This is a genomic window from Lactobacillus selangorensis, assembly GCF_001437205.1.
Classification (GTDB): domain Bacteria; phylum Bacillota; class Bacilli; order Lactobacillales; family Lactobacillaceae; genus Paralactobacillus; species Paralactobacillus selangorensis.
Window position 1 is genome coordinate 173,014 of sequence record NZ_JQAZ01000003.1, and the last position, 57,516, is coordinate 230,529.

The 57,516-nt window shown below is 46.7% G+C and carries 51 protein-coding genes (1 of these 51 only partly in view); 48 read left to right on the forward strand and 3 right to left on the reverse strand.

All coding sequences use genetic code 11. The features are described 5' to 3' along the window. From recA to IV40_RS05735, 3 genes are all read left to right on the forward strand, one after another. A protein-coding gene (gene recA / locus IV40_RS05725) for a recombinase RecA (RefSeq protein ID WP_057769421.1) crosses the window boundary here: on the forward strand, positions 1 to 105 show its final stretch. It extends 1,020 nt beyond the left edge of the window; the window shows 105 of its 1,125 coding nt (coding positions 1,021–1,125); its start codon lies off the left edge, out of view; the stop codon is at positions 103 to 105. A gap of 261 nt (positions 106 to 366) precedes the next feature. Next, positions 367 to 1,863 (forward strand): ribonuclease Y, encoded by a 1,497-nt coding sequence (gene rny / locus IV40_RS05730; RefSeq protein ID WP_057769422.1) that lies wholly within the window; start codon positions 367 to 369, stop codon positions 1,861 to 1,863. A 171-nt stretch (positions 1,864 to 2,034) separates the two neighbouring features. Beyond that, positions 2,035 to 3,126, forward strand: coding sequence for a glycosyltransferase family 4 protein (locus tag IV40_RS05735; RefSeq protein ID WP_057769485.1), 1,092 nt, complete (start codon positions 2,035 to 2,037; stop codon positions 3,124 to 3,126). Positions 3,127 to 3,143: 17 nt separating this feature from the next. On the opposite strand, the gene IV40_RS05740 is transcribed toward IV40_RS05735, so the two are convergent. Then, entirely contained in the window at positions 3,144 to 3,812 is a 669-nt protein-coding gene (locus IV40_RS05740; RefSeq protein WP_057769423.1) for a YigZ family protein, read from the reverse strand. Positions 3,813 to 3,864: 52 nt separating this feature from the next. Here IV40_RS05740 and IV40_RS05745 point away from each other — a divergent pair, with 52 nt between their 5' ends. The 31 genes from IV40_RS05745 (at position 3,865) to IV40_RS05900 (ending at position 39,007) form a co-directional block, all read left to right on the forward strand. Continuing rightward, entirely contained in the window at positions 3,865 to 5,187 is a 1,323-nt protein-coding gene (locus IV40_RS05745; RefSeq protein WP_057769424.1) for an ATP-dependent helicase ComFA, read from the forward strand. After that, on the forward strand, positions 5,184 to 5,870 hold the full coding sequence (locus IV40_RS05750) for a ComF family protein (RefSeq protein WP_057769425.1): 687 nt from the start codon (positions 5,184 to 5,186) through the stop codon (positions 5,868 to 5,870). The genes IV40_RS05745 and IV40_RS05750 overlap by 4 nt, the downstream gene beginning before the upstream one ends. Before the next feature lie 132 nt (positions 5,871 to 6,002). Beyond that, positions 6,003 to 6,569, forward strand: coding sequence for a ribosome hibernation-promoting factor, HPF/YfiA family (gene hpf, locus IV40_RS05755; protein WP_057769426.1), 567 nt, complete (start codon positions 6,003 to 6,005; stop codon positions 6,567 to 6,569). Between the two features lie 174 nt (positions 6,570 to 6,743). Continuing rightward, positions 6,744 to 9,107, forward strand: coding sequence for a preprotein translocase subunit SecA (secA, locus tag IV40_RS05760; RefSeq protein WP_057769427.1), 2,364 nt, complete (start codon positions 6,744 to 6,746; stop codon positions 9,105 to 9,107). 87 nt (positions 9,108 to 9,194) lie between these two features. Continuing rightward, a protein-coding gene (prfB, locus tag IV40_RS05765; RefSeq protein ID WP_201782049.1) for a peptide chain release factor 2 occupies positions 9,195 to 10,311 on the forward strand; the annotation gives its coding sequence in 2 pieces (ribosomal slippage) (positions 9,195 to 9,266 and positions 9,268 to 10,311; 1,116 coding nt in all). Between the two features lie 274 nt (positions 10,312 to 10,585). After that, on the forward strand, positions 10,586 to 11,716 hold the full coding sequence (locus tag IV40_RS05775; RefSeq protein WP_057769430.1) for a PDZ domain-containing protein: 1,131 nt from the start codon (positions 10,586 to 10,588) through the stop codon (positions 11,714 to 11,716). Positions 11,717 to 11,727: 11 nt separating this feature from the next. After that, the gene (locus IV40_RS05780; RefSeq protein WP_057769431.1) at positions 11,728 to 12,429 is read left to right on the forward strand and encodes a response regulator transcription factor; all 702 of its coding nucleotides are present in this window, start codon (positions 11,728 to 11,730) and stop codon (positions 12,427 to 12,429) included. After that, positions 12,416 to 14,062: a two-component system histidine kinase PnpS gene (gene pnpS / locus IV40_RS05785; protein WP_057769432.1), complete on the forward strand. Its 1,647-nt coding sequence runs from the start codon at positions 12,416 to 12,418 to the stop codon at positions 14,060 to 14,062. The genes IV40_RS05780 and pnpS overlap by 14 nt, the downstream gene beginning before the upstream one ends. A 132-nt stretch (positions 14,063 to 14,194) precedes the next feature. After that, entirely contained in the window at positions 14,195 to 15,043 is an 849-nt protein-coding gene (locus IV40_RS05790; protein WP_156404246.1) for a phosphate ABC transporter substrate-binding protein PstS family protein, read from the forward strand. A 13-nt stretch (positions 15,044 to 15,056) separates the two neighbouring features. Continuing rightward, positions 15,057 to 15,977, forward strand: a complete 921-nt coding sequence (gene pstC, locus IV40_RS05795) for a phosphate ABC transporter permease subunit PstC (RefSeq protein WP_057769434.1) — start codon at positions 15,057 to 15,059, stop codon at positions 15,975 to 15,977. Beyond that, the gene (gene pstA / locus IV40_RS05800; protein WP_057769435.1) at positions 15,974 to 16,858 is read left to right on the forward strand and encodes a phosphate ABC transporter permease PstA; all 885 of its coding nucleotides are present in this window, start codon (positions 15,974 to 15,976) and stop codon (positions 16,856 to 16,858) included. Before pstC ends, pstA begins: the two co-directional genes overlap by 4 nt. Positions 16,859 to 16,871: 13 nt before the next feature. After that, on the forward strand, positions 16,872 to 17,681 hold the full coding sequence (pstB, locus tag IV40_RS05805) for a phosphate ABC transporter ATP-binding protein PstB (RefSeq protein ID WP_057769436.1): 810 nt from the start codon (positions 16,872 to 16,874) through the stop codon (positions 17,679 to 17,681). A gap of 11 nt (positions 17,682 to 17,692) precedes the next feature. Then, positions 17,693 to 18,460 carry a phosphate ABC transporter ATP-binding protein PstB gene (pstB, locus tag IV40_RS05810; RefSeq protein ID WP_057769437.1) on the forward strand — a complete coding sequence of 256 codons (768 nt, stop codon included), beginning with the start codon at positions 17,693 to 17,695 and terminating at the stop codon, positions 18,458 to 18,460. A gap of 14 nt (positions 18,461 to 18,474) precedes the next feature. Then, on the forward strand, positions 18,475 to 19,152 hold the full coding sequence (gene phoU, locus IV40_RS05815) for a phosphate signaling complex protein PhoU (protein ID WP_057769438.1): 678 nt from the start codon (positions 18,475 to 18,477) through the stop codon (positions 19,150 to 19,152). 242 nt (positions 19,153 to 19,394) lie between these two features. After that, a complete protein-coding gene (locus IV40_RS05820; RefSeq protein ID WP_057769439.1) occupies positions 19,395 to 20,852 on the forward strand; it encodes an NCS2 family permease in 1,458 nt (485 codons plus the stop codon). 501 nt (positions 20,853 to 21,353) lie between these two features. Further along, positions 21,354 to 22,844, forward strand: a complete 1,491-nt coding sequence (liaX, locus tag IV40_RS05825) for a daptomycin-sensing surface protein LiaX (RefSeq protein WP_057769440.1) — start codon at positions 21,354 to 21,356, stop codon at positions 22,842 to 22,844. A gap of 26 nt (positions 22,845 to 22,870) precedes the next feature. After that, positions 22,871 to 23,125 (forward strand): PspC domain-containing protein, encoded by a 255-nt coding sequence (locus IV40_RS05830; protein WP_057769441.1) that lies wholly within the window; start codon positions 22,871 to 22,873, stop codon positions 23,123 to 23,125. Then, positions 23,125 to 23,436 carry a hypothetical protein gene (locus IV40_RS05835; protein WP_057769442.1) on the forward strand — a complete coding sequence of 104 codons (312 nt, stop codon included), beginning with the start codon at positions 23,125 to 23,127 and terminating at the stop codon, positions 23,434 to 23,436. Before IV40_RS05830 ends, IV40_RS05835 begins: the two co-directional genes overlap by 1 nt. Further along, on the forward strand, positions 23,436 to 23,783 hold the full coding sequence (locus tag IV40_RS05840; protein ID WP_057769443.1) for a phage holin family protein: 348 nt from the start codon (positions 23,436 to 23,438) through the stop codon (positions 23,781 to 23,783). The genes IV40_RS05835 and IV40_RS05840 overlap by 1 nt, the downstream gene beginning before the upstream one ends. Before the next feature lie 166 nt (positions 23,784 to 23,949). Further along, positions 23,950 to 24,888 (forward strand): HPr(Ser) kinase/phosphatase, encoded by a 939-nt coding sequence (gene hprK, locus IV40_RS05845; protein ID WP_057769444.1) that lies wholly within the window; start codon positions 23,950 to 23,952, stop codon positions 24,886 to 24,888. Between the two features lie 15 nt (positions 24,889 to 24,903). Then, positions 24,904 to 25,734 carry a prolipoprotein diacylglyceryl transferase gene (gene lgt, locus IV40_RS05850; RefSeq protein WP_057769445.1) on the forward strand — a complete coding sequence of 277 codons (831 nt, stop codon included), beginning with the start codon at positions 24,904 to 24,906 and terminating at the stop codon, positions 25,732 to 25,734. Between the two features lie 28 nt (positions 25,735 to 25,762). After that, the gene (locus IV40_RS05855) at positions 25,763 to 26,785 is read left to right on the forward strand and encodes an NAD(P)H-dependent glycerol-3-phosphate dehydrogenase (protein WP_057769446.1); all 1,023 of its coding nucleotides are present in this window, start codon (positions 25,763 to 25,765) and stop codon (positions 26,783 to 26,785) included. A gap of 191 nt (positions 26,786 to 26,976) precedes the next feature. After that, a complete protein-coding gene (locus tag IV40_RS05860) occupies positions 26,977 to 27,387 on the forward strand; it encodes a tetratricopeptide repeat protein (RefSeq protein ID WP_057769447.1) in 411 nt (136 codons plus the stop codon). A 76-nt stretch (positions 27,388 to 27,463) separates the two neighbouring features. Further along, entirely contained in the window at positions 27,464 to 28,411 is a 948-nt protein-coding gene (gene trxB / locus IV40_RS05865) for a thioredoxin-disulfide reductase (RefSeq protein WP_057769448.1), read from the forward strand. A 130-nt stretch (positions 28,412 to 28,541) separates the two neighbouring features. Beyond that, positions 28,542 to 30,272, forward strand: a complete 1,731-nt coding sequence (locus IV40_RS05870; RefSeq protein WP_057769449.1) for a phospho-sugar mutase — start codon at positions 28,542 to 28,544, stop codon at positions 30,270 to 30,272. Positions 30,273 to 30,526: 254 nt separating this feature from the next. Next, positions 30,527 to 32,539 carry an excinuclease ABC subunit UvrB gene (gene uvrB, locus IV40_RS05875; RefSeq protein WP_057769450.1) on the forward strand — a complete coding sequence of 671 codons (2,013 nt, stop codon included), beginning with the start codon at positions 30,527 to 30,529 and terminating at the stop codon, positions 32,537 to 32,539. 10 nt (positions 32,540 to 32,549) lie between these two features. Continuing rightward, a complete protein-coding gene (gene uvrA / locus IV40_RS05880; protein ID WP_057769451.1) occupies positions 32,550 to 35,444 on the forward strand; it encodes an excinuclease ABC subunit UvrA in 2,895 nt (964 codons plus the stop codon). Between the two features lie 151 nt (positions 35,445 to 35,595). Next, positions 35,596 to 36,480 (forward strand): RNase adapter RapZ, encoded by an 885-nt coding sequence (gene rapZ, locus IV40_RS05885; protein ID WP_057769452.1) that lies wholly within the window; start codon positions 35,596 to 35,598, stop codon positions 36,478 to 36,480. Continuing rightward, positions 36,477 to 37,523 (forward strand): gluconeogenesis factor YvcK family protein, encoded by a 1,047-nt coding sequence (locus IV40_RS05890; protein WP_057769453.1) that lies wholly within the window; start codon positions 36,477 to 36,479, stop codon positions 37,521 to 37,523. Before rapZ ends, IV40_RS05890 begins: the two co-directional genes overlap by 4 nt. Before the next feature lie 8 nt (positions 37,524 to 37,531). Beyond that, a complete protein-coding gene (whiA, locus tag IV40_RS05895; RefSeq protein ID WP_057769454.1) occupies positions 37,532 to 38,482 on the forward strand; it encodes a DNA-binding protein WhiA in 951 nt (316 codons plus the stop codon). A gap of 75 nt (positions 38,483 to 38,557) precedes the next feature. Then, positions 38,558 to 39,007: a MarR family winged helix-turn-helix transcriptional regulator gene (locus IV40_RS05900; RefSeq protein ID WP_057769455.1), complete on the forward strand. Its 450-nt coding sequence runs from the start codon at positions 38,558 to 38,560 to the stop codon at positions 39,005 to 39,007. Positions 39,008 to 39,230: 223 nt separating this feature from the next. Here the strand turns inward: IV40_RS05900 and clpP are convergent, their stop codons facing one another. After that, on the reverse strand, positions 39,231 to 39,839 hold the full coding sequence (gene clpP, locus IV40_RS05905) for an ATP-dependent Clp endopeptidase proteolytic subunit ClpP (protein ID WP_057769456.1): 609 nt from the start codon (positions 39,837 to 39,839) through the stop codon (positions 39,231 to 39,233). A gap of 274 nt (positions 39,840 to 40,113) precedes the next feature. Between clpP and IV40_RS05910 the strand changes: the two genes are divergently transcribed. From IV40_RS05910 to IV40_RS10590, 7 genes are all read left to right on the forward strand, one after another. After that, complete coding sequence (locus IV40_RS05910; RefSeq protein ID WP_057769457.1) at positions 40,114 to 40,608, forward strand: DUF1541 domain-containing protein; 495 nt, start codon at positions 40,114 to 40,116, stop codon at positions 40,606 to 40,608. A 598-nt stretch (positions 40,609 to 41,206) separates the two neighbouring features. Continuing rightward, the gene (locus IV40_RS05920; protein ID WP_057769458.1) at positions 41,207 to 42,244 is read left to right on the forward strand and encodes a sugar-binding transcriptional regulator; all 1,038 of its coding nucleotides are present in this window, start codon (positions 41,207 to 41,209) and stop codon (positions 42,242 to 42,244) included. 38 nt (positions 42,245 to 42,282) lie between these two features. Then, positions 42,283 to 43,305 carry a type I glyceraldehyde-3-phosphate dehydrogenase gene (gene gap, locus IV40_RS05925; protein WP_057769459.1) on the forward strand — a complete coding sequence of 341 codons (1,023 nt, stop codon included), beginning with the start codon at positions 42,283 to 42,285 and terminating at the stop codon, positions 43,303 to 43,305. 113 nt (positions 43,306 to 43,418) lie between these two features. Then, positions 43,419 to 44,633 (forward strand): phosphoglycerate kinase, encoded by a 1,215-nt coding sequence (locus IV40_RS05930; protein ID WP_057769460.1) that lies wholly within the window; start codon positions 43,419 to 43,421, stop codon positions 44,631 to 44,633. Positions 44,634 to 44,722: 89 nt separating this feature from the next. Continuing rightward, complete coding sequence (gene tpiA / locus IV40_RS05935) at positions 44,723 to 45,475, forward strand: triose-phosphate isomerase (RefSeq protein WP_057769461.1); 753 nt, start codon at positions 44,723 to 44,725, stop codon at positions 45,473 to 45,475. Positions 45,476 to 45,664: 189 nt separating this feature from the next. Then, a complete protein-coding gene (gene eno, locus IV40_RS05940) occupies positions 45,665 to 46,975 on the forward strand; it encodes a phosphopyruvate hydratase (RefSeq protein ID WP_057769462.1) in 1,311 nt (436 codons plus the stop codon). 135 nt (positions 46,976 to 47,110) lie between these two features. Continuing rightward, positions 47,111 to 47,530 carry an aldo/keto reductase gene (locus IV40_RS10590; RefSeq protein ID WP_201782050.1) on the forward strand — a complete coding sequence of 140 codons (420 nt, stop codon included), beginning with the start codon at positions 47,111 to 47,113 and terminating at the stop codon, positions 47,528 to 47,530. A gap of 127 nt (positions 47,531 to 47,657) precedes the next feature. Here IV40_RS10590 and IV40_RS05950 read toward each other — a convergent pair whose 3' ends face one another. Beyond that, positions 47,658 to 49,103 carry an APC family permease gene (locus tag IV40_RS05950; protein WP_057769464.1) on the reverse strand — a complete coding sequence of 482 codons (1,446 nt, stop codon included), beginning with the start codon at positions 49,101 to 49,103 and terminating at the stop codon, positions 47,658 to 47,660. Positions 49,104 to 49,269: 166 nt separating this feature from the next. Between IV40_RS05950 and IV40_RS05955 the strand changes: the two genes are divergently transcribed. From IV40_RS05955 to IV40_RS05985, 7 genes are all read left to right on the forward strand, one after another. Then, positions 49,270 to 50,850 (forward strand): ClC family H(+)/Cl(-) exchange transporter, encoded by a 1,581-nt coding sequence (locus tag IV40_RS05955; protein WP_057769465.1) that lies wholly within the window; start codon positions 49,270 to 49,272, stop codon positions 50,848 to 50,850. Between the two features lie 98 nt (positions 50,851 to 50,948). After that, positions 50,949 to 51,185 (forward strand): preprotein translocase subunit SecG, encoded by a 237-nt coding sequence (gene secG / locus IV40_RS05960; protein WP_057769466.1) that lies wholly within the window; start codon positions 50,949 to 50,951, stop codon positions 51,183 to 51,185. Positions 51,186 to 51,277: 92 nt separating this feature from the next. Beyond that, on the forward strand, positions 51,278 to 53,713 hold the full coding sequence (rnr, locus tag IV40_RS05965) for a ribonuclease R (RefSeq protein WP_057769467.1): 2,436 nt from the start codon (positions 51,278 to 51,280) through the stop codon (positions 53,711 to 53,713). A gap of 29 nt (positions 53,714 to 53,742) precedes the next feature. Then, positions 53,743 to 54,219: an SsrA-binding protein SmpB gene (gene smpB, locus IV40_RS05970; RefSeq protein ID WP_057769468.1), complete on the forward strand. Its 477-nt coding sequence runs from the start codon at positions 53,743 to 53,745 to the stop codon at positions 54,217 to 54,219. A 121-nt stretch (positions 54,220 to 54,340) separates the two neighbouring features. Next, positions 54,341 to 54,613, forward strand: coding sequence for a hypothetical protein (locus tag IV40_RS05975; protein WP_057769469.1), 273 nt, complete (start codon positions 54,341 to 54,343; stop codon positions 54,611 to 54,613). Positions 54,614 to 54,720: 107 nt separating this feature from the next. Next, positions 54,721 to 56,232, forward strand: a complete 1,512-nt coding sequence (gene yjeM / locus IV40_RS05980) for a glutamate/gamma-aminobutyrate family transporter YjeM (RefSeq protein ID WP_057769470.1) — start codon at positions 54,721 to 54,723, stop codon at positions 56,230 to 56,232. Between the two features lie 103 nt (positions 56,233 to 56,335). Continuing rightward, positions 56,336 to 57,487 carry a cation:proton antiporter gene (locus IV40_RS05985; protein WP_057769471.1) on the forward strand — a complete coding sequence of 384 codons (1,152 nt, stop codon included), beginning with the start codon at positions 56,336 to 56,338 and terminating at the stop codon, positions 57,485 to 57,487. Positions 57,488 to 57,516 lie beyond the last annotated feature (29 nt).

The window sequence follows — 57,516 nt, forward strand, 5'->3', positions numbered from 1 at the left end:
GCAGCCGAAAAAGCTAAAGACGATAAAAACAAGGACAGCAAAGATAAGAAAAAAGACGCTCCTAAAGAAGAAGCGCCAACCTTATTTGATGCGGATAAAAAATAATTTGTTCCTGTCAAGCAGCTTGCCAAGGTAATCTTGGCAAGCTGCTTTTTTGATGTCACAAAAAGATAACGGGAAAATGACAATTGAAAAGAAAGGCCGTCAAATCCGTTTATAGAGGCCAAATTTTATTGACAGTCATATGTGTAAATTATAGAATGAAAAGGTAAATAGTAATCAAAATTTAACAAACCATCTTTAAAAAATTTTACGATTTACGTTTTTAGTTTAATCGAATTTTTTTGATGATGCGGAGGTGAGAAGATGAATTTAGTGATTTCATTAATCCTCGCAGTCATCATGTTAGTTATCGGGTTATTCAGTGGTTATTTCGTTCGTAAAAACATTCATGATAAGCAGATCAACGGCGCTAAAGATACTGCAGAGGGTATTATTGAAACTGCTAAGCAACAGGCAGAAACGCAAAAAAAGGAGCGGCGGGCCGAAGCGCAAAAACAGGAAAACCGGTTATTGCAGCGCGAAGAAACACTCGACCACAAGGATACGACGCTTGAGAACAAAGAGCAGTCCTTGTCCGATCGGGAAACCAACTTGAACAATCGCCAGCAGAAACTGGACGACAAACATGCTCAAGTTGATGATTTGATCAATCAGCAGAAGGCCAAACTCGAAGAAGTGGCTGAATTGTCGAGGGATGATGCAAAGGGCATCATTATTCATCAGACTCAGCAGGATCTTCAGCATGAACGAGCTGTGATGATCAAGGAAAGTGAAGACCAGGCCAAGTCAGAAGCTGACCGTAAGGCGAAGCTGCTGATTGCCGATGCTATTCAGCGGAGTGCAGCGGATATGGTGACGGAAACAACAGTGACCGTGGTCAACTTACCAAATGAAGAAATGAAAGGCCGGATTATTGGCCGTGAAGGCCGCAATATTCGGACGTTAGAGACGTTGACCGGGATTGACCTGATCATCGACGATACGCCGGAAGCGGTCGTTTTGAGCGGCTTTGATCCGATTCGGCGGGAAATTGCCCGCATTGCCTTAGAGAAGCTCATCCAAGACGGCCGGATTCATCCGGCTCGAATCGAAGAAGCAGTCGATAAGGCCCGCAAGGAAATGGACAGTCGCATCCGTGAAATCGGGGAACAAGCTGTCTTTGACCTCGACATTCACAACATGCATCCTGACTTGATTAAGATTGTCGGACGACTGCACTTCCGGACCAGTTATGGACAGAATGTGCTCAACCATTCGATTGAAGTGGCCAAGTTAGCCGGTGTCATGGCAGCCGAACTTGGCGAAGATGAAAATCTAGCTAAACGCGCCGGTCTGCTCCATGATATTGGGAAAGCCCTTGACCATGAAGTTGATGGCTCGCATGTTGAAATCGGGGTCGAAATTGCCAAGAAGTATAATGAACCCGAAGTCGTTGTCAACACGATTGCTTCACACCATGGCGACGTTGAACCAACGTCCGTCATTGCCGTTTTAGTTGCAGCTGCCGATGCCATTTCGGCAGCCCGGCCAGGCGCACGCAGCGAATCGCTTGAAAACTATATCCACCGTTTGGAGAAGCTGGAAGAAATTACCAACAGTTTCAAGGGAGTCGATCATAGTTATGCGATCCAAGCCGGCCGTGAAGTGCGGGTTGTCGTCAAGCCCAACGAGATCAGCGATGATCAATCCGTTGTGCTGGCGCATGACATTAAGAACCAGATCGAAAAAGAATTGGATTACCCGGGTCACATCAAAGTGACCGTTATTCGAGAAACACGAACAATCGAATATGCCAAATAAACATGGTGCAGATGAACACTAGACGAACAGGTTTCGACAGGGATGTCGGGGCCTTTTTGTTTGCCAGCGACTGATTTAGGCAAGCGTCTAAAGATTGATTTGGTTCTGAAATGGAGTAAGGTATAATAGAACTAGTTCATTAAGAAAGTAGGAACCCCATTTATGTCGAGCATGTTTAGTATTATTGTGAAACTATTCGTGACCATGCTGATTGCAGCAGGAATCACGCCCTTCGTCCGCAAAATTGCCTTTGTACTGGGTGCGGTCGATAATCCCAACGCACGGCGGGTCAATAAAAAGCCGATGCCCACAATGGGCGGCCTTGCCATTTTTATGGCCTATACCTTTGCTACGTTTGTGCTATTACGCAACCAATTTCCGACCCACGTCCTGTTCGGGACGTTTCTCGGCGAAATTGCGATCATTTTGACGGGAATGATCGATGATGTCAAGGAGTTGAAGCCCCGGCAGAAAATGTTAGGCATTTTTATCGCCGCTTTATTGATTTGCCTGATTGCCGGTATTCGGATGGACGAAGTCACGCTCCCGATTTTCGGGACCTTCCAGCTTGGGTGGTGGAGTTATCCGATCACGATCTTCTGGATCTTGGCGATCACCAATGCTGTCAATTTGATTGATGGGCTCGATGGTTTAGCAACTGGGGTGTCGATCATTGCGCTGTTTACGATGGGAGTCATCGCCTATTTCTTCCTGACGGTGCCGTACATGTATGTGTCCGTGATGATTTTCACCTTAGCCGCCGCTGAAATCGGGTTCCTGCCGCATAACTTCCATCCGGCCAAGATTTTCTTGGGCGACACGGGGTCGTTGTTTATCGGCTTTATGATTTCCGTCTTTTCGTTGCAGGGTTTGAAGAATGTAACGTTCATCACTTTGATTATTCCGGTGATCATTTTAGGGGTTCCGATTACCGACACGACCTTTGCCATGCTGCGTCGAATTTTAAATAAAAAACCGATTTCGCAGGCTGATAAGGGCCACCTGCATCATCGGTTAATGGTGATGGGGCTCAGCCATCGCCAGACCGTTTTGACGATTTATGGGATTGCCTTGATTTTTGCCTTTATTTCATTGCTGTATCCATTGTCGCCGTTATGGGGCGGCTTGCTGCTGACTGTGGCCGTTCTAATCGGTTTGGAAATTTTCGTCGAGCTGATCGGCTTGATGGGGCCGAACCGCCAGCCGCTGCTGCATTTTATTGAAGGCATGATTCGGGGCCGTAAAAATCATAAAGAAAAATAAACAAAAAGGACGAAAACTCAGTTTTCGTCCTTTTTGTTGTGCAACGTTTGCGGATCAATCGGTGTTTCTTGAAAGATTGCTTTGCCGACTGTGAAGGTAACTTGGTCATTGAGCAGGTCGATCAATTCGTGCTGAACGGCGTCAATCTGGTCGAAATCGATGAAAGCAGTCACCGTGACTTGATCGGTATAATCGGTTTGTTCGATCGAATAGGGGCTTTCGTCAAAATAGTGATTCAGTGTGCCTAATTGCGGGTAGGCGATTTTAATTTTCAGGGTTTTCTGCAGATGGCCCCGCACAATGCCGATTGTTTCGGCGGCTTGCGAAACAGAGTGACTGTACGCCCGAATCAAACCGCCGCTGCCGAGTTTGATGCCGCCAAAGTAACGAGTCGTCACGGCAACGACATTTTGCAAACCCATCTGTTTGAGCACGTTCAGCATCGGAACTCCAGCTGTGCCGCTGGGTTCGCCATCGTCGCTGGCTCGTTGTACCTGATTGTGGTCGCCGATTTGATAGGCAAAACAATGATGGTTGGCTTTTGACTCAGCTTTGCGAATTTGTTCGATAAAGGCTTGGGCCTCTTTTTCGGTGGCCACGCGTTTCATGGTACAGATGAAACGGGATTTTTTGATTGTCTGCTCATTTTGACCGTCATGGGCAATCGTAATGTATTCGGTAATCATTTTTAAACCTCCTTTAAACTAGTTTGCGTAATTTCATTATAGAGGTGATGAAATGATGGAACAAGCACAACTCCTTTATGGCCGCCAGCTGCTGGATCGGCAATTGCAGGCATTGGCCATTTCGGCAGCCGGCTTGCAGTCGCGACCGGCAATGACTCCGCTGCCCAATCGCCAGATACGGTGCGAACGCTGTGGCCAGGTCTGTTCGCAATCAGAAGTCCGTTTGCCGAATGGCAACGATTATTGTCCTGCTTGTATTCAATTGGGACGGGTGACTAGTGAGCAGCGGCTCTACTTTTTGCCGGAGCCGAATGCTTTCCCAGTTCGGAAGTCAGTCTGCAGCTGGACAGGACAGCTGACACCGACGCAGACACGAGTTGCAAATCTCATTAAAACGGTCTTTCAGGAGCAGCAGACGCATTTATTATGGGCGGTGACTGGGGCTGGCAAAACGGAGATGCTGTTCCCAGGTTTGACGGCAGCATTGACAGCCGGCAAACGAGTCGGAATCGTCTCGCCACGAGTGGATGTGTGTCTGGAACTGGCACCACGGCTACAAGCAGCGTTTGCACCCGTCCCGCTGGCATTATTGCATGGCCAGCAGACGGTCCCGTATCGCTATACACAACTCGTATTAGCCACAACGCACCAGCTGCTGCGCTTCTATCAAGCCTTCGATGTGCTGGTAATTGATGAGGTCGATGCGTTTCCGTTTGTCGATAGCCGGGAACTTCATTTTGCCGTCCAGCAAGCTCGCAAGCCGAAGAGTGCCTGCTTGTATCTGACTGCTACGCCGGATGCAAAATTATTACGGCAGATTAAACAAAATAAATTGGCGGTCAGCTATGTGCCCCGGCGCTTTCATGGTTTTAAACTGCCAGAGCCGCAATGTCATCACCTCCGGATGACGCCCAATCGGTTGCCAGCGGCTTTAAAAAAACGGCTGGCCGGAAAGGTAGCTCAGCAGCAGCGCTTTTTGATTTTTGTGCCCCGAATTGTCTATTTGCGTGCTCTGCAAAAACAATTGCACCAAGAATGGCCAGCACTAACGACCGAAACCGTCTATGCGGCCGACCCGGACCGGCATGAAAAAGTAGCTGCTTTTCGAGCTGGCCGGCAACAAGTTCTGTTAGCGACGACGATTTTAGAACGTGGGGTCACATTTCCGAATATCGATGTCGTTGTTTTGTTTGCAGATGATTGTGTTTTTACGACTTCAGCATTAGTCCAAATGGCCGGCCGTGCCGGTCGCGATCGCCAGCATCCTGACAATCAAGTCGATTTTTACTATCATTTTTATACGACGGCAATTCGGAATGCGTGCCGTCAGATTCAGATGATGAATCGGCGGGCAGCGCAGGAGACTGACCAATGAGGTGTGTGGCCTGTCAACAGCCGATTTGTACAGAACTTCCATTGCCGTGGCTATTCAGCCGGCGTCGATATGTCCCGCCGACAATCTGTTCGTTTTGTGCGGCCCAGTTTGAACCAATCGACATGCAAATAGCCTGTCCTGGCTGCTGCCGGCCGAAGACCGCTCATTTATGTGACGAATGCCAGCGCTGGCAGCACTTATATCCGCAGGAACATTTTCGGCACACGGCCTTATTTCACTTCAATCCGGCGATGAGCACCTATTTTCAAAACTACAAAACACATGGTGACTATCGCTTGCGGCGGTTATTCGAGTGCAATTTGAAACACTATTTCGAGACGGTCACAGATGACTGTTTATTTGTGCCGATTCCGACCGATGCGAAACATGCCGAACGGCGGGGTTTCGATCCAGTGCAGGGCATATATGGCGAAGTCGTTTCGTTAACACCGCTGCTCAATAAAAAAACGACTGCAATGGCCCAAGCCGCCAAATCACGGGCCGGTCGCTTAGCCAGTCCGCAGTTTTTCGAATGGTCAGCTGCAACGGCCGTCCCCGCCAGCAAACGGATTCTCCTGCTGGATGATGTCTATACGACGGGCCGAACGTTATTTCATGCGCGAGCTTGTCTGCGGCAAGCCGGCTATCAAGGGCGAATCGACTCATTTAGTGTTGCTCGGTGAGGAAAAGGCGGTTATTGATTGTCAAAAATAGCGCTTTCCATTATAATGGAATATACAAGCTGGTAGTAAGAGAGTGGTCCTGTTGCTACCTGATTGGACACTTGGTCACAAGTGTGAAAGGGGAGAAGTTCTATGCTAAATTATAACGTTCGTGGCGAAAATATCGAAGTAACCGACGCAATCAAGAGTTATGTTCAAAAGAAAATCAACAAACTTGAAAAGTATTTTGACGGTACCGCAACCTCAACGGCCCATGTAAACCTGAAAGTATACCCAGATAAAACTGCTAAAGTCGAAGTCACCATTCCGATGCCTTATCTGACTTTGCGGGCTGAGGAAAGCTCACCTGATTTATACGGCAGCATCGACCTTGTCACCGACAAATTGGAACGCCAGATTCGCAAGTACAAGACCAAGATCAACCGCAAGTCCCGTGAAAAAGGAATCAAGGACTTTGATTTGACTGTTCCAGCAGAAGATGCTGGCGCAGACGAGCCGGAACAAACGACCAATACTGATTTGGACATTGTTCGGACGAAACAGATCAGCTTGAAACCGATGAGCAGCCAGGAAGCTGCTTTGCAAATGGATATGCTGGGTCATAATTTCTTCATCTTCGAAGATGCAGATACCAATGGCACAAGCATCATCTACAAGCGTCGCGACGGCCGGTATGGCTTGATTGAAACTGACGAATAGTTTCGATTTGTTAGGGAGCACTCCTGAAAAGGGGCGCTCTTTTTTGTCCCCAGCCGGCATTTTGTTACATGTTCTTAATATGGACGCTGGTTTCAAATTAACGGCATTCATGCTAAAATAGATAAGATATTATAATGTACGAATTGTCAGCATGACAAAGAGAGGACTCAAGGCATGGCAAATCTTTTGAAAACGTGGGTTGAAAGCGACTCGCGTGAAGTCAAACGAATGGATAAAATCGCCGACAAAGTCTTAAGCTATGAAGACGAATATGCCGGTTTATCCGATGATGAATTAAAAGCAAAAACACCAGCCTTTAAAAAGCGGCTGGAAAATGGTGAAACCTTAGATGATATCTTACCCGAAGCATTTGCAACGGTCCGTGAGGGCGCAAAACGTGTCTTGGGACTGTTCCCATTCCGGGTACAGGTCATCGGCGGGATTGCACTCCATGAAGGTAATATTGCGGAAATGAAGACTGGGGAAGGGAAAACCCTGACCGCAACAATGCCCGTTTATTTAAATGCACTTTCAGGCAAAGGGGTTCACGTCGTTACCGTCAACGAATACTTGTCGACACGTGATGCCACCGAAATGGGCGAACTGTACAATTGGCTCGGCCTTTCTGTTGGTTTGAACCTGAATTCAAAGAGTGCTGACGAAAAACGTGAGGCTTACAATGCCGATATCACTTATTCGACGAACGGCGAACTTGGTTTCGATTATCTGCGGGACAACATGGTCGTTTATAAAGAACAAATGGTGCAGCGGCCGTTGAACTATGCAATCATCGATGAAGTAGATTCCATTTTGATTGATGAGGCCCGGACGCCATTGATTATTTCCGGACAAGCTGAAAAATCGACGGCACTTTACGTGCGCACCGATCGGTTCGTAAAGAAGTTAAAAGAAGAAGACGATTATACGATCGACTGGCCGACTAAGACGATTGCCCTGACCGAACAGGGAATCGAAAAGGCTGAAAAGAACTTTGGTCTCGATAACCTGTACGATACTGACAACACAGCGCTGACCCATCATTTGGATGAAGCTTTGCGGGCCAACTACATTATGCTGAAGGATATCGACTATGTGGTTCAGGACAGCAAAGTTCAGATCGTCGATCAGTTTACGGGGCGTGTCATGGAAGGCCGGCGTTATTCTGATGGACTCCATCAGGCGATCGAAGCAAAGGAAAACATCGAGATTGAAGACGAAACAGCAACTATGGCGAACATTACGTACCAGAACTTCTTCCGGATGTACAAGAAATTAGCCGGAATGACTGGGACGGCCAAGACTGAACAGGAAGAATTCCGTGAAATTTACAACATGGAAGTTATTTCGATTCCAACGAACAAACCGGTTATTCGAATTGATAAACCCGATGTTTTGTATCCGACCCTGGAAAGCAAATTCAATGCGGTTGCTAAGGATATCAAGGACCGCCATGAAAAAGGCCAGCCTGTTTTGGTTGGGACTGTTACGGTTGAATCATCGGAAAAATTATCCAATCTGCTGGATAAGGATCAGATTCCGCATGCCGTTTTGAATGCCAAGAACCATTTCAAGGAAGCCGAAATTATTGCGAATGCCGGTCAAAAAGGTGCCGTCACGATTGCGACCAACATGGCCGGTCGTGGGACCGATATTAAACTTGGACCTGGTGTCAAGGAATTAGGCGGCTTATGCGTGCTGGGGACTGAACGGCATGAATCACGCCGGATTGATAACCAGCTGCGGGGCCGTTCTGGCCGGCAGGGAGATCCTGGTGTGACTCAATTCTACTTGTCCCTTGAAGATGATTTAATGAAACGGTTCGGTTCCGAACGGATTCAAAACTTATTGGGCCGTCTGAAGGTTGAAGATGACGATGCCGTGATCCAAAGCCGGATGATTTCCCGTCAGGTTGAATCAGCTCAGAAACGAGTCGAAGGGAACAACTACGATGCCCGTAAGAACACCTTGCAGTATGATGATGTTATGCGTGAGCAGCGTGAAGTCATCTACAAAGAACGTCAGCAGGTCATCACCGAAACGAAGAGTCTTAAGTGGGTCATCATGCCGATGATGACCCGGACGATTCATCGGACCGTTCAGATGCATACGCAGGGCGAACAAAAGGACTGGAATTTACAGGCTATCGTCGATTATACGAAGGCCAATTTGGTCAATGACGATCAGATCAGCGTCAAAGACTTGGAAGGCAAATCCAGTGCCGACATCGAAAAACTTTTGATGGGCTACGTCAACGATAACTACGACAAGAAGGACAAGCAGTTAGCCGGCACCGGTCAAATGCTTGAATTCGAAAAAGTCGTTGTTCTGCGTTGTGTCGATGATCATTGGACCAACCAGATCGATGCGATGGATCAGCTACGTCAATCAATTGGTTTACGTGGTTATGGTCAGTTGAACCCGTTAGTCGAATATCAGGAAAACGGTTATCAGATGTTTGAAGAAATGGTTGCCGATATTGATTCCGATACGACCCGGCTCTTCATGAAGGCCGAGATTCGTCAGAACATCAGAAGATAACACGTAACTTAAAACAAGCATTTTCGCAAAAGCGGAAGGGATGGGCTTTTGCCTGTCCCTTTTTTGAAACAAAAGGAGTGTTGCAGGATGGAAATTAGTGAAGCACGCAAGTCGCTCGATGAAGTCGAGCGCAAAATAAAGCAGTTCGGGAGGTCGCTTTGACCTCGATCAGCTGAACGAAAGTATTTCGATCAATGAAGGCAAAATGGCCGAACCCGGTTTTTGGGACGATTCGGCTGCGGCTCAGAAATTGATCGATGCGACGAATATTCTGAAAGATAAATTGGAATCATATGAATCTCTGAAGAACCATGCCGATGATTTGCAGGTGGCCTTGGAATTAATTCAGGAAGAACCAGATTCCGACATGGAAGCTGATTTCGACCAGAAATTGGACGAACTGCAGAAAGATATGCAGGCCTATGAGCTGACGCAATTATTGAGCGGCGAATATGACAGTCATAATGCCATTCTGGAATTCCATCCTGGTGCGGGCGGGACTGAATCGCAAGATTGGGGTTCGATGCTGCTGCGGATGTACACGCGTTGGGCCGACCAGCATGGGTTCACAGTGGAGACCGAAGATTATCAGCCTGGTGAAGAAGCTGGTATTAAATCGGTGACGATCATGATTAAAGGACACAATGCGTATGGACTGCTTCGTTCCGAAAAAGGGGTTCATCGGCTAGTGCGAATCTCGCCATTTGATTCGGCCGGCCGGCGCCATACATCGTTCTGTTCAGTCGATGTGATGCCGGAACTCGACAATTCGATCAACATTGAAATTCGTCCGGAAGACCTTCGTGTCGATGTTTTCCGTTCCAGCGGGGCTGGCGGCCAGCATATCAATAAGACGTCTTCTGCCGTTCGGATTACTCATTTGCCGACTGGAATCGTAACGAGTTCGCAGGCGCAGCGGTCGCAGCTGCAAAACCGTGAAACGGCGATGAATATGCTGAAGGCTAAGCTGTACCAGCGGGAGCAGGAAGAACAGGCCAAAAAAGCCGCTGCCATTAAAGGCGAGCAGCTCGATATTGGCTGGGGCTCGCAGATTCGGTCGTATGTCTTTTATCCATACACGATGGTCAAAGATCACCGCACCAAATATGAAACGAGCAACATTAAAGGTGTGATGGACGGTGATCTCGATCCGTTCATTTATGCTTATTTGCAATGGCAGCTGAGCCAGAAGAACCCAGAATAAAAAATGAAAAAGTAGGTTAAAAAGATGAAGCTAGCATTGATTTTTATGCTGAGCTCATCTTTTTTATTGGGCACCTTAAAAAAGAGCATTCTGATTATCGCCCGCCCAAACGGTCTTTTCTTAATCCTATTCAAAGTGTCAATCCATTTAATGGGGCTGAAAATACAGGTAGAAACCGGTGCTGGTCGGCCCTGCTTTTTTTGAAAGATAAGCGAATTGAATTCATGGTATACTAGGCATAAATAGGAAATTGAGAAATGAGTGGGTGTAAAGAATGGCAAATGGTGGCATTTATCTTGCAATGATGGTGCTTCAGCCGGCATTATGGCTGGGCATCGCAGCGGTTTATTTTTGGGCGATCCGGCGTGTTCATACCGAACGGCGGACGTTTCGGATTGCAATTCAGAATCGAATCGTCGAAATAAAAACGTTTTGGCTGTCAGGACTGGTCGGCGGTCTTTTGACGTCAGTCATGATGATGCTGGCTGGGGCCACTTTGCCCGTCAGCTGGCTGGTTGGTTATCAAGTCCTGATTCCGGTCGTATTTTTGTTTGTTTTGCAGGGCGTCAATTTTGTCGCTGGTGAAATGCTGCTGAGCGCCGGCCTATTCATTGTCTCGGCACTGCACTTATTGTCGGTTCCAGTTTTGAATGTCCGTCTCGTCAGTACTGTTTTGCTGATGGGCGGATGTATGGCTTTCATGGCTGCTTGGGGCTTTTTACGGAGTCATGTGGTAATTACACCCCAGATTGAAACGAGTCGGCGGGGCCGGCAGGTGGCCAATTATCGGGCCAGTCAGTTCTTTCTGATGCCGACCTTGTTTCTGATTCCTGGCGGACCAATCCATGCCGCATTCAGTTGGTGGCCGGCGCTGACGCTCGGTGGCCAGCAATATGATTTGTGGCTCGTGCCGCTTTTTGCCGGTTTTTCCTATTTGATGAAGCAGCAGCTGCCGAAAACCGGCTTGCAAAAAGCCGGTCGGGCCTATTTGGCAGCGGGACTGCTGCTGATAGTGGCTGCCATTGCCGCCTTTTTCTGGGCATCTGCCGCATTGTGGCTGCTGGGGCTAGGGGTCATCATTGCCTTCTGGCCGACTTTCCGGATGATTCGCAATAACCAGACCGGCGCTGTCTTCTTTACGCAGACGAATGCTGGCGTTCGGGTCGTTGCGGTGGTACCAGGTACACCGGCCGAAAAGATGGGCTTGGAAAGCGGCGATGTGATCGTGTCCTGCAATCAGGAACCGGTCCATGATGAAGATTCATTTTATCAAGCCATCGAAAAGAGTGCGACATTTTGTAAATTACGGGTTCAAACGATGAATGGGGAATATAAGTTGGCGGAGTCCGCAGTATTTACGGATTCTCCGCATGAATTGGGTGTCATTTTATTTCCGGAGCGATAAATGGAGGTAGCATGAAACGGATTTTAGTTGTTGATGATGAACCAGCAATCGTGAAATTGCTGCAGTATAATCTTGAACGTGAATATTATCAGGTTGAAGTAGCCTATGACGGTCAAACCGCCTATGAAATGGCGACGACGGAACCGTTTGACTTTATTATTTTGGATTTGATGCTGCCGCAGATGGACGGTATCGAAGTGACCAAGAAACTGCGCCATGCCGACATCAATACGCCGATCATGATTTTAACGGCTAAGGACAGTGAAACGGATAAAATCATTGGGCTCGAAATGGGGGCCGATGATTATGTTACGAAACCGTTCAGTCCACGTGAGATCGTTGCGCGTATTAAGGCAATCGAACGGCGGGTTCATAAACCGGCTGCAGAAAAGGCACCAACTGTGAAGATTGGCGACCTCGTGATTGATGAACAAGCCATCAAAGTGACTCGGGGCGACCAGAAACTGCATTTGACACCGAAGGAATTCGAATTGTTGGTCTTTTTTGCCGAACGAGTCGGGCAAGTGCTGAGTCGGGAGACCTTGCTGAACGGTGTCTGGGGCTTTGATTATCCGGCTGAAACACGGATGGTCGACATTCAAGTCAGCCACCTGCGGGATAAGATCGAACCCGATCCGAAGCATCCCCATTATATTCAGACGATTCGTGGGTTCGGCTATCGAATGGAGGCGCCGCTGAATGTTGCGCAATAAACGAGGACTCGCATTATTTTTAGGGGGCATCATTTTCTTATATGGAATGATGCTCTTTTTTGTGAATGACAATTTACAGCAGGAGCAGCAGAAGCAGCTGCGGATCGACCTCAACGACTATCAGATGCTGCAGTCGGAGCACGTTGGAACGGCAGCCGTAGACAAATGGGCCGATCGAAATCGGGTCGCGATCGTCCTGCCGCAGGATCAAACGCAGCACGGCAAACAATTACGAACGTTTATGCGCCAAGATACACATAACCAAAAACTGCAGACGCGTTCGCACCGTGAATTGTGGCAAATCTCGTTGCAAGGCGCTCGTTCTGTGGCACTAGTGATGCCGCTGCAATTCAGCTGGCAGGAAAATCCGTCCTTATTTTGGGGACTGACAGCCGTTTATTTCTTGAGTATTCTCGTCCTGCTGGCCTGGTATCAGCAGCAGAAGGCCGCCCAGCGTGAAAAAATTGTCACGATTACGGAAAGTTTGGCGCATATCCGCCACCATCAGCGGCCGACACCGCTTCTAGTGCAGCGTTTTCCCGATTTGACGCCGCTTGTCAATGAGGTCCACCGGCTCGATCATTTTGTCCGGCACCAAACGGATAAACTCCGTTTGCGGCAGGACAGCTTTGACAACTTGATTGCCCATTTACCGATTGGGGTAATGCTGATCGATGCCGATGGGCAGGTGATTTTGCATAATCATGCGATGGAAACGTTGCTGGATGTCGATATTGCTGCTGACAAACATCCCTACGTTGATGATGTCAAAACATACACACTCAGTCGCATGATCGAACATACTTTGCGCGAACACAAAAATCACCACCACGAGATTCAACTGCTGCAGAATGAGGAAAAAGCGGTCGATGCCAACGTGATCGAACTCGATTCTGTCAAGGCGCAGCAGCAGATTCTCGTCCTTTTGTATGATTTGACCGATATGCGCCGCATTGAACAGATGCAGCTCGATTTTGTCGGTAATGTCAGCCATGAATTGAAAACACCGATCACCGCCATCAGCGGCTTTGCCGAAACATTGTTGTCGGGGGCTCAGGATGATCCAGAAACTCGGGAACAGTTTCTGAAGATCATCTATGACGAAAGTCAGCACTTGAACCAATTGATTCAGGATATTCTGGCCCTGTCCCGGACCGATCGCAACCAGCATGGGCAGACACAGACGGTTCATGTTCAAGCGATGGTCAATAATGAACTTGGTCTTCTGCAGCAGCTGATTCAGCAGCGGGAGCTGACCGTTTCCGTCAAGGTGCCGGAACAGCTGACTGTCCAGATCGAAGCAGCTAAGTTGGAACAGATCATTAAAAATTTAATTTATAATGCTGTTTTTTATAATCGCGACCATGGAAAGGTTACGATAGAGGCAGAGATAAAAGCGCAACAATTCTATTTCCGAGTTCAGGATACTGGAATCGGAATCGCTGCTGACGAACAGCCTCGTGTTTTCGAACGGTTCTATCGCGTCGACAAGGCACGGGCCCGCAACAGTGGCGGAACGGGTCTCGGTCTGGCGATTGTTCAGGAAAACATCAAGTTTTTAGGTGGCCAGATTCGTCTGCAGAGTCAACTTGGGGTTGGGAGCACCTTCAGTGTGGAATTACCGTTAGATTAAGGCTAAATGCAGTTTTTTACAAAACTTTTACATGCGGCGTGAACAGTCTTTACAATCTTTTTTTAAAATAGAATTGTAGCAAACGAGGGGTTCAAGATGGAGGTAAGTCATTTGAAAAAGCGTACGTGGTGGATGGCTGCCCTGTCAGTATGTATCAGTGTCATACTGACAGGCTGCAGTTCAGAAAAAAATGCGCAACAAGCGTCGATCACGGCAGTCGGTTCGACGGCTTTGCAGCCGTTTGTGGAAGCAGCAGCCGAACAGTACACTTCTGATCATTATGGCGTGTTTGTGAACGTTCAGGGCGGCGGTTCTGGGACTGGCTTGAGCCAGATTCAGGAAGGCGCCGTTGCAATTGGAAATTCCGATTTATTTGCGGAGGAAAAACCAGGAATCGATGCTAAAAAGCTGGTCGATCACAAGGTGGCCGCTGTCGGAATCACACCGATTGTCAATAAAAAAGATGGCATTAAAAATTTAACTTTGAATCAATTACGGGATGTTTTTGCCGGCAAAATTAAGAACTGGAAGGAAGTCGGCGGAAAAGACATTCCGATTGTGCTGGTCAACCGTTCGCAGGGGAGCGGCACTCGTTCGACGTTCGAACGCTGGGTAATGCGAGGCAAACAGCCGGCGGCAGCGCAGGAACAAGATTCGACTGGGATGGTCCGGCAGATCGTTTCGAGTACACCTGGGGCGATTAGTTATGTGGCCTTTACCTACGTTGATAAAACGGTGCAGTCGCTTTCGATCGACAATGTGCAACCGCTCGATAAAAACGTCGAAAATAATACATGGCCAATCTGGTCGTATGAACACATGTATACGAAAGGTCAGCCGACGGGGTTGACGAAGAAATTTATGCAGTATGTCTTGTCGCCGTCCATTCAGGAATCGATTCTGCCGAAGATGGGTTACATCCCGATTTCACATATGCAGGTCAGTCGGGATGCTAACGGCCGGATTACGGCAGCAAAATGAGGAGGGCTGAAAATTGGATCCAATTAAAGAAAGCTTATTAAAAACGTCCAAAGCAGCCAAAAAGGAAAAGAAGGGGAAATTGATCAGCGAGTTTTGCATCGCCCTGATCATCATTGCCGTTGTGGCAATCTTCTACTTCGTGGCTTCCAAAGGGCTCGCCACATTCTTTACGAATAAGATCAACCTCTGGGATTTCCTGACCAAAACGGATTGGAACCCGGGCGTCAAAGATAGCCATGGCCACCCAGAAGTCGGCGCTTTGCCGATGATTGTCGGTTCGTTCGGGGTTACTTTCTTATCAGCAATCGTGGCGACACCATTTGCAATTGGAACGGCGATTTTCATGACCGAAATTTCGCCTAAACGTGGCTACCGCATTATGCAGCCGGTGACGGAATTGCTAGTCGGAATTCCGTCCGTTGTCTATGGATTTATCGGTTTGTCCGTTGTAGTTCCATTCATTCGGCGGACGTTCGGTGGTTCGGGTTTTGGGATTTTGTCCGGGACCTTTGTCCTGTTTGTCATGATTCTGCCGACGGTCACGTCGATGAGTGTGGATGCGCTGAAGGCGGTGCCTCGTCATTATCGGGAGGCCTCCTTAGCTTTGGGAGCGACTCGGTGGCAAACGATTTATCGAGTTGTGTTACGGGCCGCAACGCCCGGCATTCTGACTGGGATTGTGTTCGGGATGGCCAGAGCCTTTGGGGAAGCGTTGGCTGTCCAGATGGTCATCGGGAATGCGGCTTTGCTGCCGAAAAACCTGATTTCACCGGCGTCTACCTTAACTAGTGTGCTGACCTCAGGAATCGGAAATACCGTCATGGGGTCGCTGCAGAATAATGCATTATGGTCCTTAGCATTACTGTTACTGTTGATGTCGCTGTTCTTTAACTTAGTTGTTCGGTGGATTGGAAAGCGGGGTGCCGTTAAATGAATTCAAAAAAATGGGATAAAGTGGCTACTGCGGTGTTATATGCCGTTGCCCTGTTCATTATCGTCATCCTGTTCACCTTGCTGGCCTACATTCTGATTCAAGGTCTGCCGCATGTGACGTGGCATTTTCTGACAAGTCCGGCCAAAGCCTTTACTAAAGGCGGCGGGATTGGGATTCAGTTATTCAACTCGTTTTACTTGCTGTTTTTGTCAATGCTGATTTCGGTTCCGATTTCGATTGGCGCCGGCATTTATTTAGCCGAATATGCGCCGAAAAATTGGGTCACCGACCTGCTTCGGAATGCAATTGAAATTTTGAGTTCTTTGCCGTCCGTTGTCGTTGGTTTATTTGGTTTCTTGGTTTTCGTTTTGCAATTTGGATTTGGATTCTCGATTTTATCGGGGGCATTGGCATTGACGTTGTTCAATTTGCCGCTGCTGACTCGGAACGTCGAAGATTCATTGGAAGCTGTCAGTTTCTCGCAGGTTGAAGCCGGCATGGGACTTGGTTTGTCACGGTGGACCACCGTCTTGCACATTATTTTGCCGGAAGCCTTGCCAGGGATTATCACTGGGATGATTTTAGGCGCTGGCCGTGTCTTTGGGGAAGCTGCTGCTTTAATCTACACCGCTGGGCAGAGTGCACCTGCACTCGATTTTACCAACTGGAATCCGTTTTACATTGCCAGTCCGCTGAATCCGATGCGGCCTGCTGAAACCTTAGCCGTTCATATTTGGAAGATCAACTCTGAAGGAATTATGCCGGATGCGACCGCTGTTTCGGCGGGTTCCTCAGCCGTCCTTGTGCTCGCTGTTTTGTTATTCAACTTGGCGGCACGTGTGATCGGCAATCGAATCTACAAGAAATTAACGGCAGAATAGAGAGGGAGTCAGCATGGATAATTATTCGTTAGATGACATCTACATCAAACCTTTGGATTCCAAAGAGCATGAGCTCGCCCTTTCAACGGAAGATCTCAAGGTTTATTATGGGGATAAAGAAGCAATTCATGATGTCTCATTACCGTTTGAACGCTACAAGATCACCGCTTTAATCGGGGCATCCGGCTCTGGCAAATCGACCTATCTGCGGTCGTTGAACCGTATGAATGATTTAATTCCAGGGGCCCGTGTCGATGGCAAAATTATGTATCGGGACCTCAATATCAATAGTGCCAAAGTGGATGTCTATGAGATGCGCAAGCATATCGGCATGGTCTTCCAGCAGCCGAATCCATTTGCCAAATCAATTTATGACAATATTACGTTTGCACCCCGCCAGTTTGGCGAAAAGAATAAAGAGAAGCTTGATGAAATGGTCGAGCAGACGTTGAAACAAGCTGCTTTATGGGACCAGGTCAAGGATAAACTGCATACGAGCGCTTTAGCTTTATCTGGCGGCCAGCAGCAGCGGCTCTGTATCGCTCGTGCGATTGCTTTGCAGCCGGATATTCTCTTAATGGATGAACCGGCTTCGGCATTGGACCCGATTTCGACGTCAAAAGTTGAAGATACGTTGATGCAGCTGAAGGACCAATATACGATTATCATCGTGACACATAATATGCAGCAGGCCGCCCGCATCAGCGACTACACCGCCTTTTTCTACAGCGGCAAGGCACTTGAATTCGATGATACGAAGACGATTTTTACCTCGCCGCGAATCAAGGCGACGAATGATTACGTTTCTGGGCATTTCGGTTAGGAGGACACACAATGGCAACTGAAAAAGAAAAAATTATCACGACCAGCGATGTCCACCTTTTTTATGGCAAAACAGAGGCCTTGAAGGGAATTAGCCTTGATTTCAACAAAAATGAAATTACCGCTTTAATCGGCCCCTCTGGCTGTGGCAAGTCGACTTATCTGCGGACGCTAAATCGGATGAATGACCTGATTCCGAATGTGACAATCACTGGGACCGTTAAACTAGGCACGCAGAATATTTATGCACCGGATACGGATGTCGTTGAGTTGCGGAAGGATGTCGGAATGGTGTTTCAGCAGCCGTTGCCTTTTCCATTCTCAATTTATGATAATGTTATCTATGGGCTCCGTTTAGCCGGCGTCAAGGATCGCCAGGTGCTCGATCAGGCAGTCGAAACCAGTTTGAAACAGGCCGCTGTGTGGGACGATGTCAAAGATAAACTTCATGAAAGTGCCTTGTCGCTTTCGGGCGGCCAGCAGCAGCGGGTCTGCATTGCCCGTGTTTTGGCGGCCAAACCGAAAGTAATCCTGATGGATGAACCGACGTCAGCGCTTGATCCGATTTCAACGGCCAAAATTGAAAATATGCTGCTGGAACTCCGGGATGATTATACGATTATTCTGGTCACCCATAGCATGCACCAGGCGTCACGGATTTCGGATCGAACCGCATTTTTCTTGCAGGGCGAACTCATTGAAGCTGATGCTACTAAGAAGATTTTCATGGATCCAAGCAAAAAACAGACGGAAGACTATATTACGGGACGATTTGGTTAGGAGGAAATACAACCATGCGGCGAATGTTTGAAGACGAACTCAAGGACCTCCATGTCCGCTTTTCGGAAATGGGCATGATGGTGAATGAGGCCGTTTATAAGTCGGTCAAATCTTTTATCAATCACGATAAGGATTTGGCACGACAAGTCATCAAAGACGATCATAAGATCAACGAACGTGAGATGGATTTGGAAAATCGCAGTTTTGAAATGGTGGCTTTGCAGCAGCCCGTCACAACGGATCTCCGGCTGATCGTGACCGTCATGAAAGCCAGTTCTGATTTGGAAAGAATGGGCGATCATGCGGTCAGCATTGCTAAATCAACCATTCGGGTCAAAGGCAATACCCGTGTGCCAGCCATTGAAAAAGATCTCGGTGAAATGGCCGGGGTCGTCAAGAAAATGGTCGAAGAGTCACTTGATGCTTATGTGAAGGAACAAGCTGATCGTGCCGTTAAAATTGCCGATGAAGACCATCACGTCAACCATTATTCACGGAAGATTTACGAACAGTGCATCAAGAATATGCAGGATGATCCTGATACGGTGGTCGGCAGTATGGATTATATGCTGGTTGCCAGCTATCTGGAACGAATCGGCGATTATGTCACCAATATCTGCGAATGGGTCGTTTACCTGAAGAAGGGCAAGCTCGTCGAACTCAATTCGAATGCCAAAGAAGATAATTTCTAAACAAGGGATTTAAGATCGTTGCCAAACGATTTTAAATCCTTTTTTAATCTTTTTTACGAACAAAAATAATATCAAAATATAAATAGTTCGTAATTAACTCTTGAAACGAATTATGAGTGTGATATATTATGTATGTAGCCAATAAAAGGCGAATAATTATCCGAGGAATTGATCATTCCATTCGGCTTTGGTTTAGCTAAACCTCACGTGTCATAAATCAGAATACGATAGGGGTTTTGAATTTGGATTCATTTTTCGGTTTAAAAAAAGCGGGCACGACTGTCGGGACGGAAATCAGTGCCGGCGTGACCACATTCTTTGCGATGTCTTACATCCTCTTTGTGAATCCAGAAATTTTAGGACAAACGGGGATGCCGACCCAAGCCATTTTCTTAGCGACCATTATCGCTTCAGCCACTGGGACCTTGGTGATGGGCTTATTTGCCAACGTTCCCTATGCCTTGGCACCAGGAATGGGGCTCAATGCCTTCTTTACATACACGGTGGTCATGGGGCTGGGATTTCGGTGGCAGCAGGCGTTAGCACTCGTCTTCTTCTGCGGTGTGATCAATATCATTATTACCGTAACTAAAATTCGGAAGATGCTAATCACCGCCATTCCGGAACTCTTGCAGCTCGCGATTAGCGGCGGGATTGGTGCCTTCGTGGCTTATGCCGGTTTGAAGAATGCCAATTTGCTCAAGTTTACAATGAGTCCGGATAATATTATGACGATTAACGGCAAAGCTTATTCAGCCGCACAGCATCTTTATCATGGTGCCATTACTTCGGTTGTCGGTGGCGGCGGAGTCACACCGGCTTTGCAGAATTTCGATACGGCCAGTATTTGTTTAGCTCTGATTGGGTTAGTCATTACCGTCATCTTGCAAGTCAAACACGTTCCCGCCGGCATCCTGATTGGGATTATCTTAACCACTATTATTGGGATTCCAATGGGCGTTACGAGTTTGCATTTTTCCAGCAGTTATTCCTTAGGCGCATCAATTCATTCCTTAGGAACCACCTTCTTGGCTGCTTTTTCACAAAAGGGAATGGGCAGTCTCTTCACCAGTCCGCATCGAATCTTATTAGTCTGTGTCACGATCTTATCCTTTAGTTTATCCGATATTTTCGATTCGCTGGGAACTTTCATCGGCACTGGCCGTCAGACCGGAATTTTTGCCGGTGAAGAAGAAATGCGTTTGGAACAAGAACCTGGTTTCAAATCCAAACTCGACAAAGCCTTGTTTGCCGATTCAATCGCCACTGGGGTCGGTTCGTTATTTGGGACTTCCAACATTACGACTTACGTTGAAAGTGCGACTGGAATCAGCGTCGGCGGCCGGACAGGGCTGACTAGTGTCGTGGTAGCTATCTTATTCATGCTGAGTGCTTTTGCCGCACCATTACTGGCCGTGATTCCAGCGGTTGCAACTGCGCCAGCTTTGATTATCGTCGGGATTATGATGATGAGTTCCTTTAACAAGATTCCTTGGGAGAAACTCGAGGCAGCAATTCCAGCCTTTATGACTTCATTGATGATGGCGTTCTGCTACAATATCACCTATGGGATTGCCGCAGGATTTATCTTCTATTGCATTATTCAGACTGTTTTAGGACGGGCCAAGGAAGTCCATCCGCTGATTTGGATTGTTTCAGCCCTATTCGTCATCAACTTTACCGTTCTGGCATTGATTTAAACAATTGGTTTTGTAAATACTCCTAAATATAAATACACAAACGTCTTTCCAGTGAAAATGGCATTTTGCTGGACAGGCGTTTTTTGGATGTGGTTCAATGTGATTTGGGAGCGGATTACGCCGTCAAAGGCCTGTTTCACGCTCTGTCTTAAACGCGTTCCAAGAAGCTGATGGCTGCATTTAAGCTGCTTTGTCCTAAATCCCACCAAACGGGATTTTCGTCCAAAGCATTCATCACCCGCTTCTTGTCACGCTCTGTCTTAAACGCGTTCAGAGGGCCTGATTCCTTGCGTTTAACGTCCTTTTCCTTGTGACCTAGGTTCGAGTCACGACGTCAAAGGCCTGTTAATCCGCCGGAATCAACCGTCCCTTTTCACGCTCTGTCTTTTTGCTGAATAAAAATCAACCTTTGGACCTATGCTTTTTCGTTAAAACTTTTGCATAATAGAAGCATCGAAAGAATCACATTCCTAATGAATCATTAAACGGAGGTTACACACCATGAATGAACGTGAACGAATCCTAGACTTAGTTAAAAAAGGCGTTTTATCATCAGAAGAAGCTTTAGTATTACTTGAAAATATGGCGAATGATCGCAGCAATGCCGAACAGCAGAATCATCAGCAAACTCAGCAGGCGGCCACATCCGCACCGGAAGACGATACTGAATCTGAGAGTGATGACACGGACGACGAACAATCTACGGCCGATGTGCTTGAGGAACAGCGCCAGACGTTAGCCGTTAAGTTAGACAGCATCCATGAAAAGATGCAGAACTTGCAGCGGGAAAAGAAGGGCGTTGACGAACAGCTGACGGTTTACGATACGATGGAAGACCTCGACACCTTGACCGACGAAAAGGCCAAGTTGCGGGTTGAGGCACGTAAAGAATCGGCGCGTTTGGAAAATGAGCTGGACGAATTAGCCGATGAAGAAGCAAAATTTGAAGAAGATTTAGCTACCGTTAATTCCCAGAAACGGCATGAACGCCGCCAGCAGGTCAAGGACAAGATTCCTGACGACTGGAAGACGGGTGCCAATGACGCTGTGACAAATGTCAGCGAACATCTGGGACAATTCGGCCAGTTTGTTCAAAACACGGTTCAATCCGTGATGGACAACGTTGATTGGAAAGATGTCACGGTTCATGTGCCGGGTATTGCGACCGAAAAATTCGACCATGAGTTCGTCTACGAAGACGCTCAAGCCACCATTATCGACGTCAAAGTTGCCAATGGGGACCTGACTTTCAAGACGTGGGACCAGCCGAACATCAAAGTGGCGGCCCGCATCAAATTATTCGGCAAAATGCCGGAAGCAACACCGTTGGAAGCCTTTGAAGCCCGCAGCCGCATCGAAGTGACCGGCGATCAGTTCTTGTTCCATGTGCCGAATAAGCGGGTGCAGGCCGATCTGACGATCTACCTCCCAGAACGGAGTTACGATCATACGAACGTTCAATTGTTGAACGGAAATATCAGTTTTGCCGGTTTTACCGGTAAAGATCTCTACGTCAAAAATACCAACGGCGTCTTGTCATTCGACGACTTGAATGCGACGATGCTGGAAACGGAAGGCGTCAACGGCGATGTCAAGGTGGTCGGCGGCAGCTTGCTCGATGCGTTATTGACGACCGTTAATGGTTCCGTCATCTTGCGCAGCAACGTTCAGAACGCTGAATTATCAACGGTTAATGGGGACGTCAAGACCACTTTGACCGAAAATACGCTTGACCAGTTAAAGGCCAGTTCCGTGAACGGCAACGTCAAAGTGGCGGTGCCGGATGACACGGCGCTGAAGGGCGATGCGACGACTCGCTGGGGGTCGATCAAAGATCGGATGACCAAGATTAAGGTCCTCAATGAACGGCACAGTACCGGCCGGCAGGAATATCAGTTCGAACGGGAAATAACGAATCAAAAACCAGCTAAATTAACATTAGCGACCACTTCTGGTAATATTCAGTTAAAAGATCATCAGACAACTGATTAAAGTGTCACAAACAGGGGGAGAATATCATGAATCAACAACCAAAACGATTAACCAAATCGAATAACAAAGTTTTATCCGGTGTTTTAGGGGGAATCGCTGACTACTTCAATATTGATCCAACCATCGTCCGGGTCATTTTCGTCTTGATTTCCTTCTTTACAACCGTTTTTCCAGGCATATTGATTTATATCATCTTGGCAATTGTGATGCCGGATGCACCTTCGAATAATTCGACGACGTTTGAAGAGCATGACAATCATTCCGATTGGGGGGACTTTTAGTGGGTTTTCTGTTGTTAGGCATTTTGTTTATTTTTGCACTGTTCACATTAGGACCAATCGCATTGGTCGCAGTCGCCGTTATTGGCGGCTTGATGCTGTTCGTGGGTGCTTTACGGTTCTTATTCGTGCCTGCCGTAATCGTCTTTTTGGTGATCGCCTTGATGAATCATTCAGGCCACAATCAACGGCGGCGTGACCGCCGCGCTTACCGCTCTGAGCGGCACAACAATCAATCGGGCCAGCGTCGTCCCCGCAAGGAACTGCACAATGTCAAAGTAGATGACGATCACAGTTCATGGAGCGACTTCTAATGCGGCTCTGGCAGCGGATCGTGGCGGATATGCTGTTGTTCTTAGCAATTTCAGGCTTATTGCCCCACCTTCTGTACATTCGCAGCATTTGGATTGCCCTGATTGCCAGTGTGGTTTTGGCCGTTCTGAATGCCCTAATTAAACCGATTTTGAGTATTCTGTCGTTTCCAATCACTTTGCTGACGTTAGGACTGTTTACAATCATCATTAACGGCATCATGCTGGAGTTGACGGCCGCCGTCGTTGGTGCCGGTTTCTACTTCAGCAGTTTCGGTGCTGCTGTCTTGGTAGCGATTCTGTTATCGATTGCCAATACGATTATTTCGAATCATTTCCAGCGTGTTTAGCTAAAAATTTTCAGACCTATTTAAAAACAAAAGTGTTCCGGCAATGCGTCGGAGCACTTTTTTTTGTGGCAGCGGTTTAATCGGCCAGTGACTATAAGGCCGTATAATGGTAAAATTGACACATATCTAAGAGAAAATTGAGCATTTAAAAAAGGAGCGCAATAAAATGGCAGATAGCGTTTCAGTCAAAGATGTTGTGCAAGCAACCCATCTAGATGTCTATGCGGGTGCGGAATACTTAGACAAACGTCGGGTGACCGTGAGCGATATTTCCCGTCCGGACCTTGAATTGACGGGCTACTTTAATTATTATCCGCACGAACGGATTCAAGTTTTCGGGCGGACCGAAATTTCATTTGCAAAAAATATGAGTTCAGAAGAACGGTTATTGATTATGCGGCGGATGTGTGCCGCTGATACGCCGGCCTTCGTAGTTTCACGGAATCTGCAGCCGTTCCCAGAGATGCTGACGGCGGCCGACGAAGCCAAGATTCCCGTTTTAGGCTCGAAATTACCAACGACACGATTGTCGAGTTTATTAACCCAGTATTTGGATAGTCAATTGGCCGAACGCCGGTCGATGCATGGTGTGCTCGTCGATGTTTATGGACTGGGTGTTTTGATTACCGGCGACTCAGGGGTCGGCAAGAGTGAAACGGCGCTGGAACTCGTCAAAAGAGGGCACCGTCTGATTGCCGACGACCGTGTCGACGTTTATCAGCAGAATGAACAGACGATTATCGGTGAAGCACCGGCAACCCTGAAACACCTGCTTGAAATTCGTGGCATCGGGATTATCGATGTTATGCGGCTCTTCGGGGTCGGCGCAGTCCGGGACCGAACCAGCATTTCGCTGATTGTCCATCTTCAAAATTGGGATGCTCACCAGTCCTACGACCGGTTGGGGACCGCCGAAGATACGCAGCAGATTTTTGACGTGAATGTACCGAAAGTAACGATTCCAGTCAAAGTCGGCCGGAATATGGCCATCATTATTGAAGTGGCTGCAATGAACTTCCGGGCTAAGTCGATGGGCTACGATGCCACCAAGACCTTCGAAAATAATCTGGATCAGCTGATTCAGCATAATTCCGATGATGAATAGGGGGTTGGTCAGCCAGTGTTAGCAGCTTTAAATCCGATCGCCGTTCAATTGGGACCGTTTGAAATTCATTGGTACGGCGTAATTATTGCCAGCGGCGTTATCTTGGCCGTTTATTTGGCGGTGCAGGAAGCTAAACGGCGGGGCATTTCCGAAGATGACCTGCTGAACATGGTTCTTTGGGCGCTGCCATTTACGCTAATCGGCGCACGTGCCTATTATGTAGCATTCGAATGGCCGTATTACAGCCGAAATCCCGGTGAAATCATCAAAATCTGGCACGGCGGAATCGCCATTTATGGCGGACTGATTGCCGCTGTGCTCGTCTTTATCGTCTATTGCCGCCGTCATCATTTATCGGCCTGGCTGGTATTCGATATTGCGGCACCGACTGTGATGATCGCCCAGGCAATCGGCCGCTGGGGCAATTTTATGAATCAGGAAGCCTATGGGGCACCGACGACGTATGCTTATTTGAATAGTCTGCATTTGCCGCACTGGCTGATTCAGCAGATGTTTATTCAAGGGAGTTACCGGCAGCCGACGTTCCTGTATGAATCGGCTTGGAATGTGGTTGGGTTTATCTTAATCATGACGATCCGCCACCACAAAGGCTGGTTCAAACAGGGCGAAATTTTCCTGAGTTATCTGATGTGGTATTCCTTCGGCCGGTTCTTCGTTGAGGGGATGCGGACCGATAGTTTGTACCTGTTCGCTAACATCCGGGTTTCACAATTATTGTCGGTCATTTTGTTTGTTGCCGCCATTGCGATTTGGTGGTACCGGCGTTATAACGATCCATTGTTGAAAGATTATCTGGCTGGGAGCGGCGTGACCGTTCAGCAGTAGCCAATTACAGAAATGAGGAATTTAATTTATGGCAGTTCAAGTTGCAGTTTTAGGGGCCGGTTCATGGGGTACGGCGCTCGCCAATTTATTGGCCGAAAACGGTCAGGACGTTAAAATTTGGGAGCACAATGCCGAACGAGTCGCCGAGATCAATGAACAGCACACGAATAAACATTATTTACCGGAGCTGAAGATCTCGCCACGTTTGAAAGCAACGAGTGAACTGGCAGATGCTTTGAACGGTGCCCAAATCGTTCTGTTCGTTGTGCCGACAAAGGCAATCCGTGAAGTTGCCAAACAAGTTGAAAAGGTATTGCGAATCCAGCAGGCCCGACCGGTCATTGTCCATGCCGCCAAAGGTTTGGAACAAGGAACGCACTTACGGATTTCGCAAATCCTGGAAGAAGAAATTCCAGCGGCGAACCGGAATGGGATTGTTGTTTTATCTGGTCCCAGCCATGCCGAAAACGTCGCTCAGAAAGATATCACAGCGCTGACGGTGGCTTCACACGATGTTGAACAGGCCGAATGGGTCCAGAACATCTTCAGCAACGACTATTTCCGTTTATATACGAATCAGGATGTAATCGGCGTTGAAATGGGGGCCGCCCTCAAAAATGTTATTGCGTTAGGGGTTGGTGCAATTCATGGTTTAGGCTATGGCGATAACACCAAAGCAGCTTTGATGACTCGCGGTTTGGCTGAAATCAGCCGGCTGGGTGTGGCGATGGGGGCCAATCCGTTGACTTTCATTGGTTTATCCGGTGTCGGCGATCTGGTCGTCACATGTACCAGTGTCAATTCCCGCAACTGGCGGGCCGGCAATCAGCTAGGCCAGGGCGCCAAACTCGACGATGTCCTTCAAAACATGGGCATGGTCGTCGAAGGGGTAGCCACTGCACAATCGGCCCACGAATTAGCCGATTCGATGGATATCGATATGCCGATCACAAATGCAATTTATGACGTGCTTTATCAAGGGAAAGATATTAAAGCAGCCATTGCCGAATTGATGCAGCGTTCGAACAAACCAGAATTTAATTTTGAATAACGACATAAGGAGAGGTGCCAGGGATGGGGCCTCTTTTTGGGTGCGGGAAAAGAGCGCTAAAACGGCAATCAAGCGTTATAAAGCCCATTCTGACGCGCTTAAATCTATTTTGTCACGCCTGCCTTTTTTTGTTATACTCAGGTTAGTGATGTCAAGGAATCAGGATCGGAAAGCATAGGAGTTTATTCAAAATGGCTAAAATTATTCCCTTTTTACCAAATTGCGAGTTTTATTTTGATCGTGGGATGGCGGCCTTTGAAAAGTACCAATATCCCCAAGCCATCCACTACTTACGGCGTGGGCAATCACTAGCAAAGTCACAAAATGATTATATTTTTACGACCTGTCAGCTCGCTGTTTGTTTGGAAGCAATCGGCAATTATCAGACAGCTAAACAAGAACTCGAAGCAATCCCAGTCAAAAGTTACGCCAAGCATCCGGAAGTGCAGTACTTCCTGGCGACGGTTTACATTTTTCTGGATCGTTACGAAGATAGTTATCACTATGCACAAGAATATTTATTGAGCGGCCAGCATGATTTTGCGGTCGAAGCGCTGGATTTGATCAGTGAGTTGGAAAATCGGCGGCCATCCCGACGCTAAAGACTAGACAAGCGACTCTTTCCGGTGTATATTAAGTGATATGATTTTCACTTGTAAAAAGTAAGGAGGAGTGGCAATGGACAAAAAGTATGATGTCATCATTGTCGGTGCAGGTCCTGGCGGTATGACGGCGGCCTTGTATGCTTCACGGGCTAATTTATCCGTTCTGATGATCGATCGTGGGATCTACGGCGGCCAAATGAATAATACGGCTGCAATCGAAAACTATCCCGGTTACAAATCGATTTTAGGACCGGATTTGGGCCAAAAGATGTACGATGGTGCCACTCAGTTTGGTGCCCAATATGCTTACGGCACGGTGCTTGATATTATCGATCAAGGTACGACCAAAGTGGTCAAGACCGATGAAGACACTTATGAAGCGACTGCCGTTGTGATTGCTACTGGTGCGGAACACCGCAAGCTGCACATCGCCGGCGAAGACGAATACAGCGGTCGTGGTGTGTCGTATTGTGCTGTCTGCGACGGCGCATTCTTCAAAAACAAAGATTTAGCCGTTATTGGCGGTGGTGATTCTGCGATTGAAGAAGGCATGTATCTGACCCAATTAGCCAGCAAGGTGACCGTGATTCACCGCCGGGACCAATTACGTGCACAGCCGATCTTGCAGAAGCGTGCGTTCGCTGATCCGAAGATGGACTTTATTTGGAATGCGGATACAACTGAGATTGTCGGTGATGGTCAGAAGGTCACAGGCGTCAAATACCGTGATAAACAGACTGACGAGGTCAAAGTTCTCCCTGTCAGCGGAGTCTTCATCTATGTCGGCATTCAGCCGCAGACGGATGCCTTCAAAAATTTAGGCATTCTCGATGCGGCGGGCTGGATTAAGACCAACCAAAGCATGGAAACCCCTGTCAAAGGAATCTATGCAATCGGAGACGTACGGGCCAATCAGCTCCGGCAGATTGCTTCTGCCGTTGGTGATGGTGCGATGGCTGGACAAAAGGCCTTTGACTACGTTCAGACTTTAGCCGCTGAACAAGCTGCTGCACTCAGTTAAATTGTTTTTTAATATTTAGGAAAGGTTGCGGACGAAACGAATCGTTTTGTTCCAAAGCCTTTCTTTTTTTGTGTGTTTCACGGTATAATGGGCGTATAATCCATTAGAAAATAATGAGGGGGCTTCATGGATGAGCTGGCAGGAAACTTACCAACAGTGGCAACAACAACCAAATCTTTTGCCTAGTTTACGACGTGAACTAGATCAAATGGATGGTGATGACGAAGCATTAGAGGAAGCATTTTCGGAACCAATGGAATTCGGGACAGCCGGAATGCGGGGCGTAATGGGCCCAGGGATCCACGACATGAACGTTTACACCGTTCGTCAGGCCACTGAAGGCTTGGCACGGTTCATGGATACATTGGATGACACGACCAAGCAGCGTGGGGTTGCAATCAGTTTTGATTCACGGTACCATTCACGTGAATTCGCCCACCAAGCCGCTTTGGTTTTAGGTGAACATCATATTCCTAGTTTTGTGTTCGATGATATCCGTCCAACACCGGAGTTATCCTTTACTGTTCGGCAGTTACATACCTATGCTGGGATCATGATTACTGCGAGCCACAATCCGAAGCAATACAACGGTTATAAGATTTATGGGCCGGATGGCGGACAAATGCCGCCGAAGGAATCCGATCTGATTACCAAGTACGTCCGCAGTGTGACCGATTTGTTCAGCATCAAAGCAGCCGATATCCACGATATGCGGGATAAAGGCATCATTTCGATTATCGGCGAAGACGTCGACGAAAAGTATCTGGCGGATGTGAAGACCGTTACGATCAATCAAAAATTAGTCGACCAAGTCGGCAGTACGATGACACTGGTTTATTCACCATTGCATGGGACTGGGAAGATCATCGGCCGCCGTGCATTGAGCAATGCCGGGTTCCATAACTTCCGTATGGTGCCGCAGCAGGCGATTGCCGACCCAGAATTTCCGACGACACCGTTCCCGAATCCTGAATTTGCCCAGACATTCGATTTAGCAATTGAATTAGGCAAGAAAATCGATGCCGATCTGTTGGTTGCAACGGACCCGGATGCCGACCGTTTGGGCGCCGCTGTCCGTCAGCCTGATGGCGAATATGCCTTATTGACTGGGAACCAGATTGCCTCCCTGCTTCTGAACTACATTTTGGAAGCACACAAACAAGCCGGCACACTTCCAGCCAACGGAGCGATTGTCAAGTCGATTGTTTCGACCGAATTGGCGACGAAGATTGCGGCCAGCTACAACATTGAAACCATCAATGTTTTAACTGGGTTCAAGTTTATTGCTGAACAAATCAAGAACTTCGAAGAAAACAAGAAGCATACTTTCTTGTTCGGCTTCGAAGAGAGTTATGGCTACTTGATTAAGCCGTTTGTTCGTGACAAGGATGCCATTCAGTCGACTGTTCTGCTGGCCGAAGTGGCTGCTTATTATAAAGAACAAGGCAAGACATTGTATGACGGTATTCAGGAACTGTACAAGAAGTATGGTTACTTTGCAGAAAAGACAACGTCCATGGAATTCGATGGCGTCGATGGCCCAGAACAAATGGCCCAATTGATGGATAAATTCCGTCAGGATACGCCAAAAGAATTCGCCGGCGATAAAGTGGTCGTGCTCGAAGACTTCGAAAAGCAGACGGAAACCAACGACAAGGGTGAAACCAAATCGACTGGTTTGCCCGTTTCAAATGTGCTGAAGTATCTGCTGGCTGATGGCAGCTGGATTTGTGTCCGCCCATCTGGGACGGAACCAAAAGTGAAGTTCTATGTCGGCACAAACGGTGAAACCGAAGATGAGGCCAACCAGAAGCTTGACCAATTCGAAGCTGCCTTGACACATTTTATCCAAGAAAGCTAATTTAATAATTTGCAAAACACCCCCTGTTTCAGGGGGTGTTTTTGTATGCCGATTTTAAAGACCCGCATCCCTGGTCAGAGGGACTACAATAGAGAGTGACAGGCAGCCAAAAAGCCCCATTTAAACAGTTTTAACGCCCTATAGCGAAAATATGTTCGGTGTGGTAGAATGGTAACACTGTAAAAGAAGGCGGGAAATTTTTCGTTCCGGCCTTTTCGGATTGTCTAGAATTTAGCACGGCGGGAGGCTTTCAATTGATAGAAAGAGAAACAGATCGTAAATTTGACTTAGTCGCGCCTTACCAGCCTGCTGGGGACCAGGGTCAGGCCATTAAACAGCTGACCGATGGATTCGAAGCCGGCAAAAAAGAACAGATTTTACTCGGTGCCACTGGGACTGGGAAGACGTTCACGATGGCCAATGTGATCGCCAACACCAATAAACCAACTTTGATTTTGTCGCACAATAAAACTTTAGCCGGCCAGCTGTACGGCGAATTTAAACAGTTTTTCCCGCATAATGCGGTGGAATATTTTGTTAGTTACTATGATTATTACCAGCCGGAAGCCTATGTGCCGTCGAGCGACACGTATATCGAAAAGGATTCCAGCATCAACGATGAGATCGATAAGCTGCGGCATTCGGCGACTAGTTCTTTATTGGAACGCAACGATGTGATTGTTGTGGCGTCCGTTTCGAGTATTTTCGGATTAGGAAGCCCGACCGAATACCGGGACCATGTAATCTCGCTGCGGGATGGCATGGAAATTGATCGCAATTCTTTATTGAAACAATTAGTCGATATCCAGTTCGAACGCAACGATATCGATTTTCAGCGGGGCCGTTTCCGTGTTCGGGGCGATGTCGTTGATATTTTCCCAGCTTCACGAGATGATAAAGCCTTACGAATTGAATTCTTTGGCGATGAAATCGATCGAATTGTCGAATTCGATCCTCTGACTGGTGAAATTCAGGATGAACGCAATCATGTTGCGATTTTCCCAGCTACTCATTTTATGACCAACGATGAACAGATGGAACATGCTATCGCAGGCATCGAAGGCGAACTGAAGGAACGTCTGAAGTATTTCCGGGATCACGACAAGCTGCTGGAAGCTGAACGACTCGAACAACGGACCAATTACGATATTGAAATGATGCGGGAAATGGGCTATTGCTCTGGAATTGAAAATTATTCGCGCTGGATGGAAGGCCGTCAAGCCGGTGAACCGCCGTACACGCTGCTCGATTTCTTCCCTAAAGATTTCCAAATTATGGTCGATGAATCGCATGTGACGATGCCGCAGATTCGGGGCATGTACAACGGCGACCGGGCCCGCAAGCAGCAGCTGATCGACTATGGGTTCCGTCTGCCCAGTGCGCTGGACAACCGCCCATTGACCTTGGATGAATTCGAACAGCATGTTAATCAGATTCTGTATGTTTCAGCGACACCAGGTCCCTATGAAATGGACCGGGTTCCGAAACAAGATATTGCTGAACAAATCATTCGACCGACTGGACTGCTGGATCCGACGATTGAAGTCCGGCCCATCATGGGTCAGATTGATGATTTAGTTGGTGAAATCAACCAGCGGATTGAAAAACACGAACGAGTCTTTGTGACGACGCTGACGAAAAAAATGGCCGAAGACCTGACCGATTATTTGAAGGATCTAGGCATTAAAGTTCGCTATCTGCATAGTGATATCAAGACATTGGAACGGACGCAAATCATTCGGGACCTCCGGTTAGGCAAATTCGATGTCCTGATTGGGATTAACTTGCTCCGTGAAGGAATCGATGTGCCGGAAGTTTCCTTGATTGCGATTCTGGATGCCGACAAGGAAGGCTTCCTGCGCGCCGAACGTTCGTTGATTCAGACGATCGGGCGGGCATCCCGAAATGAACATGGACATGTCATCATGTATGCCGATCATATGACTGAATCGATGCAGGGCGCCATTGATGAAACCCATCGCCGCCGTCAGATTCAGGAAAAGTTTAATGAAGAACATCATGTGACACCGAAGACAATCATCAAGCCGATTCGAGATAACATTTCGATTACCAAGCAGGCCGATGAAAAAGCCGTTGAAGACGATAATGTCGCTGAAGTCGATTTCGACCAGATGTCGAAACAGGAAAAGAAGGATATGGTTGATCGCTTGACCGAACAGATGCAGACTGCTGCCAAAAAGCTCGATTTCGAACAGGCGGCCACCCTGCGGGATACGATTCTCGAATTAAAGGCAGATTTGAAATAAGGGGGTTACTATGGCTAGTAACGATAAAATTGTGATTCGTGGTGCACGGGCCCACAATTTAAAAAATATCGATGTGACGATTCCAAAGAACAAACTGGTCGTCATTACCGGACTTTCTGGTTCCGGCAAAAGTTCACTCGCATTTGATACGCTCTACGCAGAAGGGCAGCGGCGTTATGTCGAGAGTTTATCGGCGTACGCCCGTCAATTCTTGGGACAAATGGACAAACCCGACGTCGATTCAATCGAAGGGCTGAGTCCGGCGATTTCGATCGACCAGAAGACGACTTCGAAGAATCCACGTTCAACGGTCGGAACCGCCACCGAAATCAATGATTACCTGCGGCTGCTGTGGGCACGTGTCGGCACACCGATCTGTCCGAATGATGGAACGCCGATTACAAGTCAATCCGTCGATCAGATGGTCGACCAAGTGAAAAAGCTGCCGGAACGGACAAAAATTCAGGTCATGTCGCCGATTGTTCGGAGTAAGAAGGGCACCCAGAAGAAGGTTTTCGCCAAGATTAAACGGGAAGGTTACGTCCGGGTCCGTGTCGATGGCGAAATTCATGATATTTCGGAAGAACTTGAGCTCGATAAGAACAAAAAACACGATGTTGATATCGTCATCGATCGGTTAGTGGTCAAGAAGGGGATTCGTTCCCGTTTATTCGATTCGCTCGAAGCAGCCCTGCGCTTAGCGGATGGCTATGCGACGATTGATGTCATCGGCGGCGAACCGTTAATTTTTTCTGAACATTATGCCTGCCCGCTCTGCGGATTCACAGTCGGCGAACTCGAACCACGCCTGTTTTCATTTAACGCACCGTTCGGGGCCTGCCCTGATTGCGATGGGTTAGGCGAAAAACTTGAAGTCGATGAGGATTTGGTCGTTCCGGATAAAAGCAAGACGCTTGCGCAGGGGGCAATCGAACCTTGGAATCCGATTAGTTCACAGTATTACCCGGCTTTGTTGGAACAAGCTTGTGCAGCGTTCAAGATCGATATGGATACACCATTCGAAGATTTGAAGCCAGCCGCCCAAAAGCTCGTTTTATACGGTTCAAACGGCAAAGAATTCCATTTTCATTACAAGAATGATTTCGGCGGAATTCGTGATGTCGATGCGGCCTTCGAAGGTGTGATGCACAACGTCGAACGCCGTTACAAGGAAACGAATAGCGACTTTACACGTGGTAAGATGCGGAAGTACATGACTGAATTGGAATGCCCAACTTGTCATGGTGCCCGTTTAAACCCGCAAGCTTTGTCTGTCAAAGTCAATGGCAAGAACATTGCCGAAGTTTCTGACTACAATATCAAAACGGCCCTGCCGTTCTTCCAAAACTTGGAGCTCTCCGATAGCAAAATGACAATCGCCAAGCCAATCATCAAAGAAGTACGCGACCGTTTAACGTTCTTGGTCAACGTCGGACTCGATTATCTGACGCTCAATCGTTCAGCCGGTACGTTATCCGGCGGAGAAGCGCAGCGGATTCGTTTAGCGACGCAAATCGGTTCGAATTTGTCTGGTGTTTTGTATGTACTGGATGAACCATCCATCGGGCTGCACCAACGGGATAATGATCGTCTGATTGCGACCTTGAAAGATATGGTTAAACTCGGCAATACGTTGATTGTCGTCGAACATGATGAAGATACGATGCGGGCCGCCGATTACATCATCGATATCGGACCGGGCGCCGGTGCCAACGGCGGACATGTGATGGCCGCCGGAACGCCGAAACAAGTGATGCGCAATCCCCGTTCGCTGACGGGCCAATATTTATCCGGCAAGAAATTTATTCTAGTCCCATTAGAACGGCGGACGGGAACTGGCAAGAAGATTCGGCTCACCGGGGCTCAAGAACACAATCTAAAGGACATTACGGTCGATTTTCCATTGGGTGAATTGATTGTCGTGACCGGTGTGTCCGGGTCCGGCAAGTCGACGTTAGTCAATTCGATCCTCAAAAAGGCGTTGGCCCAGAAATTGAACCATAATTCGGCCAAGCCAGGTAAATATAAGTCGATCAGCGGCTACAAGAACATTGAAAAAATCATCAACATCGACCAGAGCCCAATCGGACGGACCCCCCGCAGCAACCCAGCGACGTATACGAGTGTCTTCGATGACATTCGGGGTTTATTTGCCGAAACCAACGAAGCTAAGTTACGGGGCTACAAGAAGGGCCGGTTCAGTTTCAACGTCAAGGGTGGTCGCTGTGAAACCTGCAAGGGTGACGGCATCCTCAAGATTGAAATGAATTTTCTGCCGGATGTTTATGTACCATGCGAAGTGTGTCATGGGACTCGCTATAATTCCGAAACGCTCGAAGTCACTTATAAAGGCAAAAATATTGCCGAAGTGCTTGATATGACGGTTAGCGAAGCAACTGAATTCTTTACAAATATTCCTAAGATTCGTCGCAAACTGCAGACAATCGTTGATGTCGGTTTGGGTTACGTCAAGTTAGGCCAGTCGGCAACGACCTTGTCCGGCGGGGAAGCACAGCGGATGAAGCTCGCTGCTGAACTGCAGAAGAAATCAACCGGGAAAAACTTCTATATTCTCGATGAACCGACTACGGGGCTGCATACCGATGATATTAAGCGGCTGATGCAAGTTTTGAATCGGTTAGTCGATGAGGGCAATACCGTTTTAATCATCGAACACAATCTCGACGTCGTCAAAGAAGCGGATTATCTGATCGATCTTGGACCAGAAGGTGGCGATGGCGGCGGCCAAGTCGTTGCAACGGGCACACCGGAACAGATTGCCGAAGTTCCGAATAGTTATACGGGCCAATATCTGAAGCCGATTTTGGAACGGGATACGAAACGGACTAAGGAAATGCTGGCGGCACAACCGCATAAAAAAGCCAAAGCCAAAACGAAAAAGTAACGAAAACGTTAAAAGGCCAGATTATTCTGGCCTTTTTTGATTGAATCATAAAAAAAGATACGCCCGGTATGTTATAATACTCGCAGGTTAAATGCGGTGGATGCAAAGCCGCATTTTAAATAGGGTTCTAAACTGAAAAGGGAGTTTGACGATGTCAGATACGTTAAAATTAGTGATTATTACAGGAATGAGCGGAGCCGGTAAAACGATTGCCATGCAGAGTTTTGAAGACTTGGGTTATTTCTGTGTCGACAATATGCCGCCTGCATTGCTGCCCAAATTTTGGGAATTAGTGAAGAAATCGGGTGAAGTGACCAAAGTAGCGCTAGTGATTGATTTACGGTCACGGGCTTTTTATGATCAGATCATCTCCGCAATTTCAAAATTAGATAATACCAATTTTATTGATACAAAAATCCTCTTTTTGGATGCGACAAATGAAGAATTAGTTGCTCGTTACAAGGAAACACGCCGTTCGCATCCGCTGGCCATGGAGGGCCGTCTGATGGACGGAATCGTCAAGGAACGCCAATTACTGGCTAAGGTCAAAGGAGAGTCGCAATTAGTGATTGATACCACTAACTTGACGCCTCGTCAGCTTCGTGAACAGATTTTCGAGAACTTCAAGAATGAAACGATGCCGACCTTCCATATCGAAGTAATGTCATTCGGATTTAAATATGGATTGCCAATCGATGCAGATATTGTGATGGATGTTCGTTTTCTGCCGAACCCGTTTTATATTCCTGAATACAAACCAATGACTGGACTCGATAAACCGGTTTATGATTATGTGATGAACCAGCCAGCAACGGAAGAATTTTACAGCAAGTTTATTGATATGCTGCGTTTGATTATGCCGGGCTATCAAAAAGAAGGCAAAACCAGTCTGACAATTGCCATCGGCTGTACTGGCGGCCAGCATCGTTCGGTGGCACTTGCCGAACGGACTGGCCATGATTTGGAGCAGGACTATGCCGTTGATATTACGCACCGTGATATCAACAAACGGAAGGAGAGTGTCAATCGTTCATGAGTACAAAACACGATCGAATTGTCCGCATCATTCAGGGGCGCCGGCCGAAAGTCGTCATGATCGGCGGCGGGACCGGCTTGCCAGTCATTCTGAAGAGCTTGCGGGAACAAGGCGCCGATACAACGGCGATTGTGACGGTCGCCGATGATGGTGGGTCGTCAGGTCTGATTCGAAATTATATTAACGTCGTTCCGCCTGGTGACATCCGCAACGTTTTGGTGGCGTTATCTGATTTGCCGGAGCTGGATTTGGATATTTTCCAATACCGTTTCAAAGGCAGTGACTCGTTCTTTTCAGGCCATGCGATCGGTAATCTGATTATTGCCGCTTTGTCTGAAATGGAAAACGGAATCTTCCCAGCCGTTCAGGAATTGTCGCACATGATGGATGTCGACGGGCATGTTTATCCGGCTTCTAACCGGCCGCTGACACTGAATGCGCATTTTACGGACGGCTCTGAAGTTGCTGGCGAAGCTGAAATTTCGGCCGCCGGCAAACGAATCCACAATATCTGGGTGACTGATTCGGCGGACCCCGAACGAAAGCCGGAAGCGGTCCAACCGGTCATCGATGCAATCATGGATGCCGATGTCGTCGTGATGGGGCCTGGGAGTCTGTTTACCAGCATCCTGCCCAATTTAATGATTGAAAATATCGGCAATGCCGTTAAGCAGACGAAAGCCGAAGTGGTTTATGTCTGCAACATCATGACTCAGAAGGGCGAAACACAAGGCTTTACCGATGCTGACCACGTTCGAGTGCTCAATGAACATCTCGGGCAGCCGTTTGTCGATACCGTTCTAGTCAATTCCGAAAAGGTGCCGGAACATTATTTGAACCGGCAAAAATACAATGAAATTTTAAATCAGGTCACACCAGACTTTAAAGGGCTCCGCAAAATGGGCTGCCGGGTCATTTCCGACAATTTTGTCGAGCTCCGGGATAATGGTGTGTTTCATAATGGGGCCAAAGTTGCCCACGAAATTCTGAATTTAGCCTTGCAATCAGGCAGTCGTTCAGGAGAACGCAAGATAGAAAGATAGGTGACACAATGGCATCTTATGCAAGTGAGGTCAAGAAAGAGCTGACTTTACTCGAAGTCCATCCAGAGCATGCACGTGCCGAATTGGCTGCATTGATTCGGATGAACGGGACACTCGGGCTCTATAATCACCAGTTTATTTTGAATGTCCAGACGGAGAATCCAGCCATTGCACGGCGGATCTATAGTTTGATCAAACAAAACTACCATATTGAGGCGGAGTTACTGGTCCGCCGCAAAATGAAACTGAAGAAGAACAATCAGTATGTCGTGCGCTTACGACAGGGCACGGAACGGGTCTTAAACGATCTCAATATCGTCACTAACGATCATTTAACGATCAATACTGCCGTTTCCAGCGAAATGATGAATGAAGAACAGCGGATGCGTTCTTACCTGCGAGGGGCCTTTTTGGCTGGCGGTTCCGTCAACAATCCGGAGACGAGCCGTTACCATTTGGAAATTTACTCTCTGTATGAGGACCATAATGACGATATCGCTAAAATGATGAATCATTTCGACCTGAATGCACGCACAACGGAACGCCGCAGCGGTTACATCACTTATTTGAAAGAAGCCGAAAAAATTGCCGATTTCCTCCAAATTATCGGTGCTACCAATGCCATGCTGAAGTTTGAAGACATTCGAATCGTCCGGGACATGCGCAATTCCGTTAATCGGCTGGTCAACTGCGAAACGGCTAATATGAACAAAACGGTCGACGCTGCGGCCCGTCAGGTCGAGAATATCAAATATTTGCAGAATACTATCGGCCTGGATGAACTGCCACCTAAGTTGCAGGAAATTGCGCAGGTCCGCTTAGCACATCCGGATATTTCCCTGAAGGAATTAGGAACGCTGCTGCCAAGCGGCACGATTTCCAAATCGGGTGTCAACCACCGGCTGCGTAAGCTCAATGCGTATGCCGAAAAACTGCAAGTGCAAGCAGTTGCACAATAGTTTAAAAATAATTTTATATCTCTGCTTTGGTTGTGTACAATGGGAGTGGGTACCGAAAAGAAAGGAAGAACTCAATTGACGCAGCCTATATTATTAAATGAACAATTATGTTTTGCGATCTATCGCGCCCAGAAACAATATAACCACTTTTATGCAAAGGCGCTGGCCCCATATCATCTGACTTATCCGCAGTATATTTCATTGCTTGATTTATGGGAAAAGGGCAGTTTGACTGTCAAAGAACTAGGCAATGACTTGCATTTAGATAGCGGCACGCTGACTCCTTTGCTCAAACGGCTTGAAAAAGAGGGATGGGTCAATCGGCGCCGGGCCAAAGAAGATGAACGCCGGGTCTATATTTCGCTGACGGCTAAAGGCAAGCGGATGAAGCCGGAAGTTTATGCCCATGTTGGCGATTGTATGACGCACATTGGTTTTTCGCAGGAGGAATATGACCATCTGCGGGGCGAGGTCAATGAAGTTACAACACACTTAGCAGATATTCCCGATGGCGAATTAGTGTAAAAAATGGGAATGTATTCGAAGTCGTTTTTTGACTTCGTCGGCATATCCACCCAGCTGGCTTATCGTGTTTAATCTGTCAAAATAAAAAAGTTTCCCAAATGCAGTTTTTTGCATTTGGGAAACTTTTTTTGTGGGAGCGGCACCTATGGCACAGCTTTATTTTTGTTGCGGGGCGGCATTAAAAAAGGCCGTTGCGCTTGCAACGGCCTTTTAACAGTTACGATTATTCATCGTCTTTTTGTGTTTTATCGTTATTCTTGTTGACCATGATGTGATCGATCAAGCCATAAGCTTTGGCTTCGTCGGCAGTCATGTAATTATCACGGTCGGTATCCTTTTGAATCTGTTCCATTGTCTGGCCAGTTGTATCGGATAAGATCGTATTCAACTTCTTGCGTGTCTTCAAGATTTCTTGGGCTGCAATTTCAATTTCAGTTTGCTGCCCTTGAGCACCGCCTAATGGCTGATGGATGAGGACGGTTGCGTTTGGCAATGCAAAACGCTTGCCCTTGGCACCACTTGTCAAAAGGATGCTGGCCATTGAAGCTGCCATCCCCATGGCAATCGTCTGAACATCGGCTTTGATGAAGTTCATCGTATCCATGATGGCGAGTCCGGAAGTAACGGAACCACCTGGTGAGTTGATATACATGTAAATATCTTTATCGGAATCTTGGGCATCCAAGAAAAGTAATTGGGCAATGACAGAGTTTGCCATTTGATCATTTACTTCGCCGGAAACCATGATGATCCGGTCTTTTAACAGACGAGAATAAATATCGTAGGAACGTTCCCCACGTGAAGTTTGTTCAATAACTGTAGGCACTAACATCGCTTTACCTCCTAAATATGGGAATGATTTTTAGCACTCTTGCGAATACAGTGCAAATTGTAGCGCATTGGTCAAAAAAGGTCAAATGATTTTTAAAACTTTTTTTGAAAAATCAGGAAGGGTGTTTCCACTACGTAGTATAGCATTCCACCGGCGGCGAGCGTTAGAAAAAGGAATGGTATCTAGGCAGTATGCCGAGACTAATTTTCCCCTTTTTGGGCAAGATGATTAGATAATAGAAACGATCAAAATGATTCGAAAGGAGATTTTCGGAATGGATATGAAAATGAATGCCAATCAAAATGAACAGGTGCCATTGGATGGACTTGAACCAGCAGTTGACCCTTGCTATGAAAAGGGCGACCAAGTCACTTTGCTGGTCGATCATGTGATGGCGCATATGATTATGAAGATGAAAGGGGCACCGGCAACCATCGTCGCTGGCTATCACACGCGTGCCTATGCCGTTGACTTTTATACGACCAATGATCATACGTTTGTTAAAGATCATAAGTGGATTATCCAGCGGGAAATCAAAGGTGAAACCGATGATTCGCCGGCGTTAGCGAACGGCACCGAAATCACGATGGAAGCAGCTCACATGCCCGGCATGAAGGGTGCTAAGGCAACCATCGTTGATTCAGCCGATGAAAATATCTATATTGTCGATGTGCCGCCATATCAAGGCCAGCAGGCAATGATGAATCATCGCTGGTTCCTGCAGTCCGAAATGCAGACTCGTGAAGCCACTGAAGAAACGGGTGATTAACGAGTTCCCCATCCTTGAATAAGGAACAAAGCCGGTTTCATTTTTCAGATCTAAACAAAAAAAGAGGCATTCATCAGTGATGAATGCCTCTTTTGTGTTGCTCCGCTCCACGTCCGTTTTTTGACCGACGAACGAATCGGTTATGCGCAGCCTCGGAGTCGAACCGAGATTTCAAGAACCGGAATCTTGCGTGCGATCCATTACACTAACCGCGCATTTACTTTAACTAGTTTAACGAATCAGCCGCAAAAATGCAAACCTTTTTTGCTAAAATATTTTTTACAGAAAATCGAAACCCGTTGAAACCGAACATCGCTTTTCTTTTCATTTAGAATAAAGGCTAGTTTGTCACGGTTTTCCGAAAAATAGTCTTTTCGGTTTTTGTGATTGGTCGTTTTTGGACGTTTACAACTGTTTTTAGGTGTGAAAGCGGCCCGCAAAAACACTTGTTTTTCGTTAGGGAGGTGCTATAATGAATTTGTTCCAAGGGAGAGAGAAGCAGCTTAAACAAGTATGTTTCTTTATTTTTTGGTTGACATGGGTCGCTTATTGACACCGTTGGACATATTATGTCCCTATCGAAGAAGGTAGATTGCAAATGCACTCCGACTTTAATTGGATCGAAGATATTGCACCGGATTTGATGAGTGTCATTACGAAACGTTATCAGATCCTGCAAAACATCAATTGGATGGAGCCGATCGGACGACGTTCCCTCGCTCAGAAGCTGAATGTCAGCGAACGTGTGTTACGAACCGAAACTGATTTCTTGAAGGCACAAGGTTTGCTAAATTCAACCAAATCAGGTATGGTTTTGACAAAGCATGGGAACGAGGTTTATGAGGGTATTTCCCATGTGATGAATCAGTTTTTGGGTGTCAGTCACACCGAGAAAAAGCTCAGTCAGTATCTTGGCATTGAACGCTGCCTGATTATTTCAGGTAACAGCGACGAACAGCCGAAGGTGATGGCAGAGATTGGTAAAATGGTCAATCAGACGTTACAGATCATTTTGCCGCTGGGTCGTGATATTATAGCGGTGATGGGTGGCACAACGATGGCACGTGTGGCCACCGAATTGACGCCGAAGTTATCAGATCGCCGTGAATTATTGTTTGTGCCGGCACGGGGCGGCGTTGGTGAGAATGTTACCATTCAAGCTAATAACGTTGCTGCGCAGATGGCCAAGCATTCGGACGGCAAATATCGGGCAATGTATCTGCCTGAAAACGTCAGTCCGGACACCTATGCGTCCCTCATGAAAGAACCAAGTATTAAAGAAGTGGTTACCCTTATTGACAAAAGCCAAACTGTGTTACATAGTATTGGTGAGGCCCTGACAATGGCAAAACGCCGCCATCTCAGTTCGGATGTCATCGACTTTCTCGAGCAACGTCGGGCTGTTGCCGAAGCATTCGGGTATTTCTTTAATGCTGCAGGTTCAGTTGTCTACAAGATACCACGAATCGGAATGCAGATTCGGGATCTTAAAAATAAACCATATGTGATCGCTGTGGCAGCCGGCGAGTCGAAAGCAAAGGCAATCGACGCATATATGAAAAACGCACCTCATCAAACATGGTTGATAACTGATGAAGGTGCTGCTAAAATGATTTTAAAAGGGGCAACCCTTTAAAATAAATCTTTTATTTTCCTAAAGGAGGAAATTGCAGTATGACTGTAAAGATTGGTATTAATGGTTTTGGCCGCATTGGTCGTTTAGCTTTCCGTCGCATCTATGAATTAGGCGAAAAGTCTAATGATATCGAAGTTGTTGCAATCAACGATTTAACATCACCAGCTATGTTAGCTCATTTGTTGAAGTATGATTCAACACATGGCACATTCAAAGGTGAAGTTAGCTCAACTGATGATTCATTAGTTGTTGACGGCAAGAAGTACCGTGTTTATGCTGAACCAGATGCAAAGAACATTCCGTGGGTTAAGAATGATGGCGTTCAATTCGTCCTTGAATGCACAGGCTTCTACACATCAACTGCTAAGGCACAAGCTCATTTGGATGCCGGTGCACAACGTGTATTGATCTCAGCTCCAGCTGGCAATGATTTGAAGACTATCGTTTACGGTGTAAACGATGATACTTTGGATGCTGGCGACAAGATCGTTTCTGCTGGTTCATGCACAACTAACTCCCTTGCACCATTAGCTAACGCTTTGAACAAGGAATTTGGTATCGAAGTTGGTACTATGACAACTATCCATGCATACACATCAACACAAATGTTACTTGATGGCCCAGATCGTAAGGGTAACTTACGTAATGCTCGTGCTGCTGCTATCAACACAATTCCTCATTCAACAGGTGCTGCTAAGGCTATTGGTTTAGTTCTTCCAGAATTAAACGGCAAGTTACAAGGCCATGCACAACGTGTCGGTGTTCCTGATGGTTCCGTTACTGAATTAGTTACAATCTTAAACAAGACTGTTACAGCTGACGAAGTTAACGCTGCTGTTAAGAAGTACACTGTTGACAATCCTTCATTTGGTTACAACGAAGACGAAATCGTTTCTAGCGATGTTATCGATACAACATTCGGTGCTATCTTCGATCCTACCCAAACAGAAGTTACAACTGTCGGCGACAAGCAATTAGTTAAGACAGCTTCATGGTACGATAACGAATATGGTTTCACATGCCAGATGGTTCGTACATTATTGAAGTTCGCTACTCTTTAATAAGTAGTTTTCAATAATTACCAGTCGAATCACTCGAAAAGGCGGAGGGAGGCAAACTCCTTCCGCTTTTTTTGTTTTAGGAAGTAAAACATAATCTAGGAGGTTTTTGCATTATGGCAAAATTACTTGTTTCTGATTTACCATTAAAAGGTAAAAAAGTTTTAATGCGCGTTGACTTCAACGTGCCGATCAAAGACGGTAAAATCGGCGATGACAACCGGATCGTCGCTGCTTTACCAACTATCGAATACGTTAGCGATCATGGTGGCAAGTTGATCTTACTTTCACATTTAGGCCGTGTTAAGTCTGATGCTGACAAGAAAGAATTAACTTTAAAGCCAGTTGCTGAAAAGTTATCCGAATTATTAAAGAAGCCAGTTACTTTCGTTCCTACTAACGAAGGTCCTGAACTTGAAAAAGCCATCGATAACATGAAAGACGGCGACGTCTTACTCATGGAAAACACTCGTTTCCAAGATATCGATAATGACTTTGGCAAGCGCGAAAGCAAGAATGATCCTAAATTAGGCGAATACTGGGCATCCCTTGGCGATGAATTTGTCAATGATGCATTCGGTACTGCACATCGTAGCCATGCTTCCAACGTTGGTATTGCTGAAGCAATGCATCGTGAAAACAAGCCGGTTGCTGCTGGTTTCTTAATGGAAAAGGAAATCAAGTTCTTAGGCGGCGCAACAAGCAATCCTAGCCATCCATATGTTGCTATCTTAGGTGGTGCTAAGGTTTCTGATAAGATCGGTGTCATCGAAAACTTAGCTCAAAAAGCAGACCATGTCTTAATCGGCGGTGGGATGACTTACACATTCTACGCTGCTAAAGGCCTCTCAACAGGTGATTCCTTAGTTGAAAAAGACAAGATTGATGTTGCTAAGCAAATCTTAGACAAGTACGGTGACAAGATTGTCTTACCAGTTGACTCTGTTGTTGCAACAGAATTCAAGAATGATGCTCCTCATAAAGTTGTTGATGGTGCAATTCCTGATGGCTGGATGGCACTTGATATCGGTCCTAAGACAGTCGCAGACTTTGAAGGAATCTTAAAAGATGCTAAATTAGTTGTTTGGAACGGCCCAATGGGTGTGTTCGAAATGCCTAACTACGCAAAGGGTACTTACGAAATCGGCAAGTTCCTTGGTACATTGACAGATGCCACAACAATTGTTGGTGGTGGTGATTCAACAGCTGCTGTTAAGGAATTAGGCGTTGCTGACAAGATTACTCATATCTCCACTGGCGGTGGTGCTTCCCTCGAATACCTCGAAGGCAAGACATTACCTGGTATCGCAGCAATCGACGATAAAAACTAATTTTTGACGAATGATGCCATCCCGAACGGCAACAAAAGGGACGCCTCGCGTTCCGTCCGCAAATGGCTTTTCTGAAAGGAAGTTTAATTATGCGTACACCTATTATGGCGGGTAACTGGAAATTAAATAAAGATCCACAAGAAACGGCTGAATTTGCACAAGCAATCACTGGCAAGTTGCCTAGTGACAGCGAAGTCATCTCAATCATTGCTGCTCCAGCAATTGATTTACAGACTTTACTGGATCAAAAGGTTCCGAACTTAAAAGTTGCTTCTGAAAACAGCTACTTTGAAGACGATGGTGCTTACACCGGTGAAACTTCACCATTAGCACTTCATGAAATGGGCATTACTTACGGCATCATCGGTCATTCCGAACGCCGTGGCTACTTCAAAGAAACTGACGAAGACATCAACAAAAAGGCACATGCTTTAATCAAGAATCAAATCACACCAATCATTTGCTGTGGTGAATCTCTTGAAAAGCGTGAAGCCGGCAAAGTTGACGAATGGGTCAGCGGTCAAGTAACAGCTGCATTGAAGGGAATTTCCGCCAATGAAGTTGCTAACTTAGTAATTGCTTATGAACCAATCTGGGCCATCGGTACTGGTAAGACAGCTACAAGTGACCAAGCCGAAGAAGTCTGCAAGATGATTCGTCACACAATCGAAGATTTGTATGACGAAGGCACAGCAAACAGTGTTCATATTCTCTATGGTGGCTCCGTAAAACCTGCTAATGTCAAAGATTTAATGTCTAAAGAAGACATTGATGGCGGCTTAGTTGGCGGTGCCAGCTTAGATCCTGAATCATTCTTGCAATTAGTTCACTATCAGGACTAGTTTTTTGGTAAAATAAGGGTGTAGTAATTGACGAAACTGGTAAATGATACTGCAGGTCATCGACTAGTCGAATCGAGGATACATGTCGTATATCACACAATTTTGGAAATAAAACTCATTTTTTAATTGATACCACTTTTGAAAGATGAAATTATTGTGTGTCACACACATTAAAGGAGAGAATCTCACATGTCTGTTATTACTGATATCTTGGCACGCGAAGTCTTAGACTCACGTGGCAATCCGACTGTTGAAGTCGAAATGTACACAGAAGATGGCGGCTTCGGCCGTGCCATCGTTCCATCAGGTGCTTCAACTGGTGAACATGAAGCCGTTGAATTACGTGATGGCGACAAATCTCGTTTCATGGGCAAAGGCGTTTTAAAAGCCGTTGCCAACGTTAACGATGTGATTGCAAAGCACATCATCGGCATGGACGTTACTGATCAACGCGCGATTGATAAGGCCATGATCGACTTAGATGGTACTCCTAACAAGGGTAAATTAGGCGCAAACGCAATCTTAGGCGTTTCTTTAGCTGCTGCACATGCTGCTGCTGATGAATTAGGCTTACCATTGTACGAATACCTTGGCGGCCCGAACGCACACGTTATGCCAACACCAATGATGAACGTTATCAATGGTGGTGTTCATGCTTCAAACAACGTCGACTTCCAGGAATTCATGATTATGCCTGTCGGTGCTAAGAGCATGCACGAAGCTGTTCGGATGGGTTCAGAAACATTCCATAACTTACAACAAGTTCTTAAAGAACGCGGCGACCAAACTACTGTCGGTGACGAAGGTGGTTTTGCTCCTGACTTGAAGAACAATGAGGAACCATTTGAAATCTTAATCGAAGCTATCCAACGTGCTGGTTACAAACCAGGCGAAGATATCTCGATTGCCTTTGACTGCGCTTCATCAGAATTCTACAACGCAGACACAAAGACTTATGATTTGAAGGGTGACGGCAAGAGCTACACAACCGATGAATTCATCGATCTGTTAAGCGGCTTAGTTGACAAGTATCCAATCATCTCCATCGAAGATCCAATCGATGAAAATGACTGGGACGGCTGGCAAAAAGCAACAAAGAAGTTAGGCGACCGTGTACAAATCGTCGGCGATGACCTCTTTGTTACAAACACATCATACTTACAAAAGGGTATTGATATGGGCGTTGCTAACTCAATTCTTATCAAAGTTAACCAAATCGGTACTTTGTCAGAAACATTCGATGCCATTGAAATGGCTAAGGAAGCTGGCTACACAGCTATTGTTTCACATCGTTCCGGTGAAACTGAAGATACAACTATCGCTGACTTAGTTGTCGCAACTAATGCCGGTGAAATCAAGACTGGTTCAATGAGCCGGACTGATCGTATTGCGAAGTACAACCAGTTAATGCGCATTGAAGATCAATTAGGTGCCGTTGCCCAATACAAAGGGATCAACAGCTTCTACAACCTTGAAGACAAGGGTGTTCAACCTAAGTAATCTTTAAACCATTTAAAAAGCATCCCGCTGCAGCAGGATGCTTTTTTTGTGCCTAAAAAATTTGACTTAGAGCCATCTCAGTAAACCCACTAAGAGGTCTTCGCAATGGAATAGACAACATTAGGACGGACGGGTTTGAAGGTAAGGCGTTTAGTCTTAGGGACAATGAATTTTGGACCCCGTACGTCGGAGGAAGATTCATTCAAGATCATGGATCGCGCCTTGGAACTCGGCATCAATTTCTTCGATACAGCTGATGTTTATGGCCGCAAACGAGATGGCGGCGGCCATTCTGGCTGGACGGAAGAAATAATCGGCCGCTGGTTGGCACAGGGCGAGCAGCGGCGTGAACAAGTCATTTTAGGAACAAAGTTTTACGGCGCAATGGAAAACCAGCTTGAAGGACCGAATGATGAGCCTGGTGTTTCGGCTTACAAACTGTACCACCATTTAAACGCCTCTTTACGGCGCTTACAGACCGATCACGTTGAATCTCTACCAGATGCACCATATCGATCACAACATCGACTGGGACGAGGCTTTTGGCGCTTATGAGAATGTGATTGCACAAGGTAAGGTGGTATTATGCCGGTTCTAGCAATTTTGGCGCACGTCACATTGCTTACGCATGGGAAACAAAAAACGCTTGGAAATTTTCCAAGCGTTTTTTTAAGGTTGTGTTTTAATCGTTTGCTTTGTTGGTGCGTTTCGCAATGGCTGGCAGAATCAAGCCTAAAACGATTAAGAAAATCGGCATGATGATGTTCAAAGCTAATTGGAACCACCATGCACTTGGGTTGGCTGCCATGTTTGTCTTTGGAACCATCCCCATGATGCAGGCGAAGGCCGTAAAGACGAAACACCATAACCCAATCAAGTAGCCGCCATGCGGATTCTTGATGAATTTGTAATCTGAAGTGAACTTCTTGCTCTGACGATTTAGCATCATGAAGGCGAAGAAGACCCAGAGGTAACGGAGTGGCATCACAACGGAGTTCAAATTAAGCAGCCAGTTGTAAAGTTCGTTCATATTGCCAATTCCCAATGAAGGTACGATGATTAGCAAGCTGACCAAAATCCCAGTCATAATGTAGCCATTGACAGGGGTGCCCTTCTTGTTTTTCTTGGCTAAAGCCTTGGGAACGTATTTCGGATCGGCATCGCTCAAGAGAATCTGTAATGGGGCATCGATTGAAATGGCTAAGGCTGAAATCGAAGCCATTGCATTGGCAATCGCATACAGAATCATGAAGACATTTCCGACGTGGTAATAATTTCCGAGACGCTGGAAGGCGTCATAAGCACCGTTGGCCATCAAGTCAGATGGAATGTGATGCGAATCGAATAAGATTCCCATTGCAAATGAACCTAAGATGGCACAAACAGCGACCATACCGGCCAGAATCAGCATACCCATTGGAAATTCTTTCGATGAGTTTTTCGTTTTATTGACGTACGGTGAAATCTTTTCAGCGCCACCAACGGCGAAAACTAACATTGAAAGGGTGGTTAAGTATTGGAAATTAAAATGCGGAATGTAAGATTTGATATTGGTCATGTTTGGCGTCGCAATTTTAGCACCGGTCATTGCAGGGGCTGAAACAGCCAGCAGGATGAATAACAGTGACATGATGAACATCGCCGTTCCGGCAATACTCCCGATTCGATTCAAGGTCGCGACCCCAGTGGAGGCCACCCATAGGAAGAACAGGAAGATGACCAAACAGATGATTGAAACGGTCAGGGAACTGACAGTATTGATGAAATTACCATTGCCTTTGAACACCCAGCTCAAGGCAATCAAAATGTTTTGCGGTTTTTGCGCTAAATAGGGCACATGGACCACCCAATAGGTCCAGGCGGCAAAATAGGCGAGACGTTTTGTCGAGGTCGACTTGACCCAGGAAGAAACACCACCGCCGGCATCTTTAAACGTTGACCCTAATTGTCCGACAATCATTACGTACGGGACAAAGTAGAGTGCGATGATTAAAATCCAGGAAGTAACAACGGGCAACCCTTCGTTCGCATAATTGTTAACGACGTTTCCGAGTCCCCAAACGGATACGAAGGAAATAAGAGCAATATTATACCAACGCAACTTTTTTTGTGAATCGATTGAATCCATGTATCATTCTCCTTTCGTTAAGAAATATCATATAAAAAAATAACAAAATGAGCCACTAAAATGAGAACTTTTTTATATTTTTATTTAGATTTGCTTATTTTTATCATAATTTTGCCATTATTGTCGGGCGTAACGGTGTGCTATACTTAAAGGGAGGAAAGAACAAATGAGGAGGCACTTGTTGGTGGCAAAAAAAGGGCAGAAACGCCAGTTTAATCCAATCCGGCTGCGTTTTATTATTAGGGGACTGATCGTTGGAGTCCTAGTCGGTATCGTCGTCAGTACCTTTCGGTTTCTAATCGAAACCGGATTAAACTGGGTGATGAAAATTTATCCAACGTTGGCGAGTCATCCGCTGCGTTTGGGTGCATGGGTCATCGGCAGTATTGTGATTGCATTGATTATCGGCCGGATTGTCAAAACAGCACCGGAAATCAGCGGTTCTGGAATTCCCCAAGTCGAAGGCCAGCTGGAAGGCGAACTCGATTATCCATGGTGGCCGGTGTTCTGGAAGAAATTCGTCACCGGTTTATTCAGTATCGGTTCAGGTCTATTTTTAGGCCGTGAAGGACCTTCGATTCAGTTGGGGGCTTCATTAGCGCAGGGCGTGGCGGAATGGCATCACGATTCCGGGTCCAACCGACGGATTATGATTGCCAGCGGGGCCGCTGCCGGTTTAGCAGCTGCCTTCGATGCGCCGATCGCCGGGACATTATTCGTCCTTGAAGAAATCTACCATAATTTTTCGCCGTTAGTGTGGATGACCTCGCTGGCGAGTGCACTGGGGGCCGATTTTATTTCGGCCAATGTATTCGGATTGAAACCTGTTCTGCAGATTCGTTATGCGCACAGCTTTCCAATCAGCCAGTATGGTCATTTGATTGTGCTGGGTATTTTATTAGGTTTATTAGGTTATGTGTATCAACGGTTTTTGTTAGCACAGTCCAAGTGGTATTCGTGGCTGAAACTGCCTCGCTGGGTGGATGGCGTGATTCCGTTTCTGTTAGTGATTCCGATTGGGATGTTTGATATCCACATGCTGGGCGGCGGCAACCAGGTTATTTTACGGCTCGCTGTCCAAACGCCGACGCTTCGTTTTCTATTGTTATTGGCCGTCATCCGGTTCTTCTTCTCGATGATTTCCTATGGTTCGGGCCTGCCAGGCGGCTTTTTCCTGCCGATTTTGACATTTGGCGCCATTTTAGGCGCGATTTATGGTGTTGTCCTCAGTCAATTAGGCTGGCTCGATCCGATTTATATTACCAATTTGATTATCTTCGCTATGGCGGCTTATTTTGCCTGTATCACCAAGGCCCCCTTTACGGCGATTCTTTTAGTAACGGAAATGGTCGGCAACCTGCAGCATTTGATGCCACTGGCCGTCATGGCCTTGACGGCCTATATTGTGGTTGATTTATTGGGCGGCGCACCGATTTACCAGTCGTTGCTGGATCGCTTGCTAGTGTCGACCCATTTGAAGCAGGTCCATCAGATGCAGCGGTTTGAAATGCCCGTTTTTGAGGGCAGTGCGATGGATAATCTGCAGGTGCGTGATTTCAAGTGGCCTAAACAGAGTCTCTTGATTGGTTTGCGGCGGGGTGATCGCAATGTGATTCCCCATGGCGATACGCTGATTCAAGCTGGCGACACATTGATTTTACTGGCTGACCAGGGTCAAATCAGTATTGTGCGGCATCAGATCGAACAAACAGTGGCGCAAATGAGCGAACTCGCCACCAATCCGTAAGTCACAATCGACAAGCGTCCTATAAAATGATAAAATAGGAAAAGAATTCTATCGAGTGAATTAGGAACCAATCTCATTGAGAAGAGGAGGAAATCTTCGTGTATAACTTGATCTTGAATCTCCTTTTAGCTGATTCTATCTTAATCGTGATCGCGGTCATGATGCAGCCCAGCAAGCAGCAGGATGCGCTGAGTGCATTATCAGGCGGCGGCACGGACCTTTTCGGAAAGCAGAAGTCACGTGGATTTGAGGCTTTCATGGAAAAAGTGACTGTTGTCTTAGGGGTCATTTTCTTCGTGCTGGCATTAGCTCTGATGTATATTTCGTCCCACTAAAACTTGAGTAAGCAAAGGTCTCCTGTGGTGACAGGAGACCTTTTTCTTGAAAAAACATTTTATCTACAGAATTTGAAAAGAGGTGCCATTTCGTGGCAGAACAACAATTACGCAAAGAAATTCTGGACATCTTCAAGGATGCACCAGATGAAAAATTTTCGATCAGCGATATCAACCAGAAGCTCCATTTAAAAGGGGCAGATACCTTCCGTAAATTGGTCCAATCTTTGGCCCAATTGGAAGAAAAAGAATTAATCACGATGAATAGCAAAGGTGATTTCCGCCTGAACAATCCTAAGAAACCAGTCGAAGGGGTTTTCCATGCCAACGATCGCGGCTTTGGGTTCGTAACGATCGATCCGGATGAACCAGACGCCTTCATCGCACCGATGAACACCGATTTTGCCTTAAACGGCGACACGGTTCAGATCGACATTCTGAAGCCGGCGCAACCTTTACAGGATAAAGGGCCAGAAGGCAAGATCGTTGCCATCGTGGAACACAATACAGAAAAGATTGTCGGTGAATTTACACCGTATTCCGATGCCCAGCAGGACGAAACAGGCTTTTTCGGTATGGTCCAAAGCCATGATAAGAAATTGGCCAAGTATACTATCTATGTTTCCGCCAGCGGATTGAAGCCGCAAGCCGGCGACATGGTGCAAACCGAAATCACCGCTTATCCGGATAACGAACACCAAGAAAGCATGCTGGGAATCGTGACGAAGACATTGGGCAACAAGAACGATCCTGGTGTCGATGTCTTAACGATTGTTTACGACCATGGGGTTCGAGTCGATTTTCCCGATGATGCGCTGGAACAAGCGAATGCCATTCCAGATACTGTCCAGCCGGAAGAATTAGAAGGTCGGCGTGATCTGACCGATCAGGCGGTTGTCACGATTGATGGCGACGATTCGAAAGATTTCGATGATGCTGTCAACGTCTGGAAATTACCGAATGGCAATTATCATTTGGGGGTTCATATCGCCGATGTCAGCCATTATGTGACTGAAGATTCGCCACTGGATCGGGAAGCATTTGAACGTGGCACGAGTACGTATTTGACCGATCGGGTCATTCCAATGTTACCCTTTAGATTGTCGAACGGAATCTGTTCCTTGAATCCGGATGTTGTCCGATTAACCATGACTTGTGAAATGGAAATCAATCCAGAAGGGAAAGTTGTGAAACACGACATCTTCCCAAGTTACATCAAGTCGACCGCACGGATGACTTATAACAACGTCAATCAGATTTTAGCCGGTGATGAGGCCTTACGGACACAATATGCCAAGCTGGTTCCAATGTTTGAAGACATGAAAGACCTGCATGAGATTCTGTTCAACATGCGTCATCGTCGTGGGGCAATCGATTTCGAAGAACCAGAAGCCAAAATCATTGTCAATGACCAAGGCTGGCCGGTTGACATCGTGCTGCGCAATCGCGGCTTGTCAGAACGGGCGATCGAATCATTTATGCTCGCCGCCAACGAAACGATTGCGGAACATTTCTATAAGAAACATGTCCCATTCTTGTACCGTGTCCATGAAACGCCAGATGATGAAAAAATCAAGAAGTACTTCGAATTTATTACCAACTTTGGTTTAGTTGTCAAAGGTTCCAGTAAAAAAGTGACCCCGAAGATGCTGCAGGGTGTTCTTGCCGAAGTGCAGGGAAAACCGGAAGAACCGGTTATTACGATGATGACATTGCGGAGTATGAAACAGGCGCACTATGCCGATGAACAGCTGGGCCATTTCGGGCTGGCTGCAAAGTACTATACGCATTTCACCTCGCCGATTCGCCGTTATCCTGATTTGACTGTCAGCCGGATGATTCACAGCTACTTCGACCACGGCACAACGGAAGCTGAAAAGGATAAATGGGCTGAAAAGCTGCCTGGCATTGCCACTCAGAGTTCAACGCAGGAACGCCGGTCCATTGATACCGAACGGGCTACCGATGATCTTAAGAAGGCTGAGTTCATGCAGGACAAGGTCGGGCAGGAATTCGATGCGGTGATCAGTTCGGTCACGAGTTTCGGGATGTTTATCGAATTACCGAATACCGTCGAAGGGCTGATTCATATTTCCCAACTCAGCGACGACTATTACGATTATGTCGAGAACCAATTAGCATTAGTTGGGGAACACACACATCGAATCTATCGTTTAGGCCAGCCGTTGAAGGTCAAGCTTGAACGGGTCGATGTCGACCAGCGTGAGATCGACTTCTCATTGGTTCCAGGCCAGAAGATGCCGGAAGACGCTGAATTAGCGAATAGTGCGCAAAAGCAGCGGCGTGCCACACAACGGGAACGTAATAATGACCGTCGTCCACGTCGTGGCAACGGCAAGCCGAATGACCATCGTTCTTCAAATCGCAACAACAATAATCATAACGGCGGGAATAACAATCAGCATCGTTCTCATCGTCCAAGTACCGGCAACCGTCCGCATAAGCAGACAGGTTCGACGAACCGGTATCAGTCGAAACGGAATAAGCCGAATAAAGGCAATCACTAAACGAACAAACCTGAAAGCAGGTGGTATTGATGGCGAAACGGAAAACACAAAAAAAGCCGGATAATTTACTTGCCCAAAATAAAAAAGCAGGACATGACTACACCATCTTGGACACTTACGAAGCAGGGGTCGCACTGACCGGTACGGAAATCAAGTCGGTCCGTGACGGCAAGATCCAGCTCCGTGATGGCTTTGCCCAAGTGCGGCGTGGCGAAGTCTGGCTGGAAAATGTGCATATCAGTCCTTATAAGCAGGGCAATCAATTCAACGTGGACCCGTTGCGAAATCGCAAGCTTCTGCTTCATAAAAAGGAGATTAAAAAACTAGGCGATGCAACTGCAACTGAAGGGGTAACTTTGGTGCCGCTGAAGGTGTATTTGAAACACGGTTTTGCCAAAGTTTTGATTGGCGTTGCCAAAGGGAAACATACCTATGACAAACGCGAAAGCTTGAAACGCAAGGAACAAAAACGTGACATTGCCCGTGCTTTAAAGGAACATCGTTAAATAAACGGACTCAAACCGAAACTGGTGCGAGTCCGTTTTTAGTGTATAAAAGGGTATATTCTTTACATTAAATAGCAAATGAGCGTAAATTAAAGTAGATACAATTAAGGAGGGTGATGGCATGGCAGCACAATCAGATCAAGTATTAGCCGTCGTTCGGGTCACGTTTTTGCGGCCGACTGGCTCATTTGACCCCAATAAGGATTCGCATTTAGCCGCAATGGGGAAGTGGTCGGCCAATTCAGCCCAAACGGCGTGGACACTGCAGCCGGCGACAAAAGACGCATATACGGTCGAGGCCATTGAAACGGCATTGACTCGCAATGGCTATCAGGATCCTGAATATCAGATTCAGCTGATAATGCCCGGCACATGGGCGGCTGATGAGTCTTAATAAGAAAAAGCTCATGAAAGTTTAATCTTTTTTGAGCAAGTTACCGTCAGACGGGGTATAATAGTCTTATAGAATTTAAATTTATCTAAAGGTTAGGAGTCGATGAAATGGCTGATCAGTCAGCAAAGAAATCAAAGTTAACCCTTAGTGCGTTGATTTTGATGATCTTTACCTCGGTCTTTGGTTTTACCAATATTACCAAGGCCTTTTATTTAATGGGATATGCCTCAATTCTTTGGTACATACTTGCGGCAGTAGTCTTCTTTATCCCGTATGCATTTATGATTGCCGAATATGGTGCTGCTTTTAAAGATGAAAAAGGCGGTATGTATTCATGGATGGCGAACTCGTATAATCCAAAATTTGCTTTTGTCGGAACATTTATGTGGTATGCTTCCTATATCATTTGGATGGTTAACGTTGGTTCTGGGATCTGGATTCCATTGTCCAATGCCATTTTCGGGGTAGATAAAACTCAGAGTTGGCATCTCTTCGGAATGTTGAACGGGGTCCAGACTTTAGGGATTTTAGCCATCGTTTGGATCATCTTCTTAACATATGTTTCATCACATGGTTTGGATCGGATTAAAAAAATCACTTCTGTTGGTGGGACAGCCGTTGCTTTGATTAACATCCTGCTGTTCTTAGGCGGTTTTATCATTTTGATTTTAAACGGTCACATGGCGCAGCCGTTGAGCTTGCGGGCCTTCTTTGTGTCACCGAACCCAGATTATCATTCAATGACTTCAATCTTCAGCTTTACCGTCTTTGCAATCTTCGCTTATGGCGGTTTGGAAGTGGTCGGCGGATTAGTCGATCAAACTGAAAATGCTGAAAAGACGGTGCCACGTGCTTTGACGATTTCAGCGATTGTCATTTCCGTCGGCTACGCCTTGGGAATCTTCATGGTTGGGACGTTTACCAACTGGAAGTTTACCTTTGAAGAATTCGGAACGGTTAAAGTGACGATGGGGAACGTTTCCTATGTCATGATGAATAACATGGGGTATCAGCTCGGATTGGCAATGCACTTGTCACGTGCCGCTGCTGTGACACTTGGTGAATGGATCAGCCGTTACATGGGGATTTCAATGTTCCTGTCCTTGACTGGTGGTTTCTTCACATTGATTTATTCACCACTCAAGCAGCTGATTGAAGGGACTCCTAAGCAGATCTGGCCAAAGAGCTGGACCAAGATGCGCAATGGGATGCCTGTTAATGCAATGTGGTCACAGGCGATTATTGTCATTGTCATCATCGCAATTGTTTCCTTCGGGGGCAGCGATGCACAGGCTTTCTTTAATATCCTGATTTCAATGACCAATGTTTCGATGACTATTCCGTATATGTTCGTTGCCTTTGCGTTCCTTGGCTTCAAACGTAACAAGAATATCGTCAAGCCGTTCGAAATGTTCCATAAGAAGTGGACGACGGAAGTTTGTGTCTGGCTCGTCTTATTCAGTGTCGGGTTTGCGAACTTCTTCACGATTCTGCAACCAGCTTTGACTGGCGATTATCTGCAGGCCATTGAAACGGCCGCTGGACCAATCCTCTTCGGGGGCGTCGCATGGTGGATGTACTCGCACTACGAAAATAAGTACGTCAAGAATCAAAATTAAATAGACATTTAGGTTGAAACGATGGTTTTCAAGAAAGCTGCCTTTTCTGGGTTGAAAGGGCGTGTTTGGGAACCATCGTTTTTTGTATGGAAAGGGTGAACGGATGACATTTTTAGGAGAACTGGCACTCATTTTAATTGTGACTTTGGGGGTAAGCCATTTCTGCAATCGGATCAATATTCCGGCGGTGGTGGGCGAACTCTTGGTTGGTGTGATTTTGGGACCGGCGCTGTTAGGCTGGCTTCGTCCGTCTGCTTTTATGCATGATTTCTCCGAAATGGGGGTCGTCCTGCTAATGTATCTAGCCGGATTGGAAAGCGACTTAGGACTGCTCAAAAAATATTTTAAACCAAGTGTTTTTGTGGCCGTCTTAGGTGTCGTGATGCCGATGGTGCTGATGCCGCTGGCGAGCCTGGCCTTTGGATTGACCCAGCAGGACAGCATTTTGGTCGGAGTTGTTTTTGCAGCCACTTCGGTCTCGATTTCGGTGGTTGTTTTACGGGATGCGAACATTTTAAGTTCCAAAGAAGGGACGACCATTTTGGGAGCGGCTGTGGTCGATGATATTCTGGCCGTTTTATTGTTGAGCGTCTTGTCGACGGTCATGGGCACCGGCCAGCAGGTCAATCTCAGTTTGAAATTCGGACTCGAGTTGTTGTATTTTGTCGGTTTATTTGTGGCCGTCAAATGGGTTGTTCCTGGAATCATGTCGCTGAGCGAACATTTACAGGCACCATATGCGGTGGTGATTACAGCGTTAGTATTGGGCCTAGCCTTAGCCGAATTGGCAGAATTAGTCGGTTTAAGCGACGTTGTCGGTGCTTTTTTTGCTGGCATTGCGATTGGCCAGACAAAGTATCGGGATGAGATCGTTACAGCCGTCGAACCCATTGGTTATGCCGTCTTCATTCCCGTTTTCTTTGTCAGCATTGGACTCAACATGTCGTTTGCCGGCATTCAGTCCGATTTCTGGTTCATCGTTGTGATGAGTCTGCTGGCGATTGCGACCAAACTATTCGGTGCAGGACTGGGGGCTCGTCTGGCCGGCTTTTCGCATACCAGTGCGTATCTCGTCGGCTGCGGCATGGTTTCACGGGGTGAAATGGCCTTGATTGTGGCGCAAATTGGCTATCGCAGCCATTTATTATCAAAGGATTATTATTCGAGCTTGATTCTGGTGATTTTAATCACGACCTTAGTGGCGCCGTTTATGATTCAGCAGGCCGTTAAGATGCAAAAAGCACGTCCAAATTGATGGGCGTGAAGTGAACCCCCTGAGTTGGA

What these genes read in the sequence shown, in the direction of transcription:
- rny (WP_057769422.1), top strand. Translation starts at nt 367, where the DNA reads ATGAATTTAGTGATTTCATTAATCCTCGCAGTCATCATGTTAGTTATC.
- IV40_RS05735 (WP_057769485.1), top strand. Translation starts at nt 2,035, where the DNA reads ATGTTTAGTATTATTGTGAAACTATTCGTGACCATGCTGATTGCAGCA.
- IV40_RS05740 (WP_057769423.1), bottom strand. Translation starts at nt 3,812, where the DNA reads ATGATTACCGAATACATTACGATTGCCCATGACGGTCAAAATGAGCAG.
- IV40_RS05745 (WP_057769424.1), top strand. Translation starts at nt 3,865, where the DNA reads ATGATGGAACAAGCACAACTCCTTTATGGCCGCCAGCTGCTGGATCGG.
- IV40_RS05750 (WP_057769425.1), top strand. Translation starts at nt 5,184, where the DNA reads ATGAGGTGTGTGGCCTGTCAACAGCCGATTTGTACAGAACTTCCATTG.
- hpf (WP_057769426.1), top strand. Translation starts at nt 6,003, where the DNA reads ATGCTAAATTATAACGTTCGTGGCGAAAATATCGAAGTAACCGACGCA.
- secA (WP_057769427.1), top strand. Translation starts at nt 6,744, where the DNA reads ATGGCAAATCTTTTGAAAACGTGGGTTGAAAGCGACTCGCGTGAAGTC.
- IV40_RS05775 (WP_057769430.1), top strand. Translation starts at nt 10,586, where the DNA reads ATGGCAAATGGTGGCATTTATCTTGCAATGATGGTGCTTCAGCCGGCA.
- IV40_RS05780 (WP_057769431.1), top strand. Translation starts at nt 11,728, where the DNA reads ATGAAACGGATTTTAGTTGTTGATGATGAACCAGCAATCGTGAAATTG.
- pnpS (WP_057769432.1), top strand. Translation starts at nt 12,416, where the DNA reads ATGTTGCGCAATAAACGAGGACTCGCATTATTTTTAGGGGGCATCATT.
- IV40_RS05790 (WP_156404246.1), top strand. Translation starts at nt 14,195, where the DNA reads ATGGCTGCCCTGTCAGTATGTATCAGTGTCATACTGACAGGCTGCAGT.
- pstA (WP_057769435.1), top strand. Translation starts at nt 15,974, where the DNA reads ATGAATTCAAAAAAATGGGATAAAGTGGCTACTGCGGTGTTATATGCC.
- pstB (WP_057769436.1), top strand. Translation starts at nt 16,872, where the DNA reads ATGGATAATTATTCGTTAGATGACATCTACATCAAACCTTTGGATTCC.
- pstB (WP_057769437.1), top strand. Translation starts at nt 17,693, where the DNA reads ATGGCAACTGAAAAAGAAAAAATTATCACGACCAGCGATGTCCACCTT.
- phoU (WP_057769438.1), top strand. Translation starts at nt 18,475, where the DNA reads ATGCGGCGAATGTTTGAAGACGAACTCAAGGACCTCCATGTCCGCTTT.
- liaX (WP_057769440.1), top strand. Translation starts at nt 21,354, where the DNA reads ATGAATGAACGTGAACGAATCCTAGACTTAGTTAAAAAAGGCGTTTTA.
- IV40_RS05830 (WP_057769441.1), top strand. Translation starts at nt 22,871, where the DNA reads ATGAATCAACAACCAAAACGATTAACCAAATCGAATAACAAAGTTTTA.
- IV40_RS05840 (WP_057769443.1), top strand. Translation starts at nt 23,436, where the DNA reads ATGCGGCTCTGGCAGCGGATCGTGGCGGATATGCTGTTGTTCTTAGCA.
- hprK (WP_057769444.1), top strand. Translation starts at nt 23,950, where the DNA reads ATGGCAGATAGCGTTTCAGTCAAAGATGTTGTGCAAGCAACCCATCTA.
- IV40_RS05855 (WP_057769446.1), top strand. Translation starts at nt 25,763, where the DNA reads ATGGCAGTTCAAGTTGCAGTTTTAGGGGCCGGTTCATGGGGTACGGCG.
- IV40_RS05860 (WP_057769447.1), top strand. Translation starts at nt 26,977, where the DNA reads ATGGCTAAAATTATTCCCTTTTTACCAAATTGCGAGTTTTATTTTGAT.
- trxB (WP_057769448.1), top strand. Translation starts at nt 27,464, where the DNA reads ATGGACAAAAAGTATGATGTCATCATTGTCGGTGCAGGTCCTGGCGGT.
- IV40_RS05870 (WP_057769449.1), top strand. Translation starts at nt 28,542, where the DNA reads ATGAGCTGGCAGGAAACTTACCAACAGTGGCAACAACAACCAAATCTT.
- uvrA (WP_057769451.1), top strand. Translation starts at nt 32,550, where the DNA reads ATGGCTAGTAACGATAAAATTGTGATTCGTGGTGCACGGGCCCACAAT.
- rapZ (WP_057769452.1), top strand. Translation starts at nt 35,596, where the DNA reads ATGTCAGATACGTTAAAATTAGTGATTATTACAGGAATGAGCGGAGCC.
- IV40_RS05890 (WP_057769453.1), top strand. Translation starts at nt 36,477, where the DNA reads ATGAGTACAAAACACGATCGAATTGTCCGCATCATTCAGGGGCGCCGG.
- whiA (WP_057769454.1), top strand. Translation starts at nt 37,532, where the DNA reads ATGGCATCTTATGCAAGTGAGGTCAAGAAAGAGCTGACTTTACTCGAA.
- clpP (WP_057769456.1), bottom strand. Translation starts at nt 39,839, where the DNA reads ATGTTAGTGCCTACAGTTATTGAACAAACTTCACGTGGGGAACGTTCC.
- IV40_RS05910 (WP_057769457.1), top strand. Translation starts at nt 40,114, where the DNA reads ATGGATATGAAAATGAATGCCAATCAAAATGAACAGGTGCCATTGGAT.
- IV40_RS05920 (WP_057769458.1), top strand. Translation starts at nt 41,207, where the DNA reads ATGCACTCCGACTTTAATTGGATCGAAGATATTGCACCGGATTTGATG.
- gap (WP_057769459.1), top strand. Translation starts at nt 42,283, where the DNA reads ATGACTGTAAAGATTGGTATTAATGGTTTTGGCCGCATTGGTCGTTTA.
- IV40_RS05930 (WP_057769460.1), top strand. Translation starts at nt 43,419, where the DNA reads ATGGCAAAATTACTTGTTTCTGATTTACCATTAAAAGGTAAAAAAGTT.
- tpiA (WP_057769461.1), top strand. Translation starts at nt 44,723, where the DNA reads ATGCGTACACCTATTATGGCGGGTAACTGGAAATTAAATAAAGATCCA.
- eno (WP_057769462.1), top strand. Translation starts at nt 45,665, where the DNA reads ATGTCTGTTATTACTGATATCTTGGCACGCGAAGTCTTAGACTCACGT.
- IV40_RS05950 (WP_057769464.1), bottom strand. Translation starts at nt 49,103, where the DNA reads ATGGATTCAATCGATTCACAAAAAAAGTTGCGTTGGTATAATATTGCT.
- IV40_RS05955 (WP_057769465.1), top strand. Translation starts at nt 49,270, where the DNA reads ATGAGGAGGCACTTGTTGGTGGCAAAAAAAGGGCAGAAACGCCAGTTT.
- smpB (WP_057769468.1), top strand. Translation starts at nt 53,743, where the DNA reads ATGGCGAAACGGAAAACACAAAAAAAGCCGGATAATTTACTTGCCCAA.
- IV40_RS05975 (WP_057769469.1), top strand. Translation starts at nt 54,341, where the DNA reads ATGGCAGCACAATCAGATCAAGTATTAGCCGTCGTTCGGGTCACGTTT.
- yjeM (WP_057769470.1), top strand. Translation starts at nt 54,721, where the DNA reads ATGGCTGATCAGTCAGCAAAGAAATCAAAGTTAACCCTTAGTGCGTTG.
- IV40_RS05985 (WP_057769471.1), top strand. Translation starts at nt 56,336, where the DNA reads ATGACATTTTTAGGAGAACTGGCACTCATTTTAATTGTGACTTTGGGG.